A 57,671-nucleotide genomic window follows, 5' to 3' on the forward strand; every position below is an offset into this window, starting at 1 on the left:
TTGCGACAACAGAGTTACAGTCTGTCCCATTTGGCCACTCTGGTATCCCCCCATTTCCATGAATTAAAACAAGAAAGCTTCAGATTGCGCTGAAGCTTTTTGAAGTGGTGTGGGCCGGGATCGAACCGGCGACACAAGGATTTTCAGTCCTTTGCTCTACCGACTGAGCTACCGCACCATTTAACCTTGTCCCCTCGTTTGGGATTGCAAATGTAGTGTCTTTTTTCAAAAAACAAATTAATTCTTAATATTTTATTTAAAACCCGTCTAAATTTAAATTTTATGCATGCATAGTAATTTGTTTTACCGGATTTGTTTTAACTTAGCAACACTATAACAGATCTTCAAAAAAATGGTGTTACAAATCCTATTTATAGCAATTGCATTGGCGGGGGTCGCCTTGTTCAGTTATAACTTAAAGAAAGTTATCCGCAACATTCGGATTGGAAGGGCGGCAAACAGAACCGATCAACCTCAAAAAAGAATGATGACCATGGTCAAAGTTGCGCTTGGACAGACGAAAATGTTCTTTCGTCCTATTCCTGCCTTTCTTCATTTGATTGTTTATGCCGGCTTTGTCATCATCAATATCGAAGTATTGGAGATCATGATCGATGGTATTTTTGGCACTCACCGCGTTTTCGGCGGAATGGGTGCGCTATATAATTTCCTCATTGCTTCTTTTGAAATCCTCGCCCTTGGTGTATGGCTCGGTTGCGCCATCTTCCTGGTGAGAAGAAATATCATTAAACTGAAAAGGTTTAGTGGCGTAGAGATGGCCGGCTGGCCGAAGTCTGATGCCAATTACATCCTGATTACCGAAATCTTATTGATGACGGCTTTCCTAGTGATGAATGCTGCAGATGCAAAACTACAGGCCATGGGTGCTGCACATTATACCGCAGTAGGATCTTTCCCTGTGAGTCAGTTCCTGATGAACCTGTTACCCAATACCGAAGGCGCTTTAATTGCAATTGAAAGAGGCTGCTGGTGGTTCCACATTATCGGGATATTTGGTTTCTTAAACTACCTGCCTTATTCCAAACATTTCCACATCATGTTTGCCTTTCCCAATACCTATTTCTCCAATCTGGAGCCTAAGGGGGAATTCAGCAATATGCAGAGCGTAACAAATGAAGTAAAAGCCATGCTTGATCCTTCATTTACCCCTCCTGAGCCCGATGGCAGCAAGTTTGGGGCTAAAGATGTGAACGACCTGACCTGGGTAAACCTGATGAATGCCTATACCTGCACCGAATGCGGAAGGTGTACTTCTGTATGTCCGGCAAACATCACCGGAAAATTGCTTTCCCCACGTAAGATCATGATGGATACCCGCGACAGGCTGGAGGAAGTTGGAAAAAATATTGATAAAACCGGAAACGGCTTTGATGATGGAAAGTCTTTAATAGACACCTATATCAGCAGGGAAGAAATATGGGCATGTACCAGCTGCAATGCCTGTACACAGGCCTGCCCGATCAACATTGATCCTTTGTCTATCATTACGGAGCTGAGAAGATACGCTGTGATGGAAGAATCGCAGGCTCCGGCCAGTATCAATGCCATGCTGGGTAACATTGAAAACAATGGTGCCCCATGGAAATATTCTCCGGCAGACCGGTTGAACTGGGCCAAAGAAAGTTAATCAAAATATTAAATCTGATATTAGAGCTAAGATGAGCGAGCAACTAAATTTTGAAGTGCCAACAATGGCAGAACTGTTAGCCAAAGGTGAAGAACCTGAAATCCTGTTTTGGGTAGGTTGTGCCGGAAGTTATGATGAAAGGGCGCAGAAAACCACTCGTGACATCTGTAAGATCCTACACCATGTAGGCATGAAATATGCAGTTCTTGGAACGGAAGAAAGCTGTACCGGAGACCCTGCAAAACGGGCGGGAAACGAATTCCTGTTCCAGATGCAGGCCATGACCAATATCGAAGTGCTCAACGCATATAACATTAAAAAGATCGTTACCGGATGTCCTCATTGTTTCAATACGATCAAAAATGAATATCCCGGACTTGGCGGAACCTATGAAGTTATTCACCATACTCAGCTGATTCAGGACCTGATCAATGACGGCAAGCTAAAAGCAGAAGGCGGAGAGAGCTTTAAAGGCAAAAAGATCACGTACCATGACCCTTGTTATCTGGGCCGCGGAAACGGGGTATATGAAGCACCACGTAAAGCGCTGGAAGTCCTGGATGCCCAATTGGTGGAAATGAAACGCTGTAAATCCAACGGCTTGTGCTGTGGTGCCGGTGGTGCCCAGATGTTTAAAGAACCTGAAAAAGGGAATAAAGACATCAATATTGAAAGAATCGAAGAAGCTTTGGAAACGCAGCCACAGGTGATTGCAGCTTCCTGCCCTTTCTGTATGACCATGCTTCGTGATGGTGTTAAACTGAAAGATCAGGACCAGAACGTTCAGGTATTGGATATTGCAGAAATTACCGCAAGAGCGAATGGCTTGTAATACCCTCTTCATCGCTTCCCTGAACTCAGGCAGCAACGGCAACTGCTACTATGTCGGCAACGACAAAGAGGCGGTATTAATCGATGCCGGCATCTCCTGCAGGGAAACAGAAAAGAGAATGTTAAGACTGGGCCTGAACATGGATAAGGTGAAGGCCATCTTTATCTCCCACGAGCATACGGACCATATCAAGGGACTTGCTGTGCTGTCTGCTAAATTCAATTTACCGGTTTACATCACTCCGGGTACTTTGAGCGGCTGCAAGTTTAACCTGAGAACAGATTTAGTCCGGACACTTTTAAGTCATCAGAGCGTACAGATTGGAGACCTGAACATCAGCAGCTTTCTGAAGTTACACGATGCTGCTGAACCGCACAGCTTCCTGGTTTCCTGCGGAGCCACTAAGGTAGGGGTATTTACAGATCTTGGGGCAGTATGTGAGGAGCTGACCAGCCATTTCCAGCAGTGTCATGCTGCATTTCTGGAAACCAATTATGACGACGAGCTTTTAAGCAAAAGTGCTTATCCTTATTTCCTGAAAAAACGCATCAGCGGAGGAATGGGTCACTTGTCCAATAAACAGGCCCTGGATCTTTTTATGGCGCACAAACCCTCTTTTATGAGCCACCTGCTCCTATCACATCTTTCCAAAGACAACAACTGCCCGGAACTCGCGGCAAACTTATTCAGGGAACATGCCAATGGAACGGAGATCATTGTAGCCTCCAGGTATGAAGAAACAGCTGTTTATGCTATTTTTGAACCGGTAGCAGTGCATTCATTTTAATCAGGCGCGCCGAAAGGTCAGACAAATCCTGGCTTTTCATGTTTTTCACCGGGATGGTCATAAAACAGGCCATGCTGTCTACATCGCCACCTATCTTATCATTATAGGTCTGAACGATCACATCTTCTCCTTTTGTACGCAGAAAAAGATTACCTGTTTCAGTGCTGTCGCCGACCCCCTGATAGTCCAATCCTTTGAATTTAACGAGGTTAAAAGAGAAATATTCTACTTTTCCGCTGGAGAAGTAACGCTTGTACCTACAGAAACCACTGTTGGTAACATTTAGTTCGTAGCGTTTAATTTCCTTTTCCTCTCTGCTGCTGTCGTAATGTTCAGTCAGCATTTTTTGAAGGTACGCCACCTCCTCATCCAGTATCATTCTGGCGGAAAAAGCCGTAAATATAACGCATGACAATGCGCAAAGGCATATTCTTAAGTTTAATGTAAACTTTTTCATCACGTTCCTATTTTAGAAAAATCAATTTAAATAATTTACTAAATTTGAAGTATGAGTTTTTCTCCACAATCAAAAGTTTGGGTATACCAAAGCAACCGTCCGTTTACTGACAACGAAGTGACGTCAATCCAGCAAAAGCTGAATGATTTTACCGCGCAATGGAAAGCGCATGGCCATCAGCTAAATGCTAAAGCCGAAGTATTGCATCATTTTTTCATTGTATTTACCGTGGACGAAGCCAGCGCCGGTGTGACCGGATGTTCTATCGATTCTTCTGTGAGGATCATGAAAGAAATAGAGCAGGAATATAAAGTGGACCTTTTTGACAGGTTCAACATGGCCTATAAAGTGGATGGCAAAGTGATCGTTACCAATAAGGAAGATTTTGAAACCCTGGTGAGCATCAAAAAGGTGGGACCAAAGACGGTTGTATTTAACAACCTCGTTCAGACGCTGGATGAATTCCAGAACAAATGGGAAGTTCCTTTTGAACAAAGCTGGCACAGCAAAGTGTTTGCACACCTGCTGTAACCGGGCTTAGTATTTTTTTACTTCGTATAAAAAGTATCTCCCTCTGTATACAGGCTGAACTGCAGTCCTTCCATTTTCAGGTGCTGTGATTTCGTAACCTTTAATTTTCGGGGACCGGCGATCCTCAACACCTGGCTCTCGCCCGCTACCCTGATCTTTTTCTGTTTTACGATGATGGCTGTCCCTTCATCAATACCGATACAATCGAAACCGGGATGGGCTGCCAAAGCAGAGATCAGGCGGTTGTACCGGCTCCTTTTTACAAAATGCTGATCGATGATCACGGAATCCAGTAAGCCAAGCCCTTCCTGAAATTCCACATTCCCGAAGCGCAGCTGATCAAATGTCGCTTTATAAGCCGTATCTCCAAGAAGCTGTGTTCCGGTAATCATATATTTGCTCATCACTGCAGCTCCGGCGCTGGTACCGGCCACCGTTGCCCCATTCTGATAAGCCTGATGAATCGCTTTGTAAACCGGCGTATTCAGAACCACCTTCATAAAACGGCTCTGATCGCCTCCGGTAATGTAAATTAAACGGGCTCCTGTCAAAGAATCCAGCCATTTCCGGTCATTTACCTTTGAGGCTTCAAAATTAAAACAGGTAATGTGATTGCGGGTAACCGCCGATAACTCCTGTTGAATCGCTTCGAAAGAACGCTCAGGGAAACCACTGGACATCGGCAAAACGACCACATAATCTTTTGCCTTCATATCAGCCGTTTTAATGAGTTCCTGAATTAATTCAGGGGATTTATCCCCGCCACCAATAATAAACAAACTGCCCTTCGCTACAGGCTTTTGCTGGGCAATGGCCAGGCAGGAAGTCAATGCAAATGCGCAGGCCAGCAAAGACCTGATCAATAAAGATTTCATCATCCCGTCTTATTTATAGATCAATACTTCTATCTTTCCATCTGCGGTCACCGTTCCTCTGTACATTCCTTCTGTATTAAAAGGCATCGCCACGTGGCCCTGTTTGTCCATAGCAATTAAACCACCGTCGCCGCCCATTTTCCCGACCTTATCCAATGCTGCTTTTGAAGCATCGGCCACAGACATCTTTTTATATTCCATCATTGCAGAAATGTCATGCGCCACGACATTACGGATGTAAAACTCGCCCCATCCCGTGCAGGAGATTCCTGCAGTCGCATTGTTGGCATAAGTTCCTGCACCGATGATGGGTGCATCTCCTACCCTTCCATATCTTTTATTTGTCATCCCTCCTGTAGAAGTCCCCGCGGCAAGGTTCCCTGATTTATCAAGTGCAACGGCACCTACCGTTCCGAATTTATAATCTTTATTGATCGTACCCAGCTTCATTGTTTTTTTACTGCCATGGTCCAGTACCGCTTTTACAGAATCCTCCCTGATGGCCTTCTGCAAGCCATCCCAGCGTTCCTTCGTATAGAAATACGATGGGTCTACGATTTCCAGTTTAGACTGTTTGGCAAAAGCCTCTGCACCTGCCCCTACCATCATCACATGCTCCGACTTTTCCATTACTGCCCTTGCGGCGCTGATGGGATTTCGGATCACAGTTACACCGGCCACGGAGCCTGCGGATAAGGTCTTCCCATCCATTACTGCCGCATCCATCTCATTTTTTCCATCGTGCGTAAAAACAGAACCCTTCCCTGCATTGAATAAGGGAGAATCTTCCATTACATGAATGGCCGCTTCAACCGCGTCCATGCTCGTTTTTCCCGCTTTGATGGCCTCATAACCCTTTTGCAATGCTTTGGTTAAATCGGCAATATAGGCTGCTTCCTTTTCAGCGGTCATATTTTTCTTAAGAATCGTCCCGGCACCGCCATGGATGACCATCACATATTTCTTTTGTCCATGAACTGCCATGCAGGTAAAGATCATCAGGCACAAAAGAGAATAGTTTAATTTTAATTTCATGTGGTTGTTTTTATAGGTTGTTTAATACAATGGGTTTTGTTTCACGTTTGAGTTGGCGCGAATCTCTGCATTTGGCACAGGATACGCATATTGTTTGTTTGCTGAAGTTAAAGTTACAGAACCTAGCGCATTTATTGCATCTGCAGGCTCTCTTGTTACCGGCAATCCATTTCTACGCAGGTCAAAGAACCTATGTCCTTCAAAAGCCAGTTCTTTATACCTTTCTAAAACAATCGCATTCAACAAGGTGGCCTGATCTCCAAAAGTCACATCCGTATATCCGGCAATCCTTGCAGCCCGAAGTGCATTCAGATCTGCTCCTGCCAAAGGCAGGTTTTGTTTCTGTGCATAGGCTTCGGCCCTGATCAGGTACATTTCTCCTGTTCTGTATAATTTCACATCACAAAGATTTGTCCGGCTGGTACTTCCTTCCAGGTATTTGTTCACACTGTAATTCGAAGTTCCCACTCCTCTGGTATCGTCAAATTTAACATAAGCAGCATACCTCACATCATTGTCGGCATCAAAGGAATTGATCAGTTCAAATGCAGGGGCATACAATACCACATCATCGGTATCATAATAGAAATCACCCAGACGGCTGTCTCCGCTTACTTTTTTCAGCTTCCAGATCACCTCATCTTCTGCCTTATCTTTCCAGATCAAAGGGAATTGATCCCGATTGGCCAGGGCTGCCCCATCGATCACTTCCGTACTGTATTTCAAGGCATCGTCCCAATTCTTCTCATATAAGGCTACCCTTGCCTGCATGGCAGAAACAGCGATCAGGGTAATTCTTGTCCGGTTGTTAAAGGAAGCAGGAATTAATCCTTTGGCGGCCAGTAAATCTGTTTTTATCTTTTGTATCGTTGCCCCGAAACTCAACCTCGAAGGACGGGATACCGTAGAGACTTCCATATAAGGAACACCCATTCCATTGCTTTCATAACTGGAAGCAAAATTCCTGAGCAGTTCAAAATGACAATAAGCCCTCATGGCCAGCATTTCACCTTTGTATTGATTTTTAAGGATTTCTTCTGCAGGTTTGGTTTTCACTTTATCCACAAAATTCAATGCCCTGTTGATCATATCAATGCTCGTATAATTACTTCCCCATCCGGCAGTAATTGTTCCGCCTGAGCCGTCATATTGCCATCTGTAGGTACCGATTCCACGCCCTGTTGAATTCTCCTTCGGCAGGTTACATTCATCAGAAGTCAGGGAAGTATTCGTGATGACATCTGTCCCTAAGGAAGCGTAAGCACCGATGAGTCCGCCGTTGAGGTCTTCTACGGTATTGAAAGCCCTGCTTTCATCAAAATTATCTGAGGGAACCAGGTCCAGTTCTTTACTGCAGGAGCTCAGCAGCATCAGGCCGCAGCATAATGTATATAGGAAAATTCTGTTGCTATAATATTTTAACATGATCATACGATTAGAAATTAACATTTAAACCAAAAGTGTAAGTCCTGGAACTTGGATAGTCAAACTTGGCCTCTCCATCACTATCTTCCGGATCGAAACCCTTCCATTTTGTCCAGGTAAGCAGGTTACTGCCCTGCACAAATACATTTACCCCACTGATAAACTTCGTACCGGCAAGTAAGGATTTGGGCAGTGCATAACTCAGGTTCACATTCCTCAGGCGGAGGTAAGAAGCATTCTGGATGTCTTTGGAAGAAAAGCTCCTTGCGGCATCGTATCTTGGCAGAATGGCATTATCGCCCTCTTTTTTCCATCGGTTGTTTAACATCCGGACAGACTGTCCGCTCGTTCCGAAATCAGGATTCTCATTGTAATAATCTTCGTTATTGTACCTGAATACATTATTGGCAAAGCTAAACAGGGCCGACAAATTGAATCCTTTATAATTCAATGAGGTATTGAATCCCCCGGTAAATGGTGGATACAGGCTTCCAAATTCAGCAACACTCATCGTGGCTGCATTATAATTTGTAGTCACATTTCCATTTTGGTCATAGTACAGGGGATCGCCGTTTTTGGGATCAACTCCTGCCCATTTGGGTGCATAATGAGAACCATAAGGCAAACCTTCCCTAACAATCTCGGAGTCTCCCTGTTCAAAACCTTCAGATCCGGCCAGAGAAAGCACCTTATTTTGATTATAAGCAAAGTTTAAGCCTACATTCCATTTCAGCTGATCAGTTCTGATCAGGTCCAGGCCCAAAGCCACTTCAATTCCACGGTTCCTCATTGAACCTGCATTTAAAGGCAGGGCACTTACTCCTGAGGTCAGAGATACCGGAAGGTCCAGGAACAGGTTTTCCGTTTTCTTATAATACACATCGGTTACCAGGTGGATTCTATTGTCTAAAAAGTCCAGGTCGAAACCGATGTTTAAATCTTTTGCATACTCCCAGTCGTAATTCACACTTCCATAAGCAGTCGGATAGATTCCGCTCTGCCCACCGTATGAAGTGGTCGAATAAGCCGAAAGGTAGGTGAAATTACCAGGAAAAGGACTCGCTGTTGTACCATAGCTGACACGGAGTTTCAGGTCATTAATCAGTTCTGAACCCGCAAGGAAATTTTCCTTTTTCAGGTTCCAGGCTGCACCCATGGAATAAAACCCATGCCATCTGTTTTTCTTTGGTAAAGTAGAAGAACCATCATAGCGGTAACTGGCGTTCAGGGTATAACGGTCGTTAAAGGTATAACGTCCCAAAGCGATGTAAGAGATCAAAGCATTTCTTGTTCTTCCTCCGCTAAATTCCGGAATAAAAGAATTTTCTGCAGATCCCGGGGTTCCTCCTGCCGGTGTTTCCGGCAAACGGGGATCAATTCCGAAAGCTTTATATCCAAAACCTCTGCGGTGTTGTTTGGTGATTTCATAAAGCCCGGTCAGCTCAAAACTGTGCTTCCCCAGTATCTTTGCATAGGTCAATCCCGAGGTAGAGATCATTGAGAAGTTTCTTTGCAGGTTCTCCCCAAAACTTCCTTTTTCTCCGTTCTCCTGAGCTCCGGAATAAGAGTCGGGCCGGACAAAATGTTCTGAGGTCGTTTCCCTGAAATCAATTCCAAACCTGGTTTTTGCAGTCAGGTCATCTGTAATTTTATAACTCAAAGCACCACTCAGAATTGTCTTATACTGGTTGTTTTTATTAGTTGTATTTAACAACCGCTCTAATGCTTTACTTCCCTCACGCTGATCATAGATTTCATATTCGTCCGAATTACCGTTATGAATCAATGTCCCGTCCGGGGCATAAGGATACTCATAAGGCAAGGCATAATAGACTGCCGACAAAGGGTTCTTCCCACTCGACTGCCCCTCATTCTCAATCATACTCGATTCCGAATATCCGAGACTGGTATTGATGCTTCCTGAAAGCTTCCCTGCATTAAAATCTACATTGTTCCGCAATGAATAACGCTCTAAGCCCGAACGCACAGCAATTCCGTCCTGTTTATAATAATTCAGGGAGCTGTAAAAGCGTACATTCTCATTTCCGCCACTGGCATCGACCTGTTGTTCTGTAAACTTTCCTGTTCTGAAAAAGATGTCTTTCCAATTGGCATTGATCTTTCCAATACTGTCCAGGATGGCATCAGCCCTGCGTTGTTCCTGTGGGGTTTTATCCGCATAGTCCGGATTCTTTTTAGAAAACTCCCAGCCCGGGCCAATCTCTGCCCCGGTTTCCAGGCCAATCTCTTCTTCAAACTGTAATCGCTGAGTGGTATTCATCATATTAAACTTCGGAGAAGTCAGTTTCGACAATCCATACTGTGATTTATAATTGAACTGCACCTTTCCTGATTTTCCCTTTTTGGTCGTGATGACGATCACTCCGTTCGCACCCCTGGCACCATATTGCGCTTTTGAGGTGGCATCCTTTAATACCGTCACACTTTCAAAATCGGAAGGATTCAGCGTTTGAAAATAGGAATCTTCCACAGGGATCCCGTCCAATACATATAATGGGGCGGTATTCCCGCTGATCGTTCCGATCCCCCTCAGGATAACCTTAGAACTTGCACCCGGCTGGCCGGAGCCCGAAGAAACCTGCAGACCGGAAACCCGGCCCTGCAATACCTGATCAAAGGTAGACAATGAAGTTTGGGCAAGGTCTTTCCCACTTACTACCGCAGAAGAACTTGCCGATTGCTGCCTGTTGTAACTCGTATACCCTGTTACCGTAACTTCCTGTAAATTCTGACTATCAGCTTTCAGTTCTATATTAACCGAGGTTCTGCCGCCGAGATTGACCACTTGTCTGGCATATCCGATAAATGAAAATTCCAGACTGGCATTCCCATCAGGCACCCTGATCGAATAAGCACCATTCGCATCTGTAATTGTTGCGATGGACAGGCCGGTTACTTTTACCGAAACACCCGGCAAAGGCAATCCTGCATCATCAAGTACTTTTCCCGTAACGACGATGTCTTTTTTATCCGCCGGAGCAGCTGTAGGGTACAGCACCACGAGGTTGTTCTCTTTCAATGCATAGCTCAGCCTGCTATCTTTCAGAATCAGCCGCATCGCCTCCTCCAGCGAGGCTTCCCTGATGTCGAGCGCATTCCGTTGAGCCGGCATTGCCGTATTGCTGTATACAAAACGATAGTCGGTTTGCCGTTCCACCGCTTTCAGCAACTCCTTTATGCTGCTTTCTTTCATTTTAATGGTGATTCTTTGCTGTGCAAAACCTGCAGCAGAAACCTGCATACACAGGAGCAGCAGCACAAAACCCGTAATTTTCATACTCAGTAATACTCTTCTCATATCTGTTTAGTTTGGTGGTTTAATTTGGTGGTTTGGTTCATTTGTATGACCCCGGATCAGGGCTATTTTTTGATATAAATTTGATCTCCTTTCACTTCAAAACGAAAAGGATAGGACAACTGCAGGGCCTCCAGTGTTTTCAAAATGGTTTCATTTTCAAAGACTCCCGAATACCTGTAATTTTTGACTTCTTCTCCGGCAATGCTGATCTTTATGCCATACCATTCCTGAAGCCTCTGTGCAATGACAGCAAGCGGCAGGTTATCGATGTCCAGGCGTTTCCGGACCCAGGCAATTTCCTCAGGCACCGGATCCGCTGCATGTTGCTTCAGCTCAGAGAGGCGGTATTCAGCAGCCCGCTTTGAAAGGGGCATTTTTACCGGGGAGTTGAGGCTCAGCAGTTTCTGATTGGGCTTCAACAGAACAACATAACCGGGATACTTCCTGGAGGCGACCTGTACCATTCCCTGAATAAGGGCGGTCTCCATCATGCCCGAATCGGCATAGGCTTTCACATTGAAAGTCGTTCCCAAAACTTTAATGTCATTAAAAGCAGTATGTACCACAAAAGGATGGGCTGCATCGTGCTTTACATCAAAGAAAGCAGCGCCCTGGAGCCATACTTCTCTCTTAGCCGTATTAAAACCTTCTCCCAAGCGAATGGAGCTCTCTTTCCCCATGGTAATTACAGAGCCATCCTTCAGGATAATCGTCTTGCGCAAGGCTTTACCAGAAGAAAACGAGGTCCATGAAGGCGCTTCTCCGGCCTTAAAAAAAACAGGCCCGGAGAAGTATAGAAAACTGACCGCGATCAGAATGGCTGCCGCAGCGCCGCCAAGGTAAAAATACCAGCCTGTTTTCCGGGCTTCAGGGCTCCTTTCCGGCAGTTCTTCTTCTCTGAAAGAGATTTCAGGTTTGAGCGCTATGGCCGACTGAAAAGCCTCCTGCTGTGTCAGACCAGACCCTAATGCCTTCAATTGCTCTATTCTGCTGCCTTGTTTTACATTCAGAATGGCTACGATTCTTTCCGCTTCTGCGAAATCTTCTTTTCTATCCGGATATTTTGCCATCCATTCCTTCCAAAGGATTTGATGTTCCAGACTTGCACCGAGACAATATTCCTGAAATGATTCATTACAAATCAATTCTTCCACGTCAAAATCGTTGTCAGGCATCTGTATCATAAGCAGGTTTTAATATACAGACGGAGAAATGGGACCCATTTCCTAAGAAAATTTAAAGTTTATTTACCAACCCGGCTATTTCAGCAATTTCCGAAGCACTTTGATCGCATCGTAAATGGTATTATAGGCCGTTTTTACGGTCTGTGCTGTTCTTTCTGAGATCTGTTCATAGCTCAACCCTTCAAAAAATTTAAGCTGAATCAGTTCCATTTGACGGGGAGTCAACTGGCGAATGGCAATTTTAAGCTTTTCCTTCAGGTCGTCATCCTGCTGAATGTTAATCAGCACCTGTTCATAGGAAAGCTCATTCCATTCTTCTTCAGCCAGCATCTTGCTCAGGGCCGCATTTGTTTTATTGAGGTATGACAACTGGTCCATCATACAATGACGAAGGGAGGCCATCAGATAGGCCCTGACGTTTTCCACCGGATGGAGGCGTTCCCGCTTATCCCAGATATTTAAGAAAATCTGATTGACACAATCCTTAACGAGTTCATCATCGGCATTGATCTTCAGTCCGGAACGGATAAGCTGGAAATACTGACGGTTGTACAGTTCAAACAGAGCCTGTTTATCCCCGAGGCGCATTTGTTCCCAATAATTGTGATCATCTTCGCCTAAGCCCATATTCAGGGATGAATATAGGAATTTCCAGAGAAAAAGGGATTAAAAATCCAAAGGTCCCAGACGTCTCATGTTCTTCATGATCAGGTATTGGCGGTGACGGATATAGGGGGTTGCATTTTTCGGCGACCATCGTCTTGGGTTAGGGAAGCAGGAAGCAATCAGTGCGGCCTGTGCCCGGCTTAACTTCGTACAGGATTTGCCATAGTAGGCCTGTGAAGCCGCTTCTGCACCATAAATTCCATCCCCCATTTCAATTACGTTGAGGTAAACCTCCAGAATGCGTTCTTTACTCCAGAAGATTTCGATCAGCAGCGTGAAATAGGCTTCAAAACCTTTGCGGATCCAGGAGCGTCCCGGCCATAGAAATACGTTTTTTGCCGTTTGCTGGGAGATGGTGCTTCCCCCTTTTATCTTTTTACCTTTTTTATTCGTCTCAAAAGCCTTTTCTATCGCCTTCACATCAAAGCCGATGTGTTTCAGAAAGAGCTGATCTTCGGCAGATACCGCCGCCCGTTTCATATTATCGGACATATCGTCGAAGTCCACCCATTTCTTTTCCATCTTTGAGGGCTTATCTTCTGAACTTCGTTCGATATTTCTCTGGATCATCAACAGGGTGATGGGCGGGTTTACAAAACGATAGAACAACACCCAAAGTATGGTCACCATCAAAAACCAAAGAAAGACCCTGGTCAGGATGCCGGTGATTTTTTTCAGTAAAGGAGATTTTGCTTTAGCGGGTGTGCGTCGTTTTGTTGCCATTGCCTCAAAGGTAAGAAGATTGCGGAATACCCGATTGAGGGACGGGCAAAAAAAGCAATAAAAAAAGGGCTCTGATGAATCAGAACCCTTTTTTATGTCATGTAGAAAAGATTACTCAGCTACAACTTCGAAAGGAACTTTAACTTTCACTTCTTTGTGTAAGTTTAAGTTGGCTACATATTCACCAACAAATTTAGGTTCAGTTTCGAAAGTGATACGGCGACGGTCAACATCAAAACCTTGTTGTTTCAATGCGTCAGAGATCATAATGGTATTTACAGCACCAAAAATCTTTCCTGTTTCACCAGCTTTAGCACCGATAGTTAACTTCACATCTACTAAACGTGCAGCGATACCATCAGCATCTTTCTTAATTTTATCTTGTTTGAAAGCAGCTTGTTTCAAGTTTTCTGCTAAAACTTTTTTCGCTGAAGGAGTAGCCAACTGAGCAAATCCTTGTGGGATTAAGTAGTTACGACCGTATCCTGGCTTTACATTAACGATATCATCTTTTTCCCCTAGGGATTTGATATCTTGTTTTAAAATAATTTCCATTTTTCAGCTCCTATTTTAATTGGTCAGCAACGAAAGGTAACAAACCAATGTGACGTGAACGTTTTACCGCCTGAGCCACTTTGCGTTGGAATTTCAATGAAGTACCGGTTAGACGGCGAGGTAAAATTTTACCTTGATCATTGATGAACTTTAACAAAAAGTTTGCGTCTTTGTAATCAATATATTTAATACCATTCTTTTTGAAACGGCAATATTTTTTTCTGTTATCGTCCACTTTTGGAGCGGTAACATATTGTATTTGATCTTTAGCCATTATCCTGCAACCTCCTCTTTCTTAGGTTTTTTGTTAAAAGCACCACTGCGTTTCTTCTCATTATACGCAACCGCATGACGATCTAATCTAATGGTAAGGAAACGTAGAACACGCTCATCACGTTTTAGTTCTAATTCCAATTTACTTACTAATTCACCTGAAGATTTATACTCTGTAAGGTGGAAGAATCCGCTTGCTTTTTTCTCAATCGGATACGCTAATTTTCTCAAACCCCAATTGTCCTCTTGAACAATTTCGGCTCCGCTATCAGTGATGATTTTGCTGAATTTGGCTAATGCCTCTTTCGCAACCTCTTCTGATAACAACGGGGTTAGAACGATAACAGTTTCGTACTGATTCATTGTTATGATTAATTTATGTTTATTTACCGCACAAAATGCGGGGCTGCAAATGTAGCAATAAAATATTAAAAATCAAATGATTTAGTGTTTACCAAACAGATAGTTAACGCCAAGTCTGAATTGTTGCTTATCTGCATTGAATAAGGCGTAGTTCGTAATGGCTGCAGGCATGCTATAACCAATAGAAAGTTCTATCTTTTTATTCAGGACCACTCCGGCAGATACCGGAAAGCTCGCATAGAAAGTCTCCAGGTCTAAGAGGTCATTGGGATCATTCGTCTTCACAGTTTCCACTCCTGTATAAAAATTCTTCGAATACCGGGTGGATTTCTGATTGCTGTAACGCGAGAAATTGAAACCAACACCACCGCCGATAAATACTTTAAAGTCGGCAGCATTATAGAGGTGATAGATCACCTGTGGATTGATCAGCACGCCTGCCTGGTCAAACGATAGTGAAACAGCAGGGCTGGAAATTTTATTTTTACCCGTCATTACGGCCAGTTCCACCCTAAATAACAGGCGGCGGATGGCAGGATTGGCAAAGAAGTCTATTCCCGTGGCAATTGTAGGGCCGAAAGAAAGTTTGGAACCCGCATCCGGTCCGGCCAGGACATGTGCCCCGCTAAAACCAATGGAACCTGCATTGATTCCTGCGCCGGCGAAAAACCTTGTTTTTGGAAATTTAGATTTCTCCAGCTGCTGGCCATTGATCAACTCCACGATCTTTAAGAGATCCTCACGTGTATAGTTTAAGCGGCCTAAGCGGCTTTCCAGCCTTTCCGTATATTTACCATGCTTTCTTAAAACCGCCATCAGCTGACGGGCATATTTGGCATTGGTAAGCACCACTCCAGACTCACCGGCTTTCATATAAAGCTGTCGGATCAGCTCCTGAGGTTCCTGTTCCCCTTTATCCAGGATGTAATACCTCCTTTTAACCTGATCTTCATAATTAAAGAAGCTCAGCTGCTGACCTTCCTGAATCACCTGAAGGAATACAGGTTCTCTTTTGGAACCCGTATCTACGATTTCAGTCAGTTTGGTCATGTCATCTGTGCCTAAACTGATGTTTACGACATGTCTTTGATAACTGACGATCTCATCGATACCAAAGCCGGCACAATCTTTAAGCGTATAGGTTTTTGGACTGGCATTCGCCTCCTGTTTGAAAACGATGGCAACAGGATTATTTTTATCTTCTCTATAATCAAGATATCCTTTTAAAGTATCTTTTGAATTGGTCAGTACATATCCTTTATGGAAATTGGATTGGGCAAAACCGAACATCGGCAAGGTCAAAATCAGACCGGCTAGAAAGCGCTTCATAAATTGAGTTTATATTTATGCGCAAATCTAAACTAAAATGTCAGTTTTGGAAAAGTATAAAAAGGTCCTGATTTCATTACCGTCATTTTATTTTCCCACAAATCTCTTCTGCTCCATAAAAAATTTATAATTTCGTTGCCGAATGGAGAATTTTATAGTATCAGCCCGTAAATACCGTCCGGCAACGTTTGAAACCGTTGTTGGTCAACACCACATTACGGGTACGTTAAAAAATGCCATTAAAAATAACCAGCTGGCCCAGGCATTCTTATTCTGTGGGCCAAGGGGTGTCGGTAAAACTACCTGTGCAAGGATTCTCGCAAAGACGATCAATTGTACCAGTTTAACCGCAGAACAGGAAGCTTGCGGAACCTGCGACTCCTGTGTTTCTTTTCAAACCGGCCATTCTTTCAATTTTCATGAATTAGATGCGGCATCGAACAACTCGGTTGATGACATCCGTAGTCTGATTGAGCAGGTTCGGATTCCGCCACAGGCCGGAAAATATAAGATCTATATCATTGATGAGGTGCACATGCTTTCGGCAAACGCATTTAATGCTTTTCTGAAAACACTGGAAGAACCACCTTCTTATGCCATATTTATATTAGCAACTACGGAAAAACACAAAATCCTGCCAACGATCCTATCGCGCTGTCAGATTTTCGACTTTAACCGGATTCAGGTAGATGACATTTCCAGTCACCTGAACAAGATTGCGATACGGGAAAACATCAATGTTGAGGCAGATGGGTTACACATCATCGCTCAGAAGGCAGACGGTGGATTGAGGGATGCCCTTTCCATGTTTGACCAGATTGTTAGTTATACCAATAAAAACTTAACCTATAAATCAGTAATCGATAACCTGAACATTCTGGATTATGATTACTATTTCAGGCTCACCCAATACCTGACCACCGCTGATGTCAGCAATGCCCTGATTTTATTTGATGAGGTGCTGAACAATGGTTTTGACGGGAACAACTTCATCAACGGACTGGCAAGTCACCTGAGAAACCTTCTCGTGGCCAAAGATCCGCAGACAACAAAGTTACTGGAGGTGAGTGAAAACATTAAGCAAAAATACATTAGTCAAAGTCAGCAGACGGCAGTTTCCTTTGTCCTCACTGCATTAAACCTTGCCAATCAGTGTGATCTGATTTATAAGAACAGCAAGAATCAGCGGCTCCAGGTGGAGCTGGCCCTGATCAAGATGTGCCACATTCCTTCGGTACTACAACTCGCCCAGCAGCCTAACCACACCTCCGCAACTGACCAAGATCAGATTAAAAAAAAAACTAATGTAAGTCCGGCGCCAGCTCAAAATCCGGCTCCGGTTGCTACTGCCTATAAATCAGCCGAAAAGGCTCCTGAGGTGGTAGAACCTGCTCCAAAAACCATTCCTGCACCTACGATAAGCGCTCCGGTAAAGTCGGTAACGAGCCCTGCTCCTACGGCAAAGATTGCATTAAATCAAAAGATCAACCTTAGTGGCAGCAATACCGCAAGCCTGATTCCTTCGTTAACAGACCTGAACCGAAGTTCAGCAGGGGAAGACAGCGATGAGCCTAAATACATCAGTGGTGACGACCGGGAAGTATTTACCCTGCCCCAGCTTTTAGTGCACTGGAATGAATATTCAGAAAATGCAAAAACTTCCGGGAAGATCAATATCTATACCTTAATGTCCGGAGCAGACCCACAGCTGGAGGGTACAGAAACCATCATTGTGAAGGTGGAACACAAACTTCAGGAAAGCCTGCTGCAGGAAGAAATGGTAGACCTGATGAATTTCTTAAGGCCAAGGCTGAAAAATTTCAGCGTTTCAATCCGGACCATACAAATGGCCCGTGAAGTGGTTAACAGATTGTATACCAGCACAGAGAAGTACCAGTACCTGGTAGAAAAAAACCCTAAGCTGGACGAGTTCCGCCGCAAGTTCAATCTGGACGTAAATCCTTAGAATCTCTTTCTGATGGCCGGGGAATCATTAATCGGGTAGCCCTCTTCATCCAGGTCCTCCCGTTCATCTTCTGCAGTTCTTCCCAGCAATTCATCTTCAGGGTTCAGTTCTACACTTTGTCCGTTATCGATGTGCATCCCTGCTTCTTCCAGATTTTCGCCAATTTGTTCCAGATCATTGTATTCACTTCCATTATAAGGATTGGCTTCATCATAAGTAGAAATGCTGTCCTCTCCATTTGGAGCGGAAGTATCATAAGGTAAAGGGTGATCGTACTCTTTTTCTGTGCCTTTTACATCAAACACAAAACTATTTTTATCCTTATCGTAAGACAGATTGTCAAAATCTTTGGTTTCGCCCAGATCGGTAGGATGAAGCTTATCTTTTTTTTCGATACTCATAATGGTAAGTTTATATCATCATAACGTTATAAAATCTTTAATTGTTTTTGGATATTGTCAGAAAATGAGGCTATAAACTCAAAATTTATATCTTTGTTTTTTCAACAATTAAAATTATATCCACTAATATGTCTGTACAAAAAATTAAAGTAACCCAACCCGTTGTAGAGTTAGATGGTGATGAAATGACCCGCATCATTTGGAAATTCATTAAAGATAAACTAATCCTTCCTTATCTGGAGCTTGACATCAAGTATTACGATTTAGGTGTAGAGTATCGTGATGAAACCAATGACCAGGTAACAATTGATGCAGCTGAGGCGATCAAGAAATATGGTGTAGGTATCAAATGCGCAACCATCACTCCTGATGAAGACCGTGTGAAGGAATTTAATTTGAAACAAATGTGGAAATCACCAAACGGAACCATCCGTAATATTTTAGATGGAACTGTTTTCCGTGAGCCGATTGTGATGAGCAATGTTCCACGTTTAGTACCAAACTGGACTGCCCCGATCTGTATCGGTCGTCATGCTTTTGGTGATCAATACCGTGCTACTGATCTAGTGACTAAAGGAAAAGGTAAATTAACCTTAACCTTCACTCCTGAAGATGGCAGCGAAGTTCAATCATTTGACGTGTATAACTTCAAAGGTGATGGCGTTGCATTGGCAATGTACAATACTGACGAAAGTATCCGCGGTTTCGCCAATGCATGTTTTAATCAGGCATTGAGCAAAAAATGGCCTTTATACCTATCTACAAAAAACACCATTCTTAAAAAATACGATGGACGTTTCAAAGACATCTTCCAGGAGATCTATGAGAACGACTTCAAAGAAAGATTTGATGCTGCAGGCATTACTTATGAGCACCGTTTGATCGATGACATGGTTGCTTCTGCATTAAAATGGAATGGTAACTTCGTTTGGGCTTGTAAAAACTATGACGGAGATGTTCAGTCTGATACGGTAGCTCAGGGATTTGGTTCATTAGGACTAATGACTTCTGTATTGATCACGCCAGATGGAAAAACAATGGAAGCGGAAGCGGCACATGGTACGGTTACCCGTCACTACCGTGACCACCAGGCTGGAAAACCAACATCTACGAACCCGATTGCTTCGATCTTCGCATGGACAAGAGGTTTAGAGTTCCGTGGTATTTTAGACAACAACCAGGAATTGGTTAAATTCTGTCAGGCTTTAGAGCAGGTTTGTATCGAAACTGTAGAAAGCGGAAAAATGACTAAAGATTTAGCCGTTTGTATCCATGGCAACAAAGTTGAGCATGGCAAACATTACTTATATACTGAAGAGTTCTTAGCTGCTATTGATGAGAACCTACAAGCAAAATTAGCTTAATCTTCTTTTTTAAGATAAAAAAAACCTGTTGGCTTTGCCAACAGGTTTTTTTTATTAAAACGCAGCTGAGATCCTGAAACCTGTACCGCTTCGATTGTTATAATTAAAGTTCTTCACGAAGTTCAATCTCAGACCAAATCGCTGAACACCTATATAGGCTTCTGTATAATTCTTAATCACATCAGAGCTCAGGTAATTCACACCAATCACTTCTTCCAGCTTCAATTTTTTAAACAAGGGGAGCTTACTTAAAAACAGCCCTCCGAAATTGTGTTCAAAATGGGCTTCCAGGAATTCCTTTCCGGTACTGAATTCATAAGGGCTCAGCATCAGGAAACCGTCTGTGAACTGGGTATAGACAAAAATATCACTTCCGGCAAAATGTTTAAAGTCCATGTAATACAGCTTGTTTCTGTTCAGGAACTTACCCGCAGCAACGCTATACCTGAAAGCACCAAGGATGCCCAGTTTTTTATTAGAGTCAAAAATGCGGGCCCCGACATAATCAAAATCTACATCCGAATTGAAGAGCCCCTTGATCCCTTTGCGATAGTCCAGCTGAAGCTTCGGATAAACAGAACCCTGTCTGATGTTAAAATCAGGACGTTCGATATAGGTTTGTGCAAAGGCGATATTTAAGGTTATCCCCATCGTAAGTGCCTTATGAGCCGTAAACGCATAATCATTACCGGAGGAAGGATATGGATTATTCGCTGTAAACTCCTTATCCGGGAAGCGGCTTGCTGTTCTGAATGAAGTATTGATTAAAGGGGTCCTGCTGGCATACTCCAGATTCCCTGAGAGGTATAATCCATTACTCAGCTCCCTTCCGGAAATCACATTTACAAAATCCTTCTTGTACAGTTTGAGAATATTCTCTTTAGAGAACAAGGTACTTATGGTATTAAACAGCGGGGGGATTGCCGAATAATTGCTGTTAAAGTCAGTATAAGCTGTTCCTCCGCTCAGTCCAACATAACCATTGTGTTTACGGTCATAAACATAGCCCAGACTGGCATTTGCTGTCAGCTTTTTATTTTCAAAACCATAACGGCCATTGAGCTTTGCAATCAGTACAGTACTGTCCTTCAATGTCTTTCTATAGGTCAGCCCGGGGCTGTATACCCAGCCTTCTACCGTATTATAATTGATGTTGAAAAGCGGCCCGCTGATTCTCCAGGATTCCTTTTCCCTGGAATTCTGATGTGCATAGCCCAAAGTCAACACTTTTAACAGCTTAAACTTATTTGCTTTTCTATCGATGGAGTCCTTGTATTTATCAGAGCTCTTCCACAATTTGATGCTGTCCTTTTTTACGTAATCCCTGCGTTCTTCCGGGGTTAACAACATCGGACGGACTCCTGCCCAGTAGGCCGAGTCTCTCTTATTGGCATCTGCATTTACTTTCAGTACCCTGTTGGTAAAGAATTTTGGCGGAAAATTGGGTTCTATGTTATAGTTGCTGAACACCCCGGTATAACTCCCCAGGAATTTGAAACTGAAAATCCCTCCGGCGTAGTCATACTGCTGACTGGCCAGCATCCATTTGCCATTTTTCACAGGAATAAACTGTTGTTTGATCTTAAGTGTGTCGATTCCTTCGATCATAGCATTGTTTGTTATCTCCAGGTCAGTACTGTGAATCCTCCAGCTGTCGTCAATGATATAGATATAACCGTTGAAGACCTGATCGTATTTCCGTCTGGAGATCACCTGGATTTTATTGATCCAGTCGTTGCCTTCCCTGAAAGTACCGATGAATTTATAACGATAAAACAACATCGCATTGTCGGCGATTGGAGAAACAAAACCCACACGGCTCAGGTCGCTGATCTCGACCGTATTTTTATAAAAGCTGATCAGAAAATCTGTGGCCTGGTTAAAGCTAAAACCATTGCTGTTCCCACTCACCTTTGAAGAAATCATTTCTTCATTGATTTTGTTGGGTTGCTGGAAGTTAAACTTAGAAACAGATTCCGACAGGTAAAGGATTCCTCTTTTACCGGAGTCCAGTCCCATATCTTTCAGCTCTCCCTGGACTTCCCTGCCCAGAAATTTCTTGGGTGCATTTTTGAGTTTAGTCACCCCTTTTATATAGGTATCACAGGAATACGCTTTTACTTCCGTTAAATGTTCTTTACGTTTTTTGATTGCATTTCTGATGATTTCATATGCCGGATCTTCGGCATTTGCCTTAATCAGAACATCTTTTAGCTGGTAGGCTTCTGCTTCCATTACTACAGACAAATCGGTATCCTTGCTGATCTCCAGCTCCCTGATCAGTTGTTTATAGCCCACTGCCCTGAACACCAGACTGTATTTTCCCTTTTCAAGTCTGAGCTGAAATTCCCCGTTGGTATTGGCTGATGTGCCTTTACTGGTCCCCTGAATATAAACACTTGTGAAGGGGAGTATACTCTTATCATGGTCGTAAGTAACACCTTTTAAGGTAAATTGCTGGGAAAAGGCCATGCCACCGGATAACAGGCACAGCAACAGGAAAAAGAGCTTCTTCATACATTTTATATTATGAAGTAAAGTTGAACTAATTTGTGAATACAATGACCTGCCAAAAGGTTAAAAAAAGTTAAAAACATCAATAAAATATTACACTAAAAAATAAAGATTTAAAAATAGTCCCCCCCTTTATTTTCCTGATCAGCTGAGGGTGCCCGGACCTGCTCTTCTTCAGCAAAAAGACTGCAGGCAGAAATGCACATTTTAGCCTCCATTTACAGCCGCTGCTTACCCGCCTTTAACACGCTTTCAAGCGGGCTTGCACCGAGTATAGACCGAGCTTAGACCGAGGTTAGACCCAGCTCAGGTAACACCTGGTATTTACCCGTTAGATCCTTGAATAAACCATCCCGGTTAAAGACTTAATTTGAGCCAGGCTATACACTTTAATTTGTTATTTGTACCACAACTATACATGGTATCCAGAGAGGGGCTTTCCGGGAGCTCAAAGCATTTGAATCAAAGCCAGAATCCCTGACAAAATAGCCAGTCAAAGACGCGTTTCTTTGGCCATAAATTTTAGCTTTGTTAAAGATGAAAACACTTTTAGGCACTTCGTTATTATTGCTTTCCTTTTCCGCATTTGCACAACAGCTACAGGACACTACAAAGCGGTTAAAAGAGGTTCAGATCCGGCCCTATTTTTCTACACAGCCACTCCTGAGGTCCACGGGTTCGATAGGCCTCCTCAATACCTCTTTACTGGAAAAACAACCAGGTGGATCTTTTGTCTCTGCCATGAATACCATCTCCGGACTGAGAATGGAAGAGCGTTCGCCGGGAAGTTATCGTTTATCCATAAGGGGAAGCTTACTGCGTTCTCCTTTTGGTGTCAGGAATGTAAAAATCTATTTTGACGATTTCCCCCTCACCGATGCCGGAGGAAACAGCTACCTCAATGCGCTTGAGGTTGCCGGAGCAAGTCAGATTCAGGTACTAAAAGGACCACAGGGAAGTATTTTCGGTGCAAATTCCGGCGGTGTGGTCCTGATTCAGCCTCAGGAAAGCAATACCGGCGATCCCTTAGCCAGCCTGAAGCTGGAAGCAGGTGCCTACGGCAGTTTCCGGCAGCAGCTAAGCCTCGGACAGCAATTCAACAAATACAGTCTGAACATTACCCAGGCTTATCAGCGCAGCGACGGATACCGGGACCATAGCGGGATGAACAAAAAGTATATTCAGGCCTTTCAAAAATATAACTATGCGAAAGACAGAAGCCTTAAAGCGCTGATCTTTTATTCTGATCTTCAGTACCAGACGCCGGGTGGATTAACAGAGGGACAATATCAGGACAACCCAAAAGGATCGAGACCTGCAGACGGCGCGCTCAAAAGCGCCATACAGCAAAATGCGGGAATCCTTAGCAAAACCGTGTTCGCTGGCATTTCCCATGACTGGCAGCTCAATCAGCAGCTGAAACATGTAGTTTCTGTTTTCTCTTCTTATACCGACTTCAAAAATCCGTTTATCACGAATTATGAGAAGAGGAAAGAGTTTACCCTCGGCCTCCGCTCGTATCTGGAATATCAGCGTCAAACGGAAATGCTCAATTACAAGTTCAACCTCGGACTGGAAAGCATGCAAACAGCTTCCGACATTAACAATTATGGCAATGACCTGGGTAAAGCCAGTGCATTGAAAGCAGGTGACAAACTGAAAGCCGCTTCCAATGTAGCTTTCGCACAGTTAACTGTTGATTTACAGAAAAAGTGGTTACTGGAATTATCGGCCAGTACGAACTGGTATCAGTATGCGTATAGCAGTACTTTCCCTGTTGAGACAAGCAGAAAGACCAACCGTTTTGACCTTCAGTTTATGCCAAGGGTTGCGCTTTCTTATTTAATCGCTCCCAGCTTATCCTTACGCAGTGCCATTAGCAAAGGGTACTCCCCACCTACCATTGCCGAGGTAAGGGCATCAGATAATGTCATCAATACCAACCTGCAACCAGAGTCCGGATGGAATTATGAAAGCGGAATCCGTTATCAGGATCCTAAGGGCAGAATTCAGGCCGATCTTACCGGTTTCTATTACCGGTTGCAGCAGGCCATCGTCAGGCGCCTGAATACAGGTGGCTCCGAATATTTCATCAATGCAGGAGGTACAAGGCAGTGGGGACTGGAAACTTCCCTCTCCGGCTGGCTGATTCCGGTTAATGCTTCAAAATTTATCCGGGGATTACAGCTGCGTAATGCTTATACCTTAAGTCAGTTCAGGTTTAGCAGTTACAGTGATAAAACCTCCGACTATTCGGGTAACAACCTAACCGGCGTTCCAAAACATATGCTGATTAGCAGTGCTGATCTCCAGTTTGCCGGCGCATGGTCTTTATTTGTCCAACACAATTACACCTCCAGCCTGCCACTCAACGATGCCAATACCGTATATGCGGAAAGGTATCATTTGATCCAGGCGAGGTTGAGCTGGAAATACCGGTCGGCAGGCAAGCTGCCACTGGAATTCTTTGCAGGAGCAGATAACCTGTTAAATGAAAAATACAGTCTTGGAAATGACCTCAATGCGGCTGGAGGAAGGTACTTTAATGCAGCAGCGGGAAGAAATTTTTATGCCGGATTAAGCCTTCAGTTCAAAAGGAAATAAACATTGCATTGTTGAGGTGCCCGGAACACCTCAACAATGCAATATGCGATCAGCCCTCAATTTTCTCTGCCACTTCCAGGTGGTTTACAAAAATCTCGGTTGTTAAACGCTGTTCTCCTTTTTTGTCGGTATAGCTTTGTACGTTCAGACTTCCTTCAATACTGAGCTCCGCTCCCTTTTTGATCAATTGTAAGGCAAGGTCTGCTTTCTTATTCCAAAAAACCAGATTGAACCATTGGGTCTGACAGACGGCTTCACCTGCACTATTTTTATAAAATTCATTAATTGCCAGGCTTACCCTGGCCAATTTTTTCTCATCGGAGAAGCTTACTACAATAGGATCTGTTCCTGCAAGGCCTGTTAAATACACGCTGTTTCTGAAATTTTTCATCTCTTTAAATGATTAGGTGATCTATGGTTTAACGAACAGCAACCACCCTGGCTGCCGACGATACAAACCTCTGGATTCCTCAAACATTCTTCTTTATTTTAAGCGCTTATAATCGGTTATAAACGCTTATAAACGTTTAACGGAGAAATTTTATTAACTTAAACTTCTTTTTAACCGAAATTCAGGAGAAATGGAAAGATATTGTTTAGATTGTGAATTGCCTTTGAAAGGCCGGGCAGATCAGAAATTCTGCAGTCAGCACTGCAGGAACAATTACAATAACGGGCACAAACACCCCGGGCAGGATACCCTGAAGGCCATTAATAAAATCCTCAGAAAAAACAGGGACATCCTGAAACGGCTAAATCCTGATGGAAAAATAAAGATCAGCAGGCAGCAACTGCTGGCCACCGGGTTCAGGCTCGACTATTTTACCCACCTGTATCAAAACAAAAAAGGAAACACCTATCATTTCTGCTACGAATACGGGTATCTTTCTTTGGAAAATGACGAATATTTACTCGTTACGGAATATAAAGGATTAATGATATCTTTATGATTTAAACCCATCAACATGCTTAAATCATACGCTTTTGTACTGCTGACATTTTCCATGATGCTCTCCTTTAACAGCAACAGTTTCGCGAAGAAAAAAAAGATTCTGATCTTTTCCAAAACTGCCGGATTTCACCATAGCTCGATTCCCGCCGGAATCATGGCCATCCAACGCCTGGCGATGGAAAACAAGTTTATTGCAGACAGCACTACCGACGCGACAAAAATAAACACCGCAAACCTTAAACAATATGCCGCAGTTGTATTTCTCAATACTACCGGAGACATCTTTAATGAGCAACAGGAAAAAGCATTTGAGCAATACATCCGATCAGGAGGAGGTTTTGTGGGTGTACATGCAGCCACGGATACCGAGTATGGCTGGCCCTGGTTTGGAAAACTTTCGGGTGCCTATTTTGTAAAACATCCGGCACAGCAGGTCGCGGAACTAAACGTCCTTAACCGCAATACCATTTCCACCAAACATTTGCCGGAGGTTTGGAAAAGAAAAGACGAATGGTACAACTTCAAAGACATCTCCCCCGATCTGAAAGTCCTCATCAGCATCAACGAAAACAGTTATACCGGAGGAAGCAACGGGGCAAACCACCCTATGGCCTGGTATCATGATTTTGAAGGCGGAAGGTCTTTCTATACCGGACTCGGGCATACAGAAGAATCTTATACTGATCCTCTTTTTTTACAGCACCTGCTTGGAGGGATTCAATATGCGATGGGTGTAAAGCGAATGGAACGCTAAAAAGTTAGTGGATTCTTCTTCGCTTAAAAATCGGTTTGGCCGGATATTTCCGGTGACGCATATTGTTGAACACCAGGGCAACAAGAAAAAGGATCATCACACCGGTAAATACCGGGGAAAAAACATAAAGGTATCCCATTGCTTTAATTTTTGCCCCTCCGGTTACTGCGATTAAAGCTGTAGCACCACCCGGTGGGTGCAAAGTCTTGGTGATCTGCATGGCTACAATTGACAATGAAACCGCCAATGCACCGGCAAACCAGAGTTCAGAAGGAAAAAGTTTCAGGATGGTTACGCCAATGATGGCAGAGATGACATGCCCCCCGATCAGGTTGCGGGGTTGGGCCAGAGGGCTGTTAATGATCCCGTAAATCAATACCGAAGAAGCGCCAAATGAGCCGATCAGGAATAAATTATCGTTGGCAACCAGGTACTGGCTGTTGAGTAAACCAATCAAACCAATTCCAACGAAGGAACCGATAAAGGTTAAAATATGCTCCTTTGCGTCAATTAAAGTCTCCCGGTACAGTACGTACCTTGCTCTGCGGTAATGTTTTCTAATGATCTTTCCTGGCATCCCAATCTATATTCGCCGCAAAAGTAACACAATATCTAGTGAAACACTAGTCTTTATCCGAATTTTACACTAAACAGAAAGGTCTTCCGCAACACTTATTCCGGAAGACCTCTTTTGTTTCCTGCTTAATAAGCAGCTGTAAATCTTTGCTTTGGGTGTTTGTTATTTTCCAGTTCATCGGCAATCACTACCGCTAAATCCTGCACAGAAAGGATGCTTCTGCCTTCTTCATTGAAAACCGGGCTGTTTGCACCTAAACGGTAATGTCCGGTACGTCCGGCAGTGATGCCGGGATGCATTTCTATTGCAGGGCTAAAGAAAGTCCAGTCCAGTTCTTCTTCTTTTTTGATGGTATTCAGGTAATCTCTGGCAGCGGTAGCACCTGCTTTATATTCGGCAGGAAAATCCGGCCCGTCTACCAGCTGATTTCCGTCGATCTCCAGGCTTCCTGCGCCACCAATTACAATCAGGCGGTTCACATCTGAGGCTTTAACTGCTTTTTGGATGGCTTCTGAACCCTCCACAAAATCATGGTAAAGATTTGGATTGGTCCATCCTGCGTTGTAAGCACTGATCACTGCATCGGCACCTTCAATAGCAGCGGTTAATTCAGCGGTATTCAATACATCTACCTCTTTTACGGCAAGCTGTGCATTGCTTTGTTTTACTTTCGCTGCATCCCTTACAATTCCCGTAACCTCATGACCACGGTTTAACAGCTCTTCTAAAATGTTTGATCCTACGAAGCCACTTGCTCCAATTAATGATACTTTCATGTTTTCTATTTTTTAGTTATATTGTAATGTTATTTGTTACAGTTATAGTCAAAAAAAATCAATCGAACTGATCACTGAAATCAGCTAATGTTTTTTTAGACAATTCGTTAATTAATACCTGTTCTGTATCGTCATATAATGCTTTTAAATGCTGACTCACCTGCTTACCCACCGCACAATGGGGATTGGGTTCATTTTTAGAAGTACCCAGCAGGTTGTTCTGTCTTACTGCAACATAAACCTGATCTAAGGTGATTGTGTTTGCAGGCTTAGCCAAAAAACTTCCTCCGTTTTTACCCTCTTTGCTTCCTACAAAGCCATGGTTTCTTAAAGTGATCAGCTCCTTTCTTACCAGAACAGGGTTGATGTTCACACTTCCTGCGATATAGTCGGAAGACATCAGCTCCCCTTTTGCTTTCTCAAGCAATGTCAGGATGTGTAAAGAAATGGCAAATCTTGCATTGTTCATTCTGTAATTATTTTTATTACAGTACAAAGGTAATGCTATAATTGTTATTTCCAAAAAATATTTAAGATCGGCAAAGAAGTTTAACTTTGTCTCTTTATTGAGTTGCTTCCCCATGATGATGATCCCTGGTCCTTTTTTACACCGACTTTTTTTAGCCTGTCTCCTGTTCGTATCGGCCCTCTCCTCCTGTAAACGGGAAAGCAACGCTGATGCGGCATTTTATTACTGGAAGCAAACCTTAACCTTAAATAAAGCACAACATCAAGTTCTGGATGAAGTTGCGGCCGGTAAACTTTACCTGCGCTTTTTTGATATCAAATGGGATGACCATGCCGGAAAAGCACATCCTGAAGCGATCATCAGTTTTAAAGAACCTGTTAACACAACAAAGCTGACCCCTGTGGTCTTCATCACCAATCAGACCTTTGAAAAGTTAAGCCTTGCAGGTGTGGATAGCCTCGCCATGCAAAGCAATACCTTATTGCAGCATCTGGCACAGGCACAAAAAATAAACTATCAAAGTGTACAATTCGATTGCGACTGGAGCCTGGGAACGAAAGACAAATACTTTCAGTTTCTGAAATCCTTTAAGGCCATCAGCAAAAAGCAACTCGAGGCAACCATCAGGCTCCACCAGGTCAAATATCAGGTCAAAACCGGCATCCCTCCTGTAGACAGGGGAATCCTGATGTTTTACAACATGGGAAAGCTCTCTCCAAAACCCGAAGATCCAAATTCCATTTATAATCCCAAAGATGCGGCAACTTATATCAGCTATCTTCCGAAATACGGCTTACCTTTGGACATTGCTTTGCCCCTGTTTTCCTGGTCCGTTCACATCAGGAATGGTGAAATTATCCAGGTATATGGAAAAATCGGAAAAAAGGAACTGAGTAACACGGAAAACTTTCAGCCTGCCGCAGATAAAAATGTGTATAAAGCGTTAAGAAGCTTTTTTACCGGAGGGGTTTATGTGAAAACCGACGACCTTTTCAAGCTGGAAGAAACAGATAAAGCATTACTGGAACAGGCCGCCATACAACTGGCCGAACATTTGAATAAAAAAGAACACAAAACCATCATCTATTATGAAATTGGCAACCTCAACATTTCAACATTTAAAACAAAGGATTTCGAAGAAATTTCTGCTCATTTTTAGCCTTAGCACACTTTCTGTCGGAGGAGTAGTCTGGGCTTGCGCAGATTATGGCTATTCCGACGACTTCTCCAGCTTTAGTCCTGAAGCCTTTGTGGCTAAGGAATATACCCCTTTCTTTTATAGTGATTTCTCTACCTATTATACCAAAGATTACACGTATAGGGACGACAATACCAATACCCGTTACAACGATCAGATTGTAAAAGAATGGCATGATTATTTTGGACAACAGCTGGGTAAAAAGGACCTGGAATACCTGTTGCTAAAGACCAGTGCCAAAGGAATAGATTCTGTTTATCAAAATTTCCAGGGCAAAATTAAAGTCCTGCCCGACAGCATGCCTCAGCTAAAAACATTAAAACTGGACAAAAAACAGGTCAACTCCTTTTTTGAGTACCTGTCGCTGGCCAAATCTGCTGAAGATTTTTCCGCAAAATATCAGGAATATTATGGCTGGGATGAGAAACCAAATTATGCTGCACCAAAATCAATGGAACTCTCCCTGTTAACCGCATTCCAAAAAACCAAAGATCCTTTTATCAAGCAACGCCTCTGGTTCCAGCTGGTTCGTTATTATTATTTCCTGGAAAGAAGCACGGGTGTTAAACCCGTTAAAGATTCACAGCTGATCAAAGCCTTTGATACCTATAAAGATACTTTCCCAAAAAACATGATTTATTACAGAACCCTGGGTTATGTTGCAGGAAGACATTACCTGGCGAAAGATTATGCGACTTCCAACTACCTTTTCAGCCTTTGCTACAATTACGCTTCGGAGATGAAAATTCCTGCAAAATGGGCCTTTCACCCGAACGAGGAGGCAGATTGGAAGCAGAGCCTGGCGATGGCCAAAAGCAAGGAAGAAAAGATCACGCTCTGGCATTTACTGGGCATCTATTTCGATACCGAAAGGGCCATTCCTGAGATCATCGCTTTAGATCCTAAATCAGAAAAACTGGACCTGCTCCTGAGCAGGGTGGTTAATATCACAGAAAGCAGCCGCTCCGGTTACTGGGGAGGAAAAGAAGATTCGACCAAAACCCTAAGGGCAAATACAGCCCTGGTAAGTGGGATCGCTTTGAAAAACAATACTTCCAAACCTTATTTCTGGAACCTTGCCGCAGGGTACCTGAACTTCATGAATAAAAACTATGCCCAGGCCGCTAAATTTTATCAGGCTGCAAAAACACAGCTGCCTAAAGACAATGCGCTGATCATGGCTCAGTACAAGATTCTGGACTGGGGTTTATACATCAGACAACTGAAAAAGATCGATGCAAAAGCCGAAGCTAAAATGGTAGAGCCTTTAAACTGGTTTGCCAGACTTAAAGAAGGAAAAGACACCATCCCTGACCTCAGGTTCTATCAATCCCTGAACGAAAGCCTGGGCGTGATTTCCAGCCTTTATAAAAAACAAGGCGATCCTGTAAAAGCCAATATCTTCAGCAATTACCATGAATTTTACACGAACAACCAAAACATTGAAAGCCTGAAAAGCCTGATGCAGAAAAGCAATCAGAGCCCTTTTGAAAAGGCCATGTTACACTATTACCCTTACAAACTGGAAGACCTTTATTTCTTCCAGGCCACAGTACTGGTGTATCAGGAAAGGCTGGATGAGGCGATTGCATTTTTAGCGAAAAGCAACAGGGCAGGTACCATGCTTTTAGGGAACCCTTTCAACATGCGCATGAACGATTGTCATGATTGCGACCACCAGATGGCACAGTCTAAAAAATTCAGTTCGATGAGCATGCTGAAGATGATGAAAAACCTGAAAGATGAGCTTACTGCCGGCAGAAACGTTTACAACAATGCAAACCTGCTTGCCAATGCCTATTACAACATTACCCATTATGGAAATGCAAGGGCATTTTATGAATCAGAGCTTACCGATTCTTACAGCAGTTATGCCATGGGGATTCCTGCTCCGTTCCGTCCGATGTTGCTTTCCGGAAAAATTGCAGAGAAGTATTACCTCATTGCAAGGGAAGCCACCAAGAGCAAAGAACAAAAGGCAAGGTGTACGTTTATGGCCAGCAAATGTGAGCGCAATGAAAGCTATAACCGTTCTTATGAACTTCCGGAAAACAAGAACGCAGGTTATTGGAGTGTAAAGACAGATCCGGTTTATTTCGGCAGGTACTTTTCCGTACTGAGACAACAATATGCAGATACCAGATTCTACCAGGAAGCCTTAAATGAATGTGGGTATTTCAGGAAATATGCCAGCAAGACCCGATAACCTGTTTCAAAAGCAATGTCGATGAAACCAGTTGTGGAACTGATTACGGCCTGGGCCGATTATGAAAGCAAAAATCCCGCTGCTTCGGTAGCGGATTTTTGCAGTCATTATTTGCTGAACAGCAAAGGCCTGCCGATCGGCGAAACTCCGGTTGAAGCCACAATTTCAGACGCTGATGCCCAACTGTCCGGCCTCATTAACCAGCTTAATGCCATTCATGTGATTTATGCAAAGGCGGTATTAAAGGAAATGCCCGGAATAGAGCTGGAATGGTTTTATTTTATGAAAGAAATAGACCGGCAGAAAGAAGCGAGAAAGTCTGACGTGGTAAGCGCTGTATTTTTTGAACAATCCACCGGGATTGACATCCTCAACAGGATTAAAAAAGCAGGCTTAATCCAGGAAAGGAATGATCCGATGGATAAGCGGGCAAGATTGGTAAAACTCAGCCCACAGGGAGAAAAGATACTGATCAGTCTTCATCAGCTCCTCTCTAAAGCAGATCATATGCTGTATCAGGACCTTGCCGGCCCCAATAAAAAGATGCTGATCAACCTCCTGTCCGATACGGAGAAAAAACACAATGCCCTGATCTCAGAAAACCGCCATAAGCAGCTGGAAGAATTGATCGCCGGGTATCAGCAGGAAAAGAAATAGCGCAAGTTTCGGGTTTTAACTCCTTAAGCTTAGCCGTAGTTTTGAATTGTAAATTTCGAAACATGGAAACATTAAATCAAATTGATTACCACAGAATTGAAAAAGCGATTGATTATTTAAAGGTCAACTTTAAACAACAGCCCTCATTGGAGGATGTCGCCGCTCATGTATACCTGAGCCCCTTTCATTTTCAACGGATGTTTAAGGAATGGGCAGGTGTTACACCAAAGAAATTTCTTCAGTACCTCAGTATAGAATATGCTAAAGGAATGCTAAAAGACCAGCAAAACACCTTATTTGATGTTGCTTACGAAACCGGATTATCAGGTACCAGCAGGCTTCATGACCTTTTCATCAAAATTGAAGGCATGACTCCCGGGGAGTATAAAAACGGGGGTGCACAGCTTCAGATCAATTATAGTTTTGCGGAGAGTCCTTTTGGATCGCTCATCGTTGCCGCTACGCCCAAAGGCATTTGCTATATGGCTTTTGCGGATGATCCGGACCTTGCTTTTCAGGAACTTCAGGAACGCTTTCCAAATGCAAAATACCGTCAGGTTCTGGACATGATGCAGCAAAATGCGCTGTATATTTTCGGAAAAGACTGGAGCAGGCTGCAGGAACTGAAACTCCACCTGAAAGGGACTGACTTTCAGATTAAAGTTTGGGAAACCTTATTAAAGGTGCCAGTGGGCGAATTGTCAACCTATTCGGCCATTGCATCCGCGATAGACAAGCCTAAAGCTTCCAGAGCGGTCGGTTCTGCAGTGGGCGATAATCCCGTAGCATTTCTGATTCCTTGTCACAGGGTGATTAAATCTACAGGCGAATTGGGCCAATACCATTGGGGAAGTCCGCGGAAAACCGCCATGATTGGCTGGGAAGCGGCGCAAACAGACCTAAGCCTCTGATCGTTTGGACAGCGATCTCCAAAGGTAAAAAACAAGGTAGCTCTCCCATGTGGGATAAGCGGAAAAGAAACCCTCAATTTCGAGTGCTTGTTTTTTATCTGTGATGATCCCATGAATCAGCAAAGCATTTAGTAATCCTGCGTCTCCGAAGGGGATGCAGGATCTTTCTTTCAGGCATTTCATCAGGGTATAATTGGCAGTCCAGAGTCCTACCCCTTTGATGTCCATCAGGGCTTTTTGCCTGGAAGCAAGGTCAGGCAATTGCCGCAAGCCTTGTTTACTGAGCTGTCCGCTGGCAAAAGCCCGGGCAATGAGGGTCAGGTAAAGTGCTTTGCTTTTAGAAAACTGCATGCCCTGCAATTCTTCAATGGCGGCTTCGGCCAGTACCGCAGCCTCCGGAAAAAGGTAATAAGTATCGCCTTGAAAATCCACCCGGCCTCCGTATCGTTCTACCAGTCTTCTTTTTAGTTTATAGGCAAAAGTCAGGTTGATCTGTTGTCCGATAATCGCCCAGCAAATGGCTTCGAACATATCCGGAATGCCAACCAGGCGAAGGCCACGATAGGCTTCTGCCATAAAGGCCAAGCGCGGGTCTTTATTCAGCAGTGTATAAAAAGGATTCAGGTTGAGCCCGGTATCAAACCAGTCTTCTATATATTTTTTAAGCTCCGGTTCTTCATCTGCACTGAGCTCACCCTGTAAAACAGAGGCCTTCAGCTGTGCCGCATCGGCACTGATGTTCAGCAGGACAGGCCCATTCTTCAGTAACAGCACTTTATTCAGGCTGTCCCTGTTTACTTTCAGCATACAATCATCGAAATCGCGGTCTAAAAACCACAGACATTCTCCAAAGTTAAAATCAGGAGGTATTGGTATGCTAAGTATGCGTGTGCCCATCTTCAAAAATACTCAATTGGAAAGAGAATTAAATCTGATTCTTGCTGAAACAGCTTTTCTCGGGCAACAGGTGGAAGAAGAAGAAAAATTCTTCCGATCTTTGGCGGCATCTATTACCTTTAGTTTCTCCGTAACCGCATGTCTTCAAAATTCTTATTCCGCTGCAAAGTTGTTTTCCTGATGCTTTTTCTCTTGCCGGGCAAACATTCAGGAGCGCAGGAAGTGGTTACCATAAGCGATCAGATTGACCAGCATATTTTTTCCTTTAAGCAGATTGAAATGCTTCACGATCCGGGGAATACGCTCAGTTTTGAACAGATTCACAGTAAAGCATACGATAAAAGATTTACTGCCAGTAAGCGGAGTACCCCACAGACCATTCAGCTGAATTCCCCTTATTGGTTCAGGATTAAAATAAAACACAACAGCAAAGCGGAGAAATATTTTCTCCTGGAGTTTTTTGACCAGACCCTGGACCATGTAACCGCCTATATTCCACAGCAAGATGGAAGTTACAAGATCAGGGAGTTTGGCGACCGCTTTAATTTTGAGAAGCGCAGGCTGCAGCATAAGAATTTTGAGTTTTATCTCTCCAACAATAGTGATGAGGTGCAGACTTACTATTTCAAGATTCAGTCTTCACAGATTGGTGATGCCATCATTGTACTTCGTTCTGTGGACTGGTTTATCTCTTATGCGGTAGATGAATACTTCTATTTCGGCATTTTCTATGGAATGATCCTGGTGTTCAGTTTTTACAACCTGATTATGTTTATCGCCATGCGCCAAAAGCAATACCTGTATTATGTGCTTTACAACCTGAGCGTGGGCTTTTTTGAGATGAGTACAGACGGGATTGCCTACCAGTACCTCTGGCCTAACCATCCGGTCTGGAACCAGACGGCTTATGCTTTCTCCCTTTATGCCGTCAGCATTTTTGCTTTGCTCTTTACCCGGGAACTGTTGTTTGTCAAATCCAAGGCACCGAAACTCAATCAGCTGATCCTGCTTGTTATCGGCATCCGGACGATTTGGTTTTTATATTGCCTGGCCTTCAACCAGAATCTGTTCAACTATAAGTTTATTGATGCCGTTCCCCTGTCCGTTGCCTTTTTTACCGGAATCTACATTTACAAACAAGGATATCTTCCTGCGCGTTTCTTTGTTTTGGGGTATAGCTTCCTTTTCGCGGGATTTCTTCTTAAGTTTTTAATCATGCTGGGCTTTGATGCCTTAAATTTCGGTGTCATCAGCTATTATAGCCTCAGCTTTTGTTTTGTCCTGGAAATGGTCTTTCTTTCTTTTGCGATCGGCGATAAGGTCAGCATTCTTAAAAAGAAGAAAGATAAGGTACAGCGGCAGATGATCCGTCAGATGGCCCTGAATGCGAAGTTAAAAGACAGCCTGAATGAAGAGCTCGAAAGTCAGGTTCAGGAGCGAACCAGAGAGGTTTTTCATAAATCATTGATCATTGAAGCCAAGAACGGGGAACTGCAGGAGGCAAATGACCTGTTGAAGCAGCAGGCGGAAGAGATTTCCAGAATGAATACCTTACTGGAACAGGACAACCAGGAACTGCAGACCAATGTGGAGAAAGTGACCCGCGACCGGGTCATGTCGGCAGATGTGGATTTCGAAGAATTCAGCAAGATCTATCCTGACAAAGAAAGCTGTAATTTATTCCTTTCCGAGCTCAAATGGAAAGATGGGTACACCTGCAGAAAGTGTAAGAACGACCATTATTACAGCGGACATATTGCCTATAGCCGACGCTGCAGCAAATGCAGTTATGAAGAGTCGGTGACGACCTATACCATTTTCCACAATACCCGGATTCCGATCGTGAAAGCCTTTTACATGGTCTTCCTGATTTTCTCTTCGAAGGGTAAGATTTCCTCCCATAAATTATCCGAGATTTTAGGCATCCGGCAAAGCACTTGCTGGACCTATGGTTCCAGAATAAAACAGGTGATGGAAGAGCGAAAAACCCAGCTTAAAAAAGCAAATAAAAACGGCTGGAGTCTCCTGGTGCTCGACTAAAAAGACCTGAAAACCGTTCAAACACCCAATTTTATTGTATTTTCTAACCTCTGCGCATTTTTTTTGACAAGAAAAAGACAGGGGTACTTAAGCGTATCATGCCCGGCATCTGTTCCCGGCTTACTTATAACTCTATCCACTGTATATCAGCACTTAGGCTCATCTCAGGCTAGGGTACCAAAGCGTATCAAAACCAACACAACAACCTAATTATCAGTTATTTACATAAAATAAATCAACTCATTTACTAGGATTTAACACTAAAGGAACCTTAACTTTATCACATCAAATTCAATTAAACTAAAGCAAAAATTATGAGAAAAAAGTTTACTCTTTTCATCCTCTGTCTGCTCTGTGGCATCTCCATCAGTATGGCGCAGGAACTCAACATCAAAGGAGCGGTAAAAGACCATCAGGGTTTGCCACTTCCGGGGGTTTCTGTTAAAGTAAAGGGAACCAGTAAAGGAGCGATCACCAACGCCGACGGAACCTACTCCTTAAGTGCAGCTGCAAATGCGACCTTAACCTTTTCTTTTATCGGTTATAAAACGGTTGAAGAAGCTGTAGGGAACAGAACCCAGTTAAACATCAATCTCAGTGAAGACAATAACCAACTCAATGAAGTCATTGTGGTCGGCTACGGAACACAAACCAAGAAAGACCTGACTACAGCAGTCACCACCATTACTTCAAAAGACCTTAAGAATCAACCGATCACGAGCCCGTTACAGGCTGTTCAAGGTAAAGCAGCAGGTGTACAGGTCAGCTCACAATCCGGTAAACCAGGTTCAGACATTACCATTAGCATTCGTGGGAATACCTCTATTACTGCTTCTAACAGTCCTTTATACGTAATTGACGGGATTACCTCCAGAACAGCAGGTTTCCTGAACCCCAATGACATTGAGTCGCTAACCATTCTGAAAGATGCTTCCGCAGCCGCCATTTATGGATCAAGCGGTGCAAACGGTGTGGTATTGATCACAACCAAGAAAGGAACTTCAGGAAAAGTGAAAGTAGACTTTAATGCTTTTACCGGATTTTCGAACTTCTGGCGCAAGCAAAAAGTATTGAACAATGAGCAATACATTACGCTGCAGAAAGAACTGGGTTATACCACCTTTGGCGGAGACAGCAATACCGACTGGCAAAAAGAAACCTTTGGCACGGGAACACAAAACCAGTATCAGGTAGCGATTTCCGGTGGCGGTAAGGGAGGTCAGTATTACCTGTCTTCGGGTTATCAGCAGGATAAAGGTGTCGTTGCTCCGGCTAAACTGGACCGGTATACCCTCAATTTCAACGGATCTCAAAAGGCAACCTCATGGTTGAAATTCAGCGCTAATGCAGCATTGACTTCCAGAAATTCGATTGATGTATCTGACAACAATGGCGTTGCCAATGGAGGTGTGATCTTATCCGCCCTGAATACGCCTTCCACCATAGGAGTTTACAATCCTGATGGCACCTATACCACATTGCCAAATGCAGGAGGATGGGACAATCCTATAGCCCTGGCTTTTGGTGCAAAAAACAAAACCCGCAATTTCAGGTTTATCGGTGCGTTTAGCGGAGAGCTGAACTTTACAAAAGACCTCTCTTTTAAATCTACCATCAGTACCAATTTAAACAAGAATTTCTATGATTATTCCCTCGATGCCTTCAAAACTACTTATGGACGTCAGGAACGCGGAATCTACAGAAACAACCATACCCGTGATAATGTATGGCTAAATGAGAATATCCTGAACTATAAAAAAGATTTTGGAAAAAATGCTTTCGGCGCAACCGCAGGTTACACCATTCAGGAATCCGATTATAAATACAATGACTACCAGGAGACCAGGTTCTTTGACCTGACAGGTACCATACCACAAAAGCCTTCGGTATCGCCAACGATTCCAAAGAGGGCACAATGGGCCAAACAATCTTATCTGGCGAGGATTACTTATGCTTACGACAGCAAATATCTATTCAGCACGAATTTCAGAGCAGATGGTTCCTCACGTTTTAGCAAAAACAATCAGTTTGGTTACTTCCCATCGGCTTCTGCTGGCTGGAGAATTTCCGGAGAGAATTTCCTGAAAGACAGCAAAACCATTAACGACTTAAAAATCAGGGGAAGCTGGGGTAAAGTGGGTAACGACGAAGGAATCGGCGATTATTCTTATATGAAATTGTATGAGATCAATGCCCAAAACACCTATACCCTGAAAAACCCGGAGAACAAAGACCTTGCCTGGGAAACAACAACTCAGACAAATATTGGTCTGGATTTAACGATGTTCAATAACAGGGTAACCTTTACCGCAGATGCTTACTTAAAGAAAACAGACGACCTGCTGATCAATGTGCAACTTCCACTTTCTTCAGGCTTTGTAGAACAGGCCTTTAACATTGGCTCCATGGAGAATAAAGGATTGGAATTTACCCTATCCACCAAAAACTTTGACAGGAAGAAATTTACCTGGTCTACGGATTTGAACATCTCATTCAATAAGAACAAAGTTACCAGTCTTGGGGAAACAACCCCATCTCTTGATTTCGCACCAATTGCCAGACGTACATCCGCAGTGCGTGTAGTAAAAGGGATGCCATTGGGAAGCTTTTATGGATATCAGTTTACAGGAGTTAATCCTGAAACCGGAATGGCCACCTATGCGGACCTAAACGGGGATCACAAAATTGATGCGAACGACAGAACCTTTATTGGTTCCGCACAACCGGATTTCACTTATGGTATCACCAACAACCTGACTTATGGAAATTTTGGATTAAACATCTTCTTCCAGGGGGTACAGGGCAATCAGTTGTTCAATGCTTCAGGAATTGACCTGGAAGGAATGATTGACGCCAAAAACCAATCTGATAAAGTATTGAACAGATGGACACCTTCAAATACCAATACGAATATCCCTAAAGCTGTAAAAGATGATGTCAACAACTCACTAACCTCCAGCAGATTTGTAGAAAATGCTTCTTACCTGCGACTGAAAACAGCCACCTTGTCTTACAATTTCGGAGCAGCATCGCTGGGAAAACTGAAGATGAGCAAATTAACGCTATTTGCAACAGGCTACAACATCCTCACCTTCACCAAATACAAGGGACTGGATCCTGAGGTGAACCAATACAGTTCAAATGGTCCGCAGATGGGCGTAGATTATGGAACCTATCCACAAAGCAGGAGCTTTCTGTTTGGTGTAAATGTTGGATTTTAAATATTAGAACATCATGAAAATTAAATTATATTCTATCCTCACAGCAGCGGCCATTACCATTAGTGTTCAGTCTGCCTGTAAAAAAGATTTCCTTGATAAAAAACCTTTCAACCAGGTCACCGGAGATGTGGCTTTTGTGGACCTGGCAGGCGCAGAAAAATTGCTTGCAGGTGCCTACGGGAGCATGTACAATGATGCCAATATCTGGGATTATATGATTAACGGAGACGTGAGTGCAGACAATGCTTACGCAGGAGGAGACAATGCGAACATCAATGACCTTGATCTTTTTAAAGCCATTTCTACCAATGAAGTGGTAGAAAGAGACTGGAAAGGTTTCTACAGCAACATTAAAGATGCGAACGAAGTACTGGAAAATGTACCGAACATCAAGGATCCTGAGCTGGATAAAGGCGACAGGCGCAATCAGATTCTGGGAGAGGCTGCTGGCCTGAGGGCTTATTATTACTTCAATCTTGTCCGCCTCTGGGGCCCGGTACCATTGGTACTGAAATCGGCCACTAACCTGGCGGAGATGCAGGCACCGAAATCAAGTGTAGATCAGGTATATGCCCAGATCATTAAAGACCTTGAATTCGCCCTGGCCAATACGAGGACCACTGCCCCTCACAAAGGGATCATCACCAAGGGTGTTGCCAATGCCTTGCTTGCTAAAGTATACGCAACTAAACCAAATCCTGACTGGAACAAAGTAAGCCAATATACTGATGCGACCATTAACGGAGGTTACAGCCTGTTTGGCAGTTATGACGGCCTGTTTTCCGGTACCAATAAAAACAATTCAGAAGCCATCTGGGAAATGCAGTACGACGGATGGGGAGGTCCTCTGGGACGTGGAAACTGGATGCCGGGCTTGCTGATCGGTTCCGGATGGAAAAGGTTCTGTACCCCAACAAATGACCTGGTAAAGGCATTTGACGACGAAGGCGATGTGGTTCGTAAAAACTCCAGCATTACCTTTAAGAATGTCGCAACAGAAGGCTGGGCAGATATTTACTGGTCAAAAAACAATTATCCGTTTATCAACAAATACAGACTGGATGATAAAACAGATAGTTATATCATCCGTCTGGCAGATATTATCCTGCTGAAAGCCGAAGCGCTAAACGAGATCAGTGCCGGAGGATGGGCGCAATCCAAAGTACTGGTAGATCAGATCAGAGGCCGCGTTAACCTTTTGGGAACTCCTGCTGCAAATCAGGCTGACATGCGTTTGGCTATTGAAAAAGAACGTCGCCTGGAGCTGGCATTTGAAGGCCACAGGTGGTTCGACCTCATCCGTACCAACAGAGCTGTAGCGGTGATGAACGCACAAAAAGATGGCTCGGGGGGATCACTCAACTACAACATTACCAATGCAAATCTTCAACTGCCGGTTCCGCAGAAAGAAATCGACAGAAATCCGAATATCAATAAATAAAATTCCGGGGGGAGCGCTTCAATTCCGGCGCTCCTCTTTTTTAAACACACAACATGAAATTAAAAAGAACCCTTTCTTTATTGCTCCTATCCGGCTGCTTAGGTACAGCCATTGCCCAAACGAATAACCAGGCGAAAGTGGAAAGCCTGCTGAAAAAGATGAGCCTCGAAGAGAAAGTCGGACAAATGGCTCAAATCACCCTGGATGTAATTGGTAAAGGAAAAGGGCGTTTTGAAAGCGATGAGCCGTTTGGTTTAGATGAAAAAGAATTACAAAGAGTCCTGGTAAAATACCATGTAGGCTCGGTCCTGAATACCTCAAATAACAGGGCGAGAACACCACAGGTCTGGTATAACATCATCAGTAAGATCCAGAACGTGGCGATGAAACAAACGCCGAACAAGATCCCTGTGATTTATGGTGTGGATGAAATTCATGGTGCCACTTATACCGTTGGTGCAACGATGTTCCCGCAGCAAATCGGACAAGCCGCAACTTTTAACCGTTCACTGGTTAAAAATGGTGCTTCGATTACTGCTTATGAGACCCGTGCAAGTTCTATTCCATGGAACTTTGCCCCTTTGCTTGATCTTGGTGCAGACCCGCGCTTCCCGCGTCAATGGGAAAGCTTTGGTGAAGATCCCTACCTGATCAAAGAACTGGGTGTTGCCGCAGTAAAAGGTTATGAAGGAGAAGACGGAAGAGTAGCACATCCGGAAAAAGTAGCTTCTTCGATCAAACACTTCCTGGGTTATCAGGTATCTGTTTCAGGTAAAGACAGAACCCCTGCATTTATCTCAGACCAGGCACTGAGAGAGTACCACCTGCCTCCTTTTAAAGCGGCAATTGATGCTGGTGCAAAAACCATTATGATCAATTCAGGAATCATCAACGGTGTTCCCGTTCATGCGAACTATCATATCCTTACAGAACTGTTGAAAGAAGAACTGAACTTCAAAGGCCTGGTGGTAACAGATTGGGGAGATATCGAAAACCTTTACAAAAGAGACCGCATTGCCAAAGACGATAAAGAAGCGATCATGATTGCCATCAATGCCGGGATCGACATGTCTATGATTGCCTACAATTACGAGACTTTCTGCGATAACCTGATTGCATTGGTGAAAGAAGGAAAAGTAAAAGAATCGCGTATTGATGATGCAGTGAGAAGAATCCTGTGGGTAAAATACGAACTGAACCTTTTTGAAAAACCAACCACCAATCCTAAAGACTATCCAAAATTCGGAAGTAAGGAATTTGAGCAGGCTGCTTATCAAACCGCAGCAGAATCGATCACTTTGTTGAAAAACACTGATCAGCTCCTTCCATTGGCCAAAGGAACAAAAATCCTGGTTACCGGTCCTAATGCCAATTCTATGAGAACCTTAAACGGAGCATGGACCTATTCATGGCAGGGAGAAAAAGTGGAAGAATTTGCCGCGAGATACAATACCATTCTGGAAGCATTGCAACTTAAAGCAGGAAAAGAAAATGTGAACTACCTGCCTGGTGTAAGCTATAAAATGGATGGCAAATATTACGACGAATATGCAGACAAAATGGACGAAACCATTGCTGCAGCCAAAAATGCAGATGTGATTGTATTGTGTCTTGGAGAGAACTCCTATACAGAATCGCCGGGAAACATGAACGATCTTTACCTGTCCGACCTGCAAACAGAACTCGCTCAGAAACTGGCTGCCACAGGTAAGAAGGTGATCCTCGTTCTGAATGAAGGAAGACCACGTGTGATCAGCAAATTTGAGAAAAAAATGAATGCAATTGTACAGACTTACCTTCCGGGAAACTTTGGTGGTGATGCCCTTACAGCTGTTTTATATGGTGAGGTTAACCCTTCCGGAAAACTTCCCTATACTTATCCGCAATTCCCTAACGCCTTGTTCACGTACTACCATAAGCCATCAGAATCTAAAGGAACTACAGAAGGTGTTTACAACTACGATTCGGATTATAACCCTCAATATATTTTCGGTCATGGTTTAAGTTACACGACCTTCAAATATGACCAGTTGAAACTGAGCAGCAATACCCTTAAAAAAGGAGAAAGCCTGACGATCACTGTAAATGTGAGCAATACAGGTAAAGTGGATGGAAAAGAGACTGTCCTCCTGTTTACTTCAGATTTAGTGGCTACTTTAATTACTCCTGATGTGAAACGTTTAAGAGGATTTGAGAAGATCGAACTGAAAGCGGGTGAGACGAAAACGGTAACTTTTAAAATCGATGCAGCAGACATTGGCTTTATCAACACCGAGAATAAACTCGTTACCGAAGCAGGAGAATTTACCCTTCAGATCGCAGACCAGAAAGTAAACTTTAATTATATCCCTTAATTCAGCAGCATAAATCCTTATGAAATTACTCAATATAAGCGTACTGATTGCCCTTGCCCTAAGTTCATGTGCCACAAAAAAAGGTGCTGAAAATGGCGGCGACAACAGTAAATCCGAAAAACCAGTAAACACACAAGTGGAATTCTGGTTAACGAACGGTGATAAATCAGCCCTGCTACAGCGACAAAATGTACCGATGTTCTTTAATACCGCTATGAAAACCGGAACGACAGTCGTAGTGGATGATACCAAAACTTTTCAAACGATTGATGGTTTTGGCTATACCTTAACCGGTGGCAGTGCCAGCCTGATCAACGGGCTTCCCAAAGCTGAAAAAGCGGCTTTACTAAAAGAGCTGTTCTCTACTGCAGGTAATGGAATTGGCATCAGCTACCTCAGGCTGAGCATTGGTGCTTCCGATCTTAGTGCAGAGACCTTCACCTATAATGAAATGCCTGCAGGACAAAGCGACCCTGATTTGAAGCAGTTTTCTATCGCTAAGGAAATGACTGACCTCGTTCCTGTTTTGAAACAGATCATCGCCATCAATCCAAAAATTAAGATCATGGGCTCTCCATGGACGGCGCCTACCTGGATGAAAGACAATCAGGCTTATCGTGGCGGAAGCTTAAAGCCGGAATATTATCAGGCTTATGCCAGATACTTCGTCAAATATATCGAGGCGATGAAGGCACAAGGGATCGTCATAGACGCAATAACTATTCAAAATGAGCCATTGCATCCGGGAAACAATCCGAGCATGTATATGACTCCTGAAGATCAAACCAATTTCATCAAAAATGCCCTTGGTCCTGTATTTGAATCGGCAGGGATCAAAACCAAAATCATTATTTATGACCACAATGCAGATCGCCCTGATTATCCGATCACAGTACTGAATGATCCGGCAGCAAATAAATACATTGATGGTTCTGCTTTTCACCTTTATGGAGGAAACATTTCTGCCTTATCAAAAGTGCAGGAAGCACATCCTGACAAGAATCTGTACTTCACAGAGCAATGGGTAGGTGGTCCCGGAAATTTCGCTGAAGACCTGAAATGGCATGTATCCACTTTAGTGGTTGGGGCAACCCGCAACTGGAGTAAAACCGTTCTGGAATGGAATTTAGCTGCAGATCCACAGTACCGTCCCTTTACCCCTGATGGTGGGTGCACCAGCTGTCTGGGCGCGATCACGATCGGCAAAGATGTCAGCAGAAATGTGGCCTATTATGTGATCGGTCATGCTTCAAAATTTGTGAGCCCTGGTTCAGTCCGCGTTTCTTCCAACCAACAGGACAACATTCAGAATGTTGCATTTAAAACCCCTGAAGGAAAAATCGTATTGATTGCGATGAACACCAGTGCAAGTCCTCAGACCTTCCATATCAAATACAATGGAATGGTCGTTACAACCAGTCTTCCTGCAGGTTCTGCCGGAACTTATTCCTGGAAAAGTAACACGCGATCCAACTAATCTCAGAGCCCTGCACATCGCAGGGCTTTTTTTTGCTTTTTTGGCAAGGCTATTGCAGCATTTTCAGGAATAAACTCCATTAATGATGAAAAAAGCTTTTTTCTTATTTGCAGGAATGGCCACAATGCTGGCCTCCTGTACCAGTAACGAAACGGAAAAGAAGGCCAAAGATACTACCGGAATGATTGCACTGGATACGACTTTCAGTCCAACCAATCCGGTTCCTGAAAACAGTAGCAACTGTTATTTATATGCCAACAAGAAGGATACAGCTTCTATAAAGCTCCAGATCAAAGGAGAAGAACTGACCGGGACGCTCCGTTATAACATCTTCCAGAAGGACCTGAACAATGGAACAATTGCAGGGGAAATAAAGGGAGATACCATCATCGCAGACTATACCTTTGATTCTGAAGGGTTGAGGTCGGTAAGACAGGTGGTCTTTCTGAAAAAGGACGGAAAGCTCTATGAGGGCTATGGGGAAATGAAAGAACAAAGCGGCAAATTTACCTTTGTAAGCCGTGCCAAGCTGAAGTTCGACGACCACTTTACCTTTAATCCGGTAGATTGTAAATAAAAAGAAAGGGTTCCCCTCATCGGAAAGCCCTTTCTTTTTTAAAGAACCCCGATCGGGCCGTTCTTCCAGTATTTGATGTTTTTCCAACGGGTTTCCGAGCGGTTGCCTTCGATGTTATAGGTTCCACATTTAAAGTAATGGGTAGCTTGTCCGCGGTCGTCAAAGGTACCGACATGTGCATTATCGAGATACACATAGATTTTACCATTGTCGGCATCATGCTGTACGTTTACATGGATCCATCGGCTGTATACATTGGTCATCAGCGTCTGACTGCCATAGCGCTTCAAGGTGCCGTTATTCGCAGAGAACACTTTCATCATAAAAGAGGTCGAATTGGTTACCCCGCCAAAAACCTGCATGACATCCGTTCCTGTTGAACCCGGAACAATGTACACATCTCCTTCAAACTGGTGTTTTCCCAGCAGGTAGTCATTTTTCATCCTGAACTCAGACCTTGGCCCGGTATTGCTGGATGGGGTATGCGGGCTGTCGTCAGGATAGATCCAGAACGTATGCTGCCCAGCCGAATAGGTATAACGGTCTGACTGCGGGAGGTCGTGAGGGGTCTGGATGTTATAAGTATAAGGTGTGAGTGTCCATCCGGTAGTCAAAGAACTTATTCCAACTTCCTGGCCAGACATCTGTGCCTTTGCAGCGACCTGCTCCCGGGGGCTTAGCGGGTTTTCACTCTTTTTACAGGACAATTGAAAAAAAGACAAGAGCAGTGCTGCGCTCCATAAGGGCATTAATTTCATAATCGTTTAATAATTTGGTTTACAATAGGTTAATTAACTAAAAATAAACAATCACAAACAAGATTAATTCAGCCATATATCCCTAATAATCAACCAGATTGTCGAATTAAAAAATAAAAAATTTCAAAGTACAATACAGGGACATTTTTCTGCTGGTTGTCCTTCCTAAAAAAAACAAAATCTCAGTTTAAATAAAAATATGGAGGGAAATGGAGTGGGATGGCACTTTTCATACAGAGAAAACACAGTCAGCTTAGTGTAACATTAACATATACATTTTCAGTATTATTCAATAAAATATTTTTTTAACAACATTTTTTATTAAAGGGATATTCTTATATTAGATTATTACGATCTAACTAACCTCATCCCTATTATGATCAAAAATCTAAAAAACATCGCTTGCATTGCATTAGTTGCACTGGCGATCTCATCGTGCTCTAAAACCAAAGATGCACCCGCTGCTCAGGAACCAGCAGCTAAAAAAGACAAAGTTTTCAACTACATTACCAGTCTGGGATTTCCTTCCAGCAGTATAGTTGACCTTGGAACGGAATACATGGTAGAAGGAGACATCAGTTTCCCTAAAGACATGGAAGTTCCAACTACGGACGGTAGTCCAAAACTGGAGCAGTATTATACCGGTACTTTAGTAAGCCCTGCCAATGCAGCTGCAATCAGAGTATTTGCAGATGCAACTATGACCAGTATGAATGCAGAAATTGCTTCTGCTGTTGCTCAATGGAACGGCGTAGCCGGTTCAGCGTTAAGATTTAGAATAGTGACCTCTGCCCCTTATGATATCCGTATTACAGATGTGAATCTTGGAAACGGTGTTTGTGGTTCAGGTACTTTTCCTTCAGGAGGACTTGCAGGTAACCTGATCAGAATTAACAAAGCTTATATTGCTCCAAATAGTTTTGCTCAGCGTGCAAGAACCATTTGTCATGAATTAGGCCATAACATCTCTTTCAGACATACCAACTGGGCAGCGATTGGTGAAAGCTCGGCCATCAATGTACCGGGAGTACCGGGAACTGATGCTGCTTCATTAATGAATGGCGGTCAATGTGGATCTGGTGCTACAGTATTGTCTGCAAAAGACAAAGCAGCTGTTGCCGCATTGTACTAATCAACAAACCTAATCAACCAATTAAATTATAAACGCTTTTAGATCGTAATCCCATTCAGGATGGATACTCTTCAAAAAGTATTTATCCTGAATTACGGTTTTTACATGTTCTCGAACTTTTCCCAAAATCCGTCTACCGGAAGTTTGGCGAAAATATTTACAGGTTCTTTCTTTACCGGGTGGATAAATTGCAGTCTGCGGGCATGTAAACAAATGCTTCCCTTTCTGCTTCCCCTCGGATAACCATATTTATTATCTCCTACGATCGGACAACCTAAAGTAGAAAGCTGTACCCGGATCTGGTGTGACCTTCCCGTGAGCGGGTCTACTTCAATCAGGTAATAGCCATTTAGCTCTCCGATTAAGCGGTAACTCAATTCTGAACGCTGACTTCCCTCCACTTCCACATTGTGCGGAGTAACCACATTTTTCTGCGGGTTTTTTACCAGCCAATGTACGAGGGTACCGGAAGCTTTCGCAGGCTTATTTCTCACCACCGCCCAATAGGTTTTCTTGACTTCCCTGTTTTTGAAAACGGCATTCATCCTTTCCAGTGCTTTACTCGTTTTGGCAAATAAAATCACGCCGCTTACCGGTCTGTCCAGGCGGTGAACTACGCCCAGGAAAGCACTGTTTGGTTTATTATAGGTTTTGGCCAGGTATTTTTTAACCATTTCGTCCAGAGGTTCATCCCCTGTTTCATCTACCTGGACAATATCACCTGCCCGCTTACATACCGCGATCAGGTGATTGTCTTCATAAAGTATATCTTTTGCTGTTATTGGCATCTTTGTAGCTGGAGCTCCGGTTAATATTGCTCTTTTTCGTTAGGGAAATCATTTGACTTCACATCTTTAATATAAGACTGTGCTGCATTTAGAATGCCATCATACAGGTCTATATACTGACGCAAAAAGCGTGGTTTGAATCCTTTTGTTAAACCAATCATGTCATTTACAACCAGGACTTGTCCGTCGCAATCAGGACCAGCGCCAATTCCTATAGTAGGAATATCAAGGAATTCGGAAACTTCTTTACCCAGTTTTGCCGGAATCTTTTCCAATACTACTGCAAAACATCCTGCTTCCTGCAATGCTTTTGCATCAGTTTTTAGTTTATCAGCTTCTGCTTCGTCTTTTGCCCTTACGGTATAGGTTCCGAATTTATAAATAGACTGAGGAGTCAGGCCCAGGTGTCCCATCACAGGGATTCCGGCGGTGATGATCCTTTGTACAGATTCCACGATTTCCGTTCCGCCTTCCAATTTCACGGCATGTGCACCCGATTCTTTCATGATTCGGATTGCAGAGCTCAATGCTTCTTTAGAGTTTCCCTGATAAGATCCGAAAGGAAGATCAACTACGACTAAAGCACGGGAAGCTCCCCTTACCACAGATTGCGCATGATAGATCATTTGATCCAGCGTGATCGGCAAGGTAGTTTCATGTCCCGCCATAACATTGGAAGCGGAGTCTCCAACCAATAATACATCTAAGCCGGCATCATCAAGGATGGTGGCCATAGAATAGTCATAAGCAGTTAGCATCGCGATCTTTTCACCACGTTGCTTCATTGCTTGCAAAATATGGGTAGTTATCCGTTTTACTTCTTTATTTACAGACATGTTTTTATATTTTAGTTTGGGCAAAATTAGTTTTTACATCCGGAATAAAGCGAATTTATTCATTTTCTGACAGAATCAGGAGATCCCTCTCCCGCCTATTCGGGAATGGATTCCTTTGTCTCCTACAGAATATTAAAAAAAGTCTTGATTTAAATCATCAAAAACGTATCTTTGTATCCCGAAATGAAGGGGTTACTTAACAGCACATTTGTTAACTACAGAAGTGATATCAAAATCACACATAAACCATCATTTTTCTCTTTTTTCACCATAATTTCTCATTTTTATACACACAATGACTAACTACACCAAGTTACCTGCAATCTTGTTATTGGCTGATGGCACCGTTTACTACGGAAAAGCTGCGGGAAAAATCGGCACAACTACCGGAGAGATCTGTTTCAATACCGGAATGACAGGATATCAGGAAATTTTCACTGATCCTTCTTACTTCGGACAGATCATGGTCACCACCAATGCACATATTGGGAATTATGGAATCCATAGAGAAGAAATAGAATCTGACAGCATCAAAATTGCAGGTCTGGTTTGTAAGAACTACAACATCGGATTTAGCCGTAAAGAAGCTTCTGAATCTATTCAGGACTATTTTCAAAATGAAAACATTGTAGGAATTTCTGATATCGACACCCGCTCTTTGGTGCGTCATATCAGACATAAAGGTGCAATGAATGCCATTATCTCTTCCGAAATCACCAATCTTGAAGAGCTGAAAGCCAAGTTAGCAGAAGTTCCATCTATGGACGGACTGGAATTGTCTTCTCAGGTATCTACAAAATCGGCTTATTTCTACGGTTCTCCGGATGCAACTTATAAAATTGCAGCTTTAGACCTTGGAATTAAAAAGAACATTCTTCGCAACTTCGACGACAGAGACATCTATGTACAGGTATTCCCGGCTAAAACAAGCTTTGAAGAAATGGACAAATGGGGTGCCGACGGTTACTTTATTTCTAATGGCCCCGGTGATCCATCGGCAATGCCATATGCAATTGAGACGGTAAAACAGATCTTAGCTGCGGATAAACCATTGTTCGGAATTTGCTTAGGTCACCAGTTACTGGCAGAAGCGAACGGAATCGGAACGATGAAAATGTTTAACGGACACAGAGGTTTAAACCACCCGGTAAAAAACATCATCAAAGACCACTGTGAAGTAACTTCTCAGAACCATGGTTTCGGTGTTATTCCGGAAGAAGTGAGAAGTTCTGACAAAGTTGAGATTACCCACATCAACCTGAATGACCAGAGTATTGAAGGCATCAGGGTAAAAGGTAAAAAGGCATTCTCTGTACAATATCACCCGGAGTCTTCTCCAGGCCCGCATGATTCACGTTACCTGTTTGATGATTTCATTGAGATGATCAAAGGCGAACTCGCCTGGTAATTAGGGATTAACCGGATTAAAACATCATTTTACCGACATATTCGAAGGTTTAGCAAGGATTAGGTTTTCTATTCTTCTAAACCTTCTTACATTTATACCATGGACAAACCCAATGCCATTATCAGTGTAAAGAACCTCGTTAAAAAATACGACGACTTTACCGCAGTACAAGGCATCAGCTTTGATGTATATCAAAACGAAATCTTCGGCCTCCTTGGCCCAAACGGAGCAGGAAAAACCACCACTTTAGAAATCATAGAAACCCTTCGCGAGAAAACCTCCGGAGAGATTATCGTAGATGGACATTCCGTAGATAAAGATGCCAGCAAAATCAAAAGAATCATTGGCGTACAGCTTCAGGCAGCAGGCTATTACCCAAACCTCAACCTGGTAGAGCTCATGGAATTGTTCTCCGGCCTATATGGTGTAGACATCAAGCCAATGGAAATGCTGGAAAAAGTAAACCTTCAGGATAAGGCTAAAGCGAAATACAAGGCCCTTTCCGGCGGGCAAAAACAGCGTTTCTCCATCGCCACCACCCTTATCAATTCTCCGAAGATCATTTTCCTGGATGAACCGACTACCGGACTTGATCCGCAGGCACGGCGGAACCTATGGGACCTAATCATTGACATCAGAAATAACGGGACAACAGTAGTACTGACTACCCACTATATGGATGAAGCAGAGCAGTTATGTGACCGTGTTGCTTTTGTGGAACGTGGAGAGATCATCGCACTGGATACTCCGGACAATTTAATCGACCAGCTGATCAACAGCGGTTTCGAACGTAAGAAAGAAGTTAAAAAAGCCAATCTGGAAGATGTTTTCATCAACCTGACCGGAAAAGAGTGGAGAGAAGACAATTAAAAATATACATGAGTAAACCTTACAATAATACTAAAGCTACCCTGGCCCTTGCGAAAGCAAGTTTCCGTTCGATTATGCGTAGCCCTTCGGCAGTGGTTTTTACCCTTGCCTTTCCTTTGGTGTTCATCCTGGTCTTCGGATTTCTGGGAGGCGGGGGTGTAAAAGTAGACCTGGCCATTGCTCCGGGATCTGACCTTCAAAACCCAATCATCAAAGCATTGGAGGAAATTTCAGTCGTCCACATCATTAAAGATAAAGATGCTGCAGACATCAAAACCGGACTGGAGAAAGGTCATATTGATGCCTTAATTGACGTGCAAAAGAATCCTTCCGGAAAACCGGCCTACCTGGCTGATATTAAATATACCTCGGCCTCTATAGATAAAGGTAATATCCTGAAATCTGTGGTTCATAACCTGATGTATACCTTGAATACAAAAGATGTGATGCCTACGGTAGCGCAGCTAAATGAAAGCACGGTGCAGGGAAGAATTTACCGCACAATAGATTTCATCTTGCCGGGACAATTGGGTTTCTCGCTGTTAAGTACGGGTGTTTTTGGAACTGCTTTCGTCTTTTTCAGTTTACGTCAGACCCTGGTGATCAAACGTTTCTTTGCCACTCCGGTAAGAAAATCAAGTATTGTCTTTGGAGAAGGAATAGCAAGGATAGGTTTTGCCTTACTGGGTGCAGTATTCATTATCCTGCTTGGTCATTTCTTTTTCCATTTTACATTGATCAATGGCGCAGTCACGGTATTAAACATGCTGCTGCTGTCCATCATCGGACTGATCGTTTTTATGGGTTTCGGTTTTGTAGTTTCCGGAATCGCGAAAAGCGAAAGCACCATCCCTCCCATTTCCAATATCATTACCCTGCCCCAGTTTTTGCTGTCGGGCACGTTTTTCTCTATAGATGCTTTCCCGAGCTGGCTTCAGCCAATCAGCAGGGCATTACCCTTGACTTATTTGAATGATGCCATGAGAAAGGTCGCCTTCGAAGGCGCTGGATTATGGGATGTGAAACATCAGATCCTGATCATGGTGATCTGGGGTATTGGAATTTATGCGGTTGCGGTAAAGGTTTTTAAATGGGAGTAATGGCATAAAAAACAGAGGGCCATACCTTTAGCCCTCTATTTTTCACTGATCATTCAGCGTCTTTAAAAAAGCAATAATATCCTGGATCTCTTTTTTACTCAGATTTAACGGATCAGCAGATAGTGTTTGGTTTTCCAGTACAATTCCCATTCCCGCAGCACCACCTTTATTATAAAAATCCATTACCTCTTCTAAGGTCTGATATGCACCATTATGCATATATGGAGCAGTCAAAGCAACATTTCTTAACGTAGGCGTCTTAAAAGCAAATTTAAGGACATCCATTTTTGTCCAGTTATACCTGCCTTCATCAGCATCGATTACAGGTGTTTTAGCTTTTGGGTCTTTTAGGGTACCCAAAACCTCTCCTTCAGTATTGGAAAAAGCAGGTCCGGCAGTACCGTTAAACAAAGGCATGAAATGACAGGTAGCACATTTAGCTTTCCCCATAAATAAATTGAAGCCTTTCAATTCATCCCGGTTCATCTTTTGATCATCCCCTCTCATGTATTGATCTAATCTGGAATTAAATGGACTCAGGGAACGAATGTAACTTGCAATTGCAATCATAACAAAACGTGGCTTAATCTCCTTTTCCATCGCCGGAAAAGCCTTTTTAAACAGTGCATTGTAATGTCCGTCTTTTTGAAGGCGTTTCGCCGCTTCTTCAATAGAACCATGCATCTCGTCTTTGTTGGCAATGACGTCCATGGCCTGATTCTCCAGACTGCTGAAACGCATGTCGTAAAATTGAGCATTTTGCAATCCTGCATATTTCAATGTAGGCGCATTTCTGTTTACCGTCTTTCCTGGTGTCAGGGAAGGACTTTTTACCAATCCGTCTGAAAAAGCAAGTTCTGGCTTATGACAGCTATTACAGGTTCTTACAGAACCAGACACAATAGGATCATTAAATAAAGCTTTTCCAATGGCCAGTTTTTCGGGGCTTGGCATGGCTTCAACACTGTTTACAAAATGTTTGATGTTAAACATATTCTCATCGAAGAGCGTTGCCGTATTGTTATGTAATGCCAGTTCGGTTTCAAGCGGTTTGATCTTTAACTCATTCTGCCATTTCAGAATTCCTTTTGAAATTCCATTCGCATAATTTCTAATGAATGTTACCCGATCAAAAGAATTAAAATCAGGATGTTGCTGAACATAGGCGACCGCCTGACCGATTTGCTTTTGCAATGCATTATTTTCTCCAAACATCCGGAGCACAGCTGCTACTGCTTTTAATGAAACCGCAGATTCGGCAATTCCGGAACCAGATAAAGGCGTATCAAATCCGGTGATTCCGGTAATGCTAATCCTGAAAATCTCCAGCTTACAGGCATCAAATACATGTGCTTCTGTGAGTTCAGTCTGATCAATTGTCGACTTAAGCCGGACCAGGCTTGCCCGCAGAGAGGTGATTTCTCTTTTTAAATTTTCTTTTTCCAAAGGCTGAGCCGGATAGATCAGTTCTTCGATTACCTGCAAACCGGAAGGTTCTGCCAGTTTATTTTCTTCCACTTCTATCTCTGGCAAGGGAGGACCATTCACTTCCCGGGATAAACCAGGAATATAATATTCGCAAAACCATTCTACTTTTTTAAAGGCATTCCTGGTTTCCAGAAAACGCTTTCTTAATAAAGTACTGTCATCCCTACGGGCAGCTTCATCCAATTGGTTCAGAGAAAGATTCAGCGAGTCACTTTGACTGATAAGGAGCGTTTTTACAGCTGCAGTTCCCTGCTTCGAGGATGGTGCAGTACAGTATACAGAAAGTAGAATAAAAAGAACGAAAACAGGGAATATGAATCTTCTTAAAGGCATATTATTTTTTATAAAAAGCCGAGAACTCTTCCCTGATTGGGGAAGAGTTCTCGGCTATGAAGTAGTTTTACTTATCTTGGAACACCACTGAGAATGACCGTCTGGCCACCTTCCTTATTTGTTGTGATACCGCTGCCATCAGCATTTTTGAATTTATCGCTGGTCCAGGTATGTGGGTGAAGGTTCAATACAATGGTATTAGGTTTTCCAATCAAATCAGAAATATCATACATTGCACCATATTCCCAGGTACTCAAACGTTGGTCATTTGGAACATTATATTTGGCATTGAAAGTTGGGTCATCCCTGCGATGGTTCATTTCAATCATTGGTTTAATCTCTTTAGTCGCAATATTGTATTGCCATACACGACCATCATGTTTCACCGCCTTATAGTAAGAATCCCCATCCTCCTGGATATACACGTAATTCTTGGTTACACAGAGGTTATCCGGATTAATGATGCTATTTCCAGGATCAACAGCACCATCAATTAATGGGGTTAATTTTCCTTTAAGCGGGCTGGAAGCATCTAGTTCAAGTTTATAAACCCTGCCCCACATCGTCAGTCCGGGTTTTGGATTAACAAGGTCTCCACTTACACCTGTGGCAGTGAAGTAAAGCGTACGGTTGGCCGCAGCATCACCTTTTCCATAATCCAAATCTTCTACACGTGCAAACTGAATTGCACTTTTGGTGATCGTTTGGGAAGCGAGTTGTGCACCTGTACTTGTTTTCACATCATCATAGGCAACAAACTCCACGTCGTAACTCGAATTTACATTCATATCTGTTTCTACAACATTTAAGTTTGTCCTGCGAAGCATATACAGTTTGCCATCGTTAAGATCTCCGGGTGTATTAGACAAATATAAGTTCACCTGCCCCATGCTTGGACCATTACTTTGATCTTCTCCAATAAAGATAGCCGTCTTTCCCGGGTAAGCATTTTTTGAAAGCGGAACTGCATTTTCAGCACTGGCCTTACCCAGGGCAGCAAGAGAATTGTTCTTTTTCTTATCAGAAACCGGTCCAAAAGGATTAATTGCTTCAATTGAAGATTCCCCATCAGTTTCTCCTGCCGTTAAAAATACCGGATAAGGAAAGCCATGTTCCTCCGGAGTTGCAAGCGTTGCAGAGCATAACCTGGTTTTGCCTCCTTCAGCATCAAGAATATACTCTCCTCTTAAAGGTTTTAGATTTTTGTCAAGAAATACACGGGAAACTGAGAACAGGATCTCGTGGTTATTGATCATAATGTAACCATCGCTGTTGGGATCCTTCATCATTGCTCCGCCATCTGGTTGAGCACCGTAAACGAAGTTTGGTGAGCCTGGCAGTACATCGTCACTACTGATCAATGTAGTGATCTTGATATTGTCAAAACCACTTAATGTTTTTACCAATGATGGGTTTACTGAATAATCCGTAATTGAAGATTCAACCGCATTCTTTTTATCTTTTTTACAGGCAGTTATGGTGATTGCTGCTGCAACAAAACCGGCAATGACAAAAGCCAGAGTCTTAGTTTCGAATAGATTTCTTTTCATAGTTTGTTTTTGTTTCTATTCAAACCTACCCCACTAATATTGTCTGGAGTTTAAGGGTGTGTTAAAAGAAATTGCAGGTGGTAATTTGGAATGATTCTACCATCCTGACCTGCCCGCTATTCTCATTAGGAATATTGAATATTTGTTATTAAATTTCATTTACAAACATCTATTGAACACTCATCATAAACAATGTAGAAAAATGAAAAAACTTGTAGCAGAATTTATCGGAACATTTTGGCTGGTTCTTGGCGGTTGCGGAAGCGCTGTTCTGGCCTGTAATTATCCCGGAGCAGGAATCGGCTTTGCCGGAGTAGCCCTTGCATTTGGATTAACAGTGGTCACCATCGCTTATGCGTTGGGACACATCTCAGGCGCGCACCTCAATCCAGCCGTTTCAATTGGCTTATGGATTGGCGGACGTTTCGACGGAAAAGACCTGATTCCTTACATCATATCCCAGGTTCTGGGCGGGATCGCTGCTGCAGGTATACTATATGTCATCGCAACCGGTAACGGAAGTTCCATAGGTGGATTTGCCACGAACGGCTACGGAGATCTCTCCCCGGGGAAATACAGCATGACCGCAGCCCTGGTAACCGAAGTGGTCATGACCTTTATCTTTTTGTTGATCATTTTAGGTGCTACAGATGAAAGAGCGCCAAAAGGCTTTGCAGGCCTGGCCATTGGCTTAGGATTAACATTGATCCACCTGATCAGTATTCCGGTAACTAATACTTCTGTAAATCCTGCAAGAAGCACAAGTCAGGCTTTATTTGTTGGTGGCGAAGCAGTAGGCCAGTTATGGCTGTTCTGGGTTGCCCCTATCGCAGGTGCGATTTTAGCCGGATTGGTATATAAAGCAGTTTTTGCCGCTAAACCAGAAACGACATAGATTTTAAATCATTAAAACATAGGCTCATACCCACAAAAAAGTCGTAATTAAATTAATTACGACTTTTTTGTGTTTAATTTTTAACTTTGGATATCGCAGTAGTAATTGTAATATTTACACTAAGGCTGATTAACAAATAAAATCCGATAAAAATGAGTTTAATAATTGATGTTCACGCCAGACAAATCCTTGATTCAAGAGGAAATCCTACTATTGAAGTAGATGTAATGACAGAAAATGGCGTTCTTGGTCGTGCTGCAGTGCCTTCCGGCGCTTCAACAGGTATCCATGAAGCTGTAGAGCTTCGTGACAATGATAAATCTGTATACATGGGTAAAGGTGTTTTAAAGGCCGTTGCCAATGTAAATGATAAAATTGCAGATGAATTAAGAGGTATTGATGTATTTGAACAAAATGCAATCGATAGCTTATTGATCAAGCTGGACGGAACAGAAAATAAAGGAAATCTTGGTGCCAACGCTATCTTAGGTGTTTCTTTAGCTGTTGCTAAAGCTGCAGCTCAGGAAAGCCGTCAACCTTTATATCGTTATATCGGAGGTGTTAATGCTAACATCCTTCCTATCCCAATGATGAACATTGTAAACGGTGGTTCTCACTCTGATGCGCCTATCGCTTTCCAGGAATTCATGATCATGCCGGTTGGTGCTTCTTCTTTCTCTGAAGCATTAAGATGGGGAACAGAAGTATTCCATAACTTAAAAGCAATTTTACATGATAGGGGTCTTTCTACTGCTGTAGGTGATGAAGGTGGTTTTGCGCCAACTTTTGAAGGTACAGAAGATGCAGTGGAAACCATTATTCAGGCGATTGAAAAAGCAGGTTACAAAGCAGGTGAGCAAATTTATCTTGCATTTGACTGTGCTGCTTCTGAGTTCTACAAAGACGGTAAATACGATTACACTAAATTTGAAGGTGATAAAGGTGCCATCCGTACCAGCGAAGAACAAGCAGAATACCTTGCTCAACTTGCAGCAAAATATCCGATCATCTCTATTGAAGATGGTATGGGAGAAGATGACTGGGCTGGATGGAAACTGTTAACTGAGAAAATCGGCGACCGTGTTCAGTTGGTTGGAGATGATTTATTTGTAACTAACGTGAAACGTCTGCAAAGAGGTATTGATACCGACACTG

The 57,671-nt window shown here is 43.1% G+C and carries 49 protein-coding genes and 1 tRNA gene (1 of these 50 only partly in view); 25 read left to right on the forward strand and 25 right to left on the reverse strand.

All coding sequences use genetic code 11. The features are described from left to right. Positions 1–105: 105 nt before the first annotated feature. Positions 106–178: transfer RNA gene (locus DBR43_RS11770), tRNA-Phe, on the reverse strand. A 174-nt stretch (positions 179–352) separates the two neighbouring features. On the opposite strand from DBR43_RS11770, the gene DBR43_RS11775 reads away from it, so the two are divergent. From DBR43_RS11775 to DBR43_RS11785, 3 genes are read left to right on the forward strand one after another with little or no spacing between them, the layout of a single operon-like run. Beyond that, a complete protein-coding gene (locus DBR43_RS11775; RefSeq protein WP_124581063.1) occupies positions 353–1,648 on the forward strand; it encodes a (Fe-S)-binding protein in 1,296 nt (431 codons plus the stop codon). Positions 1,649–1,679: 31 nt separating this feature from the next. After that, positions 1,680–2,480 carry a (Fe-S)-binding protein gene (locus DBR43_RS11780; RefSeq protein WP_124581065.1) on the forward strand — a complete coding sequence of 267 codons (801 nt, stop codon included), beginning with the start codon at positions 1,680–1,682 and terminating at the stop codon, positions 2,478–2,480. Continuing rightward, a complete protein-coding gene (locus DBR43_RS11785) occupies positions 2,470–3,267 on the forward strand; it encodes an MBL fold metallo-hydrolase (RefSeq protein ID WP_124581066.1) in 798 nt (265 codons plus the stop codon). The genes DBR43_RS11780 and DBR43_RS11785 overlap by 11 nt, the downstream gene beginning before the upstream one ends. Here DBR43_RS11785 and DBR43_RS11790 read toward each other — a convergent pair. After that, positions 3,233–3,724 carry a hypothetical protein gene (locus tag DBR43_RS11790; RefSeq protein ID WP_124581068.1) on the reverse strand — a complete coding sequence of 164 codons (492 nt, stop codon included), beginning with the start codon at positions 3,722–3,724 and terminating at the stop codon, positions 3,233–3,235. The two genes, DBR43_RS11785 and DBR43_RS11790, sit on opposite strands and share 35 nt — an antisense overlap. 51 nt (positions 3,725–3,775) lie before the next feature. Between DBR43_RS11790 and DBR43_RS11795 the strand changes: the two genes are divergently transcribed. Beyond that, a complete protein-coding gene (locus DBR43_RS11795; RefSeq protein WP_124581070.1) occupies positions 3,776–4,255 on the forward strand; it encodes an ABC transporter ATPase in 480 nt (159 codons plus the stop codon). A gap of 17 nt (positions 4,256–4,272) precedes the next feature. On the opposite strand, the gene DBR43_RS11800 is transcribed toward DBR43_RS11795, so the two are convergent. The 11 genes from DBR43_RS11800 to DBR43_RS11850 form a co-directional block, all read right to left on the reverse strand. Next, complete coding sequence (locus DBR43_RS11800) at positions 4,273–5,133, reverse strand: cyanophycinase (RefSeq protein WP_233602952.1); 861 nt, start codon at positions 5,131–5,133, stop codon at positions 4,273–4,275. 6 nt (positions 5,134–5,139) lie between these two features. Then, on the reverse strand, positions 5,140–6,165 hold the full coding sequence (locus DBR43_RS11805) for an isoaspartyl peptidase/L-asparaginase family protein (protein ID WP_124581072.1): 1,026 nt from the start codon (positions 6,163–6,165) through the stop codon (positions 5,140–5,142). A gap of 21 nt (positions 6,166–6,186) precedes the next feature. Then, a complete protein-coding gene (locus DBR43_RS11810; RefSeq protein WP_124581074.1) occupies positions 6,187–7,590 on the reverse strand; it encodes a RagB/SusD family nutrient uptake outer membrane protein in 1,404 nt (467 codons plus the stop codon). Positions 7,591–7,600: 10 nt separating this feature from the next. Beyond that, a complete protein-coding gene (locus DBR43_RS11815; RefSeq protein ID WP_233602953.1) occupies positions 7,601–10,909 on the reverse strand; it encodes a SusC/RagA family TonB-linked outer membrane protein in 3,309 nt (1,102 codons plus the stop codon). 62 nt (positions 10,910–10,971) lie between these two features. After that, the gene (locus DBR43_RS11820) at positions 10,972–12,093 is read right to left on the reverse strand and encodes a FecR family protein (RefSeq protein WP_124581076.1); all 1,122 of its coding nucleotides are present in this window, start codon (positions 12,091–12,093) and stop codon (positions 10,972–10,974) included. Between the two features lie 75 nt (positions 12,094–12,168). Further along, the gene (locus DBR43_RS11825; protein WP_124581078.1) at positions 12,169–12,720 is read right to left on the reverse strand and encodes an RNA polymerase sigma factor; all 552 of its coding nucleotides are present in this window, start codon (positions 12,718–12,720) and stop codon (positions 12,169–12,171) included. A 39-nt stretch (positions 12,721–12,759) separates the two neighbouring features. Continuing rightward, positions 12,760–13,482 carry a monofunctional biosynthetic peptidoglycan transglycosylase gene (gene mtgA, locus DBR43_RS11830; protein ID WP_124581080.1) on the reverse strand — a complete coding sequence of 241 codons (723 nt, stop codon included), beginning with the start codon at positions 13,480–13,482 and terminating at the stop codon, positions 12,760–12,762. A 111-nt stretch (positions 13,483–13,593) separates the two neighbouring features. Next, on the reverse strand, positions 13,594–14,037 hold the full coding sequence (rplI, locus tag DBR43_RS11835) for a 50S ribosomal protein L9 (protein ID WP_124581082.1): 444 nt from the start codon (positions 14,035–14,037) through the stop codon (positions 13,594–13,596). Positions 14,038–14,047: 10 nt separating this feature from the next. Beyond that, entirely contained in the window at positions 14,048–14,311 is a 264-nt protein-coding gene (rpsR, locus tag DBR43_RS11840; RefSeq protein ID WP_008244392.1) for a 30S ribosomal protein S18, read from the reverse strand. Further along, positions 14,311–14,673, reverse strand: a complete 363-nt coding sequence (rpsF, locus tag DBR43_RS11845; RefSeq protein WP_062550348.1) for a 30S ribosomal protein S6 — start codon at positions 14,671–14,673, stop codon at positions 14,311–14,313. The genes rpsR and rpsF overlap by 1 nt, the downstream gene beginning before the upstream one ends. Before the next feature lie 81 nt (positions 14,674–14,754). Next, entirely contained in the window at positions 14,755–16,002 is a 1,248-nt protein-coding gene (locus DBR43_RS11850; RefSeq protein ID WP_124581084.1) for a hypothetical protein, read from the reverse strand. Between the two features lie 142 nt (positions 16,003–16,144). Here DBR43_RS11850 and DBR43_RS11855 point away from each other — a divergent pair, with 142 nt between their 5' ends. Beyond that, positions 16,145–17,968 carry a DNA polymerase III subunit gamma/tau gene (locus tag DBR43_RS11855; RefSeq protein ID WP_124581086.1) on the forward strand — a complete coding sequence of 608 codons (1,824 nt, stop codon included), beginning with the start codon at positions 16,145–16,147 and terminating at the stop codon, positions 17,966–17,968. On the opposite strand, the gene DBR43_RS11860 is transcribed toward DBR43_RS11855, so the two are convergent. Further along, positions 17,965–18,369 carry a hypothetical protein gene (locus tag DBR43_RS11860; protein ID WP_124581096.1) on the reverse strand — a complete coding sequence of 135 codons (405 nt, stop codon included), beginning with the start codon at positions 18,367–18,369 and terminating at the stop codon, positions 17,965–17,967. The genes DBR43_RS11855 and DBR43_RS11860 overlap by 4 nt on opposite strands. Positions 18,370–18,497: 128 nt before the next feature. On the opposite strand from DBR43_RS11860, the gene DBR43_RS11865 reads away from it, so the two are divergent. After that, on the forward strand, positions 18,498–19,733 hold the full coding sequence (locus DBR43_RS11865; RefSeq protein WP_124581098.1) for an isocitrate dehydrogenase (NADP(+)): 1,236 nt from the start codon (positions 18,498–18,500) through the stop codon (positions 19,731–19,733). A 54-nt stretch (positions 19,734–19,787) separates the two neighbouring features. Here DBR43_RS11865 and DBR43_RS11870 read toward each other — a convergent pair whose 3' ends face one another. After that, positions 19,788–22,250, reverse strand: a complete 2,463-nt coding sequence (locus tag DBR43_RS11870) for a DUF5686 and carboxypeptidase regulatory-like domain-containing protein (RefSeq protein WP_124581100.1) — start codon at positions 22,248–22,250, stop codon at positions 19,788–19,790. 534 nt (positions 22,251–22,784) lie between these two features. Here DBR43_RS11870 and DBR43_RS11875 point away from each other — a divergent pair. Further along, positions 22,785–24,851: a TonB-dependent receptor gene (locus tag DBR43_RS11875; protein ID WP_124581102.1), complete on the forward strand. Its 2,067-nt coding sequence runs from the start codon at positions 22,785–22,787 to the stop codon at positions 24,849–24,851. A gap of 49 nt (positions 24,852–24,900) precedes the next feature. On the opposite strand, the gene DBR43_RS11880 is transcribed toward DBR43_RS11875, so the two are convergent. Further along, positions 24,901–25,242, reverse strand: a complete 342-nt coding sequence (locus tag DBR43_RS11880; RefSeq protein ID WP_124581104.1) for a single-stranded DNA-binding protein — start codon at positions 25,240–25,242, stop codon at positions 24,901–24,903. Positions 25,243–25,432: 190 nt separating this feature from the next. Between DBR43_RS11880 and DBR43_RS11885 the strand changes: the two genes are divergently transcribed. Together DBR43_RS11885 and DBR43_RS11890 are read left to right on the forward strand one after the other, a co-directional pair. Further along, positions 25,433–25,801, forward strand: a complete 369-nt coding sequence (locus DBR43_RS11885) for a hypothetical protein (protein ID WP_124581106.1) — start codon at positions 25,433–25,435, stop codon at positions 25,799–25,801. Positions 25,802–25,816: 15 nt separating this feature from the next. After that, positions 25,817–26,557 (forward strand): ThuA domain-containing protein, encoded by a 741-nt coding sequence (locus DBR43_RS11890; RefSeq protein ID WP_124581108.1) that lies wholly within the window; start codon positions 25,817–25,819, stop codon positions 26,555–26,557. 4 nt (positions 26,558–26,561) lie between these two features. Here the strand turns inward: DBR43_RS11890 and DBR43_RS11895 are convergent, their stop codons facing one another. The 3 genes from DBR43_RS11895 to DBR43_RS11905 form a co-directional block, all read right to left on the reverse strand. Beyond that, the gene (locus DBR43_RS11895) at positions 26,562–27,134 is read right to left on the reverse strand and encodes an HPP family protein (RefSeq protein WP_124581109.1); all 573 of its coding nucleotides are present in this window, start codon (positions 27,132–27,134) and stop codon (positions 26,562–26,564) included. Between the two features lie 125 nt (positions 27,135–27,259). Beyond that, positions 27,260–27,910 carry an NAD(P)-dependent oxidoreductase gene (locus tag DBR43_RS11900; protein ID WP_124581111.1) on the reverse strand — a complete coding sequence of 217 codons (651 nt, stop codon included), beginning with the start codon at positions 27,908–27,910 and terminating at the stop codon, positions 27,260–27,262. A gap of 58 nt (positions 27,911–27,968) precedes the next feature. Next, complete coding sequence (locus DBR43_RS11905) at positions 27,969–28,379, reverse strand: RrF2 family transcriptional regulator (RefSeq protein WP_124581114.1); 411 nt, start codon at positions 28,377–28,379, stop codon at positions 27,969–27,971. Between the two features lie 112 nt (positions 28,380–28,491). Between DBR43_RS11905 and DBR43_RS11910 the strand changes: the two genes are divergently transcribed. The 4 genes from DBR43_RS11910 (at position 28,492) to DBR43_RS11925 (ending at position 33,351) form a co-directional block, all read left to right on the forward strand. Then, a complete protein-coding gene (locus tag DBR43_RS11910) occupies positions 28,492–29,538 on the forward strand; it encodes a hypothetical protein (RefSeq protein WP_233602954.1) in 1,047 nt (348 codons plus the stop codon). Then, a complete protein-coding gene (locus DBR43_RS11915; protein WP_124581116.1) occupies positions 29,468–31,783 on the forward strand; it encodes a hypothetical protein in 2,316 nt (771 codons plus the stop codon). Before DBR43_RS11910 ends, DBR43_RS11915 begins: the two co-directional genes overlap by 71 nt. A 21-nt stretch (positions 31,784–31,804) precedes the next feature. Continuing rightward, entirely contained in the window at positions 31,805–32,440 is a 636-nt protein-coding gene (locus tag DBR43_RS11920; protein WP_158622488.1) for a MarR family winged helix-turn-helix transcriptional regulator, read from the forward strand. A gap of 62 nt (positions 32,441–32,502) precedes the next feature. Next, on the forward strand, positions 32,503–33,351 hold the full coding sequence (locus tag DBR43_RS11925) for a methylated-DNA--[protein]-cysteine S-methyltransferase (RefSeq protein WP_124581120.1): 849 nt from the start codon (positions 32,503–32,505) through the stop codon (positions 33,349–33,351). Here DBR43_RS11925 and DBR43_RS11930 read toward each other — a convergent pair. Further along, complete coding sequence (locus tag DBR43_RS11930; RefSeq protein ID WP_124581122.1) at positions 33,340–34,248, reverse strand: DNA-3-methyladenine glycosylase family protein; 909 nt, start codon at positions 34,246–34,248, stop codon at positions 33,340–33,342. The two genes, DBR43_RS11925 and DBR43_RS11930, sit on opposite strands and share 12 nt — an antisense overlap. A 138-nt stretch (positions 34,249–34,386) precedes the next feature. Between DBR43_RS11930 and DBR43_RS11935 the strand changes: the two genes are divergently transcribed. The 6 genes from DBR43_RS11935 to DBR43_RS11960 all read left to right on the forward strand — a co-directional run bounded on the left by DBR43_RS11935 (position 34,387) and on the right by DBR43_RS11960 (position 45,358). Continuing rightward, positions 34,387–36,288, forward strand: coding sequence for a 7TM diverse intracellular signaling domain-containing protein (locus DBR43_RS11935; protein ID WP_124581124.1), 1,902 nt, complete (start codon positions 34,387–34,389; stop codon positions 36,286–36,288). A 314-nt stretch (positions 36,289–36,602) separates the two neighbouring features. Beyond that, positions 36,603–39,509 carry a SusC/RagA family TonB-linked outer membrane protein gene (locus tag DBR43_RS11940; protein ID WP_124581126.1) on the forward strand — a complete coding sequence of 969 codons (2,907 nt, stop codon included), beginning with the start codon at positions 36,603–36,605 and terminating at the stop codon, positions 39,507–39,509. Positions 39,510–39,522: 13 nt separating this feature from the next. Then, positions 39,523–40,950: a RagB/SusD family nutrient uptake outer membrane protein gene (locus DBR43_RS11945; protein WP_124581128.1), complete on the forward strand. Its 1,428-nt coding sequence runs from the start codon at positions 39,523–39,525 to the stop codon at positions 40,948–40,950. A 53-nt stretch (positions 40,951–41,003) separates the two neighbouring features. Continuing rightward, positions 41,004–43,304: a glycoside hydrolase family 3 N-terminal domain-containing protein gene (locus DBR43_RS11950; protein ID WP_124581130.1), complete on the forward strand. Its 2,301-nt coding sequence runs from the start codon at positions 41,004–41,006 to the stop codon at positions 43,302–43,304. A 19-nt stretch (positions 43,305–43,323) separates the two neighbouring features. Beyond that, positions 43,324–44,781: a glycoside hydrolase family 30 protein gene (locus DBR43_RS11955; RefSeq protein ID WP_124581132.1), complete on the forward strand. Its 1,458-nt coding sequence runs from the start codon at positions 43,324–43,326 to the stop codon at positions 44,779–44,781. 82 nt (positions 44,782–44,863) lie between these two features. After that, a complete protein-coding gene (locus DBR43_RS11960; RefSeq protein ID WP_233602955.1) occupies positions 44,864–45,358 on the forward strand; it encodes a hypothetical protein in 495 nt (164 codons plus the stop codon). A 38-nt stretch (positions 45,359–45,396) separates the two neighbouring features. Here the strand turns inward: DBR43_RS11960 and DBR43_RS11965 are convergent, their stop codons facing one another. Further along, on the reverse strand, positions 45,397–46,116 hold the full coding sequence (locus DBR43_RS11965; RefSeq protein ID WP_124581134.1) for a polysaccharide lyase family 7 protein: 720 nt from the start codon (positions 46,114–46,116) through the stop codon (positions 45,397–45,399). A gap of 376 nt (positions 46,117–46,492) precedes the next feature. On the opposite strand from DBR43_RS11965, the gene DBR43_RS11970 reads away from it, so the two are divergent. Next, positions 46,493–47,248, forward strand: coding sequence for a M57 family metalloprotease (locus DBR43_RS11970; RefSeq protein WP_124581136.1), 756 nt, complete (start codon positions 46,493–46,495; stop codon positions 47,246–47,248). 101 nt (positions 47,249–47,349) lie between these two features. On the opposite strand, the gene DBR43_RS11975 is transcribed toward DBR43_RS11970, so the two are convergent. Together DBR43_RS11975 and panB are read right to left on the reverse strand one after the other, a co-directional pair. Continuing rightward, the gene (locus DBR43_RS11975) at positions 47,350–48,036 is read right to left on the reverse strand and encodes an RluA family pseudouridine synthase (RefSeq protein WP_124581137.1); all 687 of its coding nucleotides are present in this window, start codon (positions 48,034–48,036) and stop codon (positions 47,350–47,352) included. A gap of 20 nt (positions 48,037–48,056) precedes the next feature. After that, positions 48,057–48,872: a 3-methyl-2-oxobutanoate hydroxymethyltransferase gene (gene panB / locus DBR43_RS11980; protein ID WP_124581139.1), complete on the reverse strand. Its 816-nt coding sequence runs from the start codon at positions 48,870–48,872 to the stop codon at positions 48,057–48,059. A 295-nt stretch (positions 48,873–49,167) separates the two neighbouring features. On the opposite strand from panB, the gene carA reads away from it, so the two are divergent. From carA to DBR43_RS11995, 3 genes are all read left to right on the forward strand, one after another. Further along, positions 49,168–50,280 carry a glutamine-hydrolyzing carbamoyl-phosphate synthase small subunit gene (gene carA / locus DBR43_RS11985; protein ID WP_124581141.1) on the forward strand — a complete coding sequence of 371 codons (1,113 nt, stop codon included), beginning with the start codon at positions 49,168–49,170 and terminating at the stop codon, positions 50,278–50,280. A gap of 99 nt (positions 50,281–50,379) precedes the next feature. Beyond that, positions 50,380–51,150 carry an ABC transporter ATP-binding protein gene (locus tag DBR43_RS11990; RefSeq protein ID WP_124581143.1) on the forward strand — a complete coding sequence of 257 codons (771 nt, stop codon included), beginning with the start codon at positions 50,380–50,382 and terminating at the stop codon, positions 51,148–51,150. A gap of 8 nt (positions 51,151–51,158) precedes the next feature. Continuing rightward, positions 51,159–52,250 (forward strand): ABC transporter permease, encoded by a 1,092-nt coding sequence (locus DBR43_RS11995; protein ID WP_124581145.1) that lies wholly within the window; start codon positions 51,159–51,161, stop codon positions 52,248–52,250. 42 nt (positions 52,251–52,292) lie between these two features. Here DBR43_RS11995 and DBR43_RS12000 read toward each other — a convergent pair whose 3' ends face one another. Further along, complete coding sequence (locus tag DBR43_RS12000; RefSeq protein ID WP_124581147.1) at positions 52,293–54,071, reverse strand: cytochrome-c peroxidase; 1,779 nt, start codon at positions 54,069–54,071, stop codon at positions 52,293–52,295. A 71-nt stretch (positions 54,072–54,142) separates the two neighbouring features. Then, complete coding sequence (locus DBR43_RS12005) at positions 54,143–55,621, reverse strand: hypothetical protein (protein WP_124581150.1); 1,479 nt, start codon at positions 55,619–55,621, stop codon at positions 54,143–54,145. Positions 55,622–55,823: 202 nt separating this feature from the next. Here DBR43_RS12005 and aqpZ point away from each other — a divergent pair, with 202 nt between their 5' ends. Both aqpZ and eno read left to right on the forward strand, forming a co-directional pair. Further along, positions 55,824–56,516, forward strand: coding sequence for an aquaporin Z (gene aqpZ / locus DBR43_RS12010; RefSeq protein ID WP_124581152.1), 693 nt, complete (start codon positions 55,824–55,826; stop codon positions 56,514–56,516). A gap of 152 nt (positions 56,517–56,668) precedes the next feature. Continuing rightward, a protein-coding gene (gene eno / locus DBR43_RS12015) for a phosphopyruvate hydratase (protein WP_074612197.1) crosses the window boundary here: on the forward strand, positions 56,669–57,671 show its 5' portion. Its footprint extends 296 nt past the window's final position; only the first 1,003 of its 1,299 coding nucleotides appear in the window; it begins with the start codon at positions 56,669–56,671; the stop codon falls past the right edge of the window.

This window comes from Pedobacter sp. KBW06 (assembly GCF_003852525.1).
Classification (GTDB): Bacteria; Bacteroidota; Bacteroidia; order Sphingobacteriales; family Sphingobacteriaceae; genus Pedobacter.

Coding starts and splice junctions, on each gene's coding strand:
- DBR43_RS11815 (WP_233602953.1), bottom strand. CDS start 10,909: ATGAGAAGAGTATTACTGAGTATGAAAATTACGGGTTTTGTGCTGCTG.
- mtgA (WP_124581080.1), bottom strand. CDS start 13,482: ATGGCAACAAAACGACGCACACCCGCTAAAGCAAAATCTCCTTTACTG.
- DBR43_RS11860 (WP_124581096.1), bottom strand. CDS start 18,369: ATGAGTATCGAAAAAAAAGATAAGCTTCATCCTACCGATCTGGGCGAA.
- DBR43_RS11910 (WP_233602954.1), top strand. CDS start 28,492: ATGATGATGATCCCTGGTCCTTTTTTACACCGACTTTTTTTAGCCTGT.
- DBR43_RS11940 (WP_124581126.1), top strand. CDS start 36,603: ATGAGAAAAAAGTTTACTCTTTTCATCCTCTGTCTGCTCTGTGGCATC.
- DBR43_RS11790 (WP_124581068.1), bottom strand. CDS start 3,724: ATGAAAAAGTTTACATTAAACTTAAGAATATGCCTTTGCGCATTGTCA.
- DBR43_RS11945 (WP_124581128.1), top strand. CDS start 39,523: ATGAAAATTAAATTATATTCTATCCTCACAGCAGCGGCCATTACCATT.
- DBR43_RS11785 (WP_124581066.1), top strand. CDS start 2,470: ATGGCTTGTAATACCCTCTTCATCGCTTCCCTGAACTCAGGCAGCAAC.
- DBR43_RS12000 (WP_124581147.1), bottom strand. CDS start 54,071: ATGCCTTTAAGAAGATTCATATTCCCTGTTTTCGTTCTTTTTATTCTA.
- DBR43_RS11820 (WP_124581076.1), bottom strand. CDS start 12,093: ATGATACAGATGCCTGACAACGATTTTGACGTGGAAGAATTGATTTGT.
- carA (WP_124581141.1), top strand. CDS start 49,168: ATGACTAACTACACCAAGTTACCTGCAATCTTGTTATTGGCTGATGGC.
- DBR43_RS11960 (WP_233602955.1), top strand. CDS start 44,864: ATGATGAAAAAAGCTTTTTTCTTATTTGCAGGAATGGCCACAATGCTG.
- DBR43_RS11775 (WP_124581063.1), top strand. CDS start 353: ATGGTGTTACAAATCCTATTTATAGCAATTGCATTGGCGGGGGTCGCC.
- DBR43_RS11865 (WP_124581098.1), top strand. CDS start 18,498: ATGTCTGTACAAAAAATTAAAGTAACCCAACCCGTTGTAGAGTTAGAT.
- DBR43_RS11850 (WP_124581084.1), bottom strand. CDS start 16,002: ATGAAGCGCTTTCTAGCCGGTCTGATTTTGACCTTGCCGATGTTCGGT.
- DBR43_RS11780 (WP_124581065.1), top strand. CDS start 1,680: ATGAGCGAGCAACTAAATTTTGAAGTGCCAACAATGGCAGAACTGTTA.
- DBR43_RS11970 (WP_124581136.1), top strand. CDS start 46,493: ATGATCAAAAATCTAAAAAACATCGCTTGCATTGCATTAGTTGCACTG.
- DBR43_RS11895 (WP_124581109.1), bottom strand. CDS start 27,134: ATGCCAGGAAAGATCATTAGAAAACATTACCGCAGAGCAAGGTACGTA.
- DBR43_RS11880 (WP_124581104.1), bottom strand. CDS start 25,242: ATGAAAAATTTCAGAAACAGCGTGTATTTAACAGGCCTTGCAGGAACA.
- DBR43_RS11930 (WP_124581122.1), bottom strand. CDS start 34,248: ATGGGCACACGCATACTTAGCATACCAATACCTCCTGATTTTAACTTT.
- DBR43_RS11990 (WP_124581143.1), top strand. CDS start 50,380: ATGGACAAACCCAATGCCATTATCAGTGTAAAGAACCTCGTTAAAAAA.
- DBR43_RS11800 (WP_233602952.1), bottom strand. CDS start 5,133: ATGATGAAATCTTTATTGATCAGGTCTTTGCTGGCCTGCGCATTTGCA.
- rpsF (WP_062550348.1), bottom strand. CDS start 14,673: ATGAATCAGTACGAAACTGTTATCGTTCTAACCCCGTTGTTATCAGAA.
- DBR43_RS11795 (WP_124581070.1), top strand. CDS start 3,776: ATGAGTTTTTCTCCACAATCAAAAGTTTGGGTATACCAAAGCAACCGT.
- DBR43_RS11905 (WP_124581114.1), bottom strand. CDS start 28,379: ATGAACAATGCAAGATTTGCCATTTCTTTACACATCCTGACATTGCTT.
- DBR43_RS11825 (WP_124581078.1), bottom strand. CDS start 12,720: ATGGGCTTAGGCGAAGATGATCACAATTATTGGGAACAAATGCGCCTC.
- DBR43_RS11890 (WP_124581108.1), top strand. CDS start 25,817: ATGCTTAAATCATACGCTTTTGTACTGCTGACATTTTCCATGATGCTC.
- DBR43_RS12005 (WP_124581150.1), bottom strand. CDS start 55,621: ATGAAAAGAAATCTATTCGAAACTAAGACTCTGGCTTTTGTCATTGCC.
- DBR43_RS11810 (WP_124581074.1), bottom strand. CDS start 7,590: ATGTTAAAATATTATAGCAACAGAATTTTCCTATATACATTATGCTGC.
- aqpZ (WP_124581152.1), top strand. CDS start 55,824: ATGAAAAAACTTGTAGCAGAATTTATCGGAACATTTTGGCTGGTTCTT.
- DBR43_RS11965 (WP_124581134.1), bottom strand. CDS start 46,116: ATGAAATTAATGCCCTTATGGAGCGCAGCACTGCTCTTGTCTTTTTTT.
- DBR43_RS11925 (WP_124581120.1), top strand. CDS start 32,503: ATGGAAACATTAAATCAAATTGATTACCACAGAATTGAAAAAGCGATT.
- DBR43_RS11885 (WP_124581106.1), top strand. CDS start 25,433: ATGGAAAGATATTGTTTAGATTGTGAATTGCCTTTGAAAGGCCGGGCA.
- DBR43_RS11875 (WP_124581102.1), top strand. CDS start 22,785: ATGAAAACACTTTTAGGCACTTCGTTATTATTGCTTTCCTTTTCCGCA.
- DBR43_RS11870 (WP_124581100.1), bottom strand. CDS start 22,250: ATGAAGAAGCTCTTTTTCCTGTTGCTGTGCCTGTTATCCGGTGGCATG.
- DBR43_RS11995 (WP_124581145.1), top strand. CDS start 51,159: ATGAGTAAACCTTACAATAATACTAAAGCTACCCTGGCCCTTGCGAAA.
- DBR43_RS11855 (WP_124581086.1), top strand. CDS start 16,145: ATGGAGAATTTTATAGTATCAGCCCGTAAATACCGTCCGGCAACGTTT.
- DBR43_RS11805 (WP_124581072.1), bottom strand. CDS start 6,165: ATGAAATTAAAATTAAACTATTCTCTTTTGTGCCTGATGATCTTTACC.
- panB (WP_124581139.1), bottom strand. CDS start 48,872: ATGTCTGTAAATAAAGAAGTAAAACGGATAACTACCCATATTTTGCAA.
- DBR43_RS11975 (WP_124581137.1), bottom strand. CDS start 48,036: ATGCCAATAACAGCAAAAGATATACTTTATGAAGACAATCACCTGATC.
- DBR43_RS11900 (WP_124581111.1), bottom strand. CDS start 27,910: ATGAAAGTATCATTAATTGGAGCAAGTGGCTTCGTAGGATCAAACATT.
- rplI (WP_124581082.1), bottom strand. CDS start 14,037: ATGGAAATTATTTTAAAACAAGATATCAAATCCCTAGGGGAAAAAGAT.
- DBR43_RS11920 (WP_158622488.1), top strand. CDS start 31,805: ATGAAACCAGTTGTGGAACTGATTACGGCCTGGGCCGATTATGAAAGC.
- DBR43_RS11935 (WP_124581124.1), top strand. CDS start 34,387: ATGTCTTCAAAATTCTTATTCCGCTGCAAAGTTGTTTTCCTGATGCTT.
- DBR43_RS11955 (WP_124581132.1), top strand. CDS start 43,324: ATGAAATTACTCAATATAAGCGTACTGATTGCCCTTGCCCTAAGTTCA.
- rpsR (WP_008244392.1), bottom strand. CDS start 14,311: ATGGCTAAAGATCAAATACAATATGTTACCGCTCCAAAAGTGGACGAT.
- DBR43_RS11950 (WP_124581130.1), top strand. CDS start 41,004: ATGAAATTAAAAAGAACCCTTTCTTTATTGCTCCTATCCGGCTGCTTA.
- DBR43_RS11915 (WP_124581116.1), top strand. CDS start 29,468: ATGAAATTGGCAACCTCAACATTTCAACATTTAAAACAAAGGATTTCG.